The organism is Pseudomonas sp. NBRC 111139 (genome assembly GCF_001753955.1).
Lineage (GTDB): Bacteria > Pseudomonadota > Gammaproteobacteria > Pseudomonadales > Pseudomonadaceae > Aquipseudomonas > Aquipseudomonas alloputida.
Genome location: NZ_BCBP01000019.1, coordinates 57,217 through 112,729, shown reverse-complemented (window position 1 = coordinate 112,729; position 55,513 = coordinate 57,217). Strand labels below are relative to the sequence as shown.

Below are 55,513 nucleotides of genomic sequence, written 5' to 3'. Positions count from 1 at the left end.
TGGCGCCCGGCGGGACGTAAATGGCGGCGAAGGCTTCGCCGTAGAGCTTGTTGATCCAGTCGCGAATGTCGCCGATGCCACCGCTGATGACCGAGTTCAGCGCGCTGTTGCCGCTGTTCTGCGACAACCCCAGGCTGCCGCTGGCCGAGTTGATGAATGAGGTGTTGGTCTGCTCGTTACCCAGCGCGGCCGCGAAGCCGGCACCGGCTGCGGTGATCAGGCTCTGGCTGCCGAGGTACTGCTGGGCGTTGGAGCGACGCTCACCGGCGATACAGGGAATGCCGTAAGGGTCGGAGATGTAGCCGAGGCCGCCGCGGATTTTTTCGGTGTCCGAGGTCTGGGCGCTGCTGCGGTTGCGACTGACCACCTTCTGCGGCTGTGGCACCGTGCGAACGGTGCCGTCGCTGAAGACAAAGGTGATCGACTCGACCTGGCCGCGCACGCAAGACAAGGTCCAGTCGCCGGCCGTGGTCCCGCTCATGACCGCGCCGACCACGTCGGGCAGGTCGATGCCGTTGGCGGTGAGGTTGTCCGGCCCCACCAGTACCTTGAACGGGTAGGGGTCATTCACCGTGCCGTCCACCGGCACGCGGCCAATCAGGGCCGTCATGGCGATCGAGCCCATCAGGGTCGAGTTCTCGGGGATGGTGTAGACCGGCTTGGCCCCCTCTGCCCGGTCCTGGGTGTTTTCCAGGTCGCGCTCGCCTTTGGCCACGGCGCGTAGGTGGTCCTGGCCCCGGTCGATCGCGTTGTTGTCCAGGCCATGCAGATCCTTGAACTTGGACGTCAGCGATGACAACGGTCCCTCAGCTTTGCTAGCCCCCTCTTGGCCAGCACGTGCATTGGATGGCTCGATCCATTGCACTGCATCCGCCGGCGATTGTGCCCCGGAGAATTGTTGCTCGTCACCCGGTTCGAGCCCAAAGCCCATGGGGACGTCGGACCTCGCGGTCGGCTTGTTGGTGAGCTGGTCTTTCAGCCGGGACAGCAAACCTTGGGTCTCGCGGTGCTGCTGCTCGGCCTTTTGCCGGGCATCGTTGGCCTGTTGGCGCTGCTCGGTGACCTGCTGGGTGACACTGCTCAGCGTGTTTTGAATGCGACTGTCGATATTGCCTTCGCGCGTGCGCAGCCGGTTGTTCTCGGTCTGCAGGGTCTCGTTGCCTTTCTTCAGCGACAGCATCTCGCTGCGCATCGCTTTGACCTGGCCAATCAGCGTCGCCACGGTGTCGCGCGGCGTGTCGCCGGCGATGCCGAGGGCCTTGGCCTGTTCCCGACTGAGGGCGGTATTTTCGGGATCATGGGCAGGTTGCGCATCCGGTGAAGACACCCAGGATTTGCCGATGATCAGCACAATCCCCAGCAGGACCGCCGGTACCAGCCATTTCAGCAAACCGTTAGCTTTCATGATCGGCTGCCTCCGGTGCAGGCGGTGGCAGCAGCAGTGCATGCTTCAGGTCGCCGCCTCGGGTGACGAGGTACGCCACGGTGGTGTCTTCAGGTGTGCCGGCGTGCCCCAGGTACTCGTGCTGGAAGGTGGCGGCATACAGCGTGGCCTGCAAGTGACGCGGGTCTAGCGTGACCTTGGCCGACCCACGGTTGACGATCTTCACCGCCGTCACCCAGTAATCACCCAGCCGCCAGGCGGCGAGCACCTTGATGGCCACGTGCTCGGTCGGCAGCAGTGTGCTGAAACCAGAGGAGTTGCCCAGCGGGACCCGACGCACCCCGGGCAAGGGCGCTACGGTGCGCAGCGGCGCATACAGGTTTTGCGCCGCATAGCGAGTCAGCACCACTGGTACCGGCGTCGCTGCAGGTGCTGTGTCCTTCGCGGTGTCCACGTCCGGTACCTGCGCCTGGGCCACGATCTTGACCGGCTCCAGTACCTCGCTACCCTCGAGCGCTTCGATGTCAATCAGAATGATGTCCCCCGACTTCACCGACTGCAGTTGCAATCGGGTCGGGAGGATGGCTTCCGTCGCACGTAGGTACACCGTTCCACCCACCGATTGCACGCGCAGCTTGTTGGTGATCGCACTGGGCAATCCGACCCGGACATCTTCATCCAACATAAGGATACGTTCCTGACCCACCGTTAGCGGCACGGCCAGCGGCAGGCGGTCCCAGTATTTGACCTCGACGGCGGCTGCGGCGGAACACCACCCGGCCACCGACACCAGAATCATGATCAAGACACGTATCATCACGTACCTCCAGGCAGCGTCAGCTTCTGCGGTGTGCCTTCGTAGCAGTCCAGGGCCAGGCCCCATTTGTTGTGCTCTGGGTCGACGTCGAAGCGCACCACACGCAGGGGGTAGCGCACGACCACGCGCTTCACTGGCTCGGCGGCGTAGTACTCGTCGGCGTTGAGGTCGAGCTTGACCAGCCAGCTGTGCTTATCCAACTGCTTCACCCGCAGGTCAGGATCATCGCTGTAGCCACGACCCAGTACTTCGTACACGCCGCGCACGCGACCACGCAGTTCACCTGCCGTCTTGCGGTACTCGAAGTCGCCATCGAAGAACGTCTTGCACGCCGGCGTCAGGTAGGGCTGCAGGGCAAAAATGGCGCGGTGGTAGTCGACTTCGCCATCGGTGGGCCAACGGTTGAGCTGGCCGAAGATGTACAGGGCGAATGCGTAAATGTTTTCCGGAGGCACGTCCCACCATTTCCGCGTACTGCCTGAGCGTAGATCCGGCGGCACGTGTATGGTCAGTTCGGAAGGCGCGGACTGCCAGCCGTACCACAGACTCATACACAGCAGTGCCAAGGTCGCCACGGCCAGACGCAGACTGAGGATATGCGCCTGCTGCGCATCCACCTTGTTCCGGAAGCGACTCATGGGGTGGGCCTCGCAGGTCGGCGCGTGCGTCGGACAGTCCATGGGCCGGAATGCAAGATCAGTGGCTCAGTGCCGATACCCCAGTGCACCGCCAGTTGCCACTGCAGACGTCGGTACAACCAGGTTTCGGGACGAGCACGCTTGGCCCGGCGCAGCAGTTTGCCGCCGCCAAGCAGCATGAGCGCCATGCACAGGAACATGCAGGTGGGGAGAGTAGCGATGGACACAGTGGCCACAGCCAGCGGCCCGCCCAAAACCAGCCCCAGCACGGCACCGACAATCAGGGCGACCCACATCTCGTCGTTGGTGAGGCCGCGAAGGACGACTGGATCGCGGTTTAGGCGTTCTGGCAGGAAGGTCAGTGTGCCGTCAGGTAGGGTGGCTGGGGCGTCGGACATGGCAACCTCACAGGATCGTCGCGGCTTTGGTGAGGAACCACAGAATCACCACCACCAGCAGCGCGCCGACGCCGACCACAGCACCGAGGTCCTTCCAGGTCTTGCGCTGGTTCTGCACGTCGGCATAGACGGTGAGCGAATGCCAGGCCACGCCGAGGAAGGCGAGGGTAGCGATCAGCAGCCCGAGCAGGATGCCGCCGTCGTAGGCGTAGTTCTTGATGGTGTCGATAAGCCCTGAGCCTTCGCCGCGGGAGGGCGCTTCCATGGTCGGCAGGTCAGCCCAAGCCAGCGTCGAGCTCAGCAGGACCAAACCGCCGAACAGGGCTTTTCCATAGGTAGCCCGCAGCAGGGGCAGCGGAAGGAGGCAGCGACAGGAGAGTTTCATTGCAGGTTCTCCAGATTACGACAGCATGAAAAACATCAGCACGATCAGGGCTAGAGCCAGACGCAGCGTGCTGCCGCCAAGTGCGCCGAAATTGAGATTGCCGGCCGCCCAACCGCGGTAGCCGGTCCACAGGGCCCAGGTGCACCAGAGCAACGCCAACACCAGCACCGAGGAGCGCCACAGCACCGAACTGAGCTGCGGGACAAACCCGGCCACGGCCGAGAACGCGCTGAGTTGAGCGTCAGTCATGCTCATCGGATGGGCTCGAGTGGGGTGCTTCAGCACGGTACTGACCGGCCAGCTCGACCAGGTCAGCCGGCTGCGCGCGGGAGGGCGATAAGTATTCTTGGATGCCTTCACGCACACGTTCTAGGTCTGCCGCAAACCTCGGATAGTCGAAGCGATAGCGCGTTCCAACTGCATCGTCTGAGCTGCTTTCCGCACGCTCGGCCAACTGGTCGATGGCAATGAACTGGCGTTGCACGAGCCCCAGATCCGAGCGCTCGCGACTTTCTTGCGCAACAGCCGGAAGGGTTGCTAGACAAATCACAAGCAACGGGAAGGCATACGTCCTCATGGCAGGCTCCAGAGCTATCTCTGGTCGCCACCATTACCGAGCGGGCGAGTTGAGGCACGAGTTAAAAGGATTCTTGGCCTTTCGCTTTCTGGCGACGTTGGGCAGAAGTGGGGTGAGCCTGGAGTGAGGTATTGAGGGACGATGTGGACCTGCCGGCGCTGGTGGCTTATTCCTAACGCTGTAACGAGCACCTGAAAGGCTAGTCAGTCATCAGTCGGAGAATGACAGCTCCGCCTGAATTGCGCACGGAGCGCGCGGGGGCATCTTCGGTCGAGGATTACGTGAACTGGCCGGCAAAGTGGGCTCAGCTAAACTGACCCCCAGCGTGGCCTGTAATCCTGGAATTCGACCCTCCGACTCAAGTGCTCGAATCTCGTTCCTGGTCCTGCCAAGCAACTCATTTGCCGTCTGCCCCGTATCCTCGCTCAGCGTCAATGCCAGCAGCGTCAAAGGGCTCAGTTCCAATCTCTCGCTAAGCTGATCAAGTTTGTCCAGTGTGATGCTCGATCTACCAGCCTCGAGCTTGGACAAGTAGGTACGGCTGGTTGTGTCGGAAAATCCGCGCTGGGTGATGTTGCGCTGGCTGCGTAGCACTCGAAGCACATTGGCGAACGATGATTTCAATGTCATGAAATTACCTGAGGAATGAAGCTAGTAAGTGCATTGGCGGCGACATTAGTTGGAAGCAGATCGCTCGGGCCTTCTATTTCACTCTACCATACAACCTCGAATCGCGGCTCGCTGTGCCAGTGACTATCCCGCAACCATCGCCTGATGGAGACGTTCCCATTGGACACACTCAAGCTATCTCTGCGTGATAGGCGCTCCCGTGCCCGCCTAGCAGCAGGCTTTCTTTTGCCTGCAACGCTGATTGTCTTGGCCGTGCACCGACGCTTCAGCGTAAGTAGGACGCTTGATGCGAGTCAGTTTGTTCTTGGGTCGAGTGCTCTGGCAGAATAAGATTTATTCTCCGAATTATTGGATGTCGACTCTGTAGTGCGCTATTTACTCGTGGTTCTTTTTTTGACATGCCAATTCAGCCTCCTCTTTTGTTGGGAAGCTTGGTTTTAAACGCTCTTTTTTTTGGTTGTCATATATATCGAAGCCGCCAGAAATGGTCTCTGCGTAGAAACGGGAGCCAATACGGAATGATTTTTCCTCAATAGGCACGGCTGGGATGATAACGAATCTTGGTAGCATTTTCCTCTCCCCCGAGTTCCTTCACTTCAGTCTTCAGTATTAGGCATATTTTTGGAGTGGTGGCAATTCAATTGCTACCACGTGACGAGTGGTGTAGTGCCGGACTTCTGACGTCATTTATTGAGTGGCTAATGATGATTAACTAGGGTCCGCTGTACATGCGTAGCTGCAAGCTGTGTGCGTTTCTGCCATTTTCAGTTCGGCCCCAAAGATATGCCGTTGCTATGGTCAGGCTAACGGTTCACTCTCACGGGACTCAGGCGCCATTCATCGGACAGCCGGCAATCAATCCAAACGTGCTCTCCCATGTTCGCTCTACCGTAAGGCGACGCGTGATTTTCCTATACATTCAAGAGGGAGTACTCATGAAGATCTCTGAAGTCATGACGCGGGACGTCCAAGTGGTGCCACCCAAAATGAGCCTTCGGCAAGCCGCTTCGCTCATGAGGGACATGGATGTCGGATCCTTAATCGTAGGGGACAATGACAAGATGATCGGCGTTATTACCGATCGCGATATTGTCATTCGTGGTCTTGCCAATGATCGCATTCAAGAAACTGTTGTAAGTGACATTATGAGTGAGCAGGTGCGCTATTGCTATGCCGATGACGACATAGACGCAGTCGCTCACAATATGGCTGGTGTCGAAAAGCGACGGTTACCTGTCGTTGATAGCGAGAAACGTTTGGTCGGCATTGTCTCACTAAGCAATCTTGCCAGTGCACGAAAAGACCATGTGTGTGGCGCAGTGCTCCAAGGTGTCGCCCGCCCTCATTGATTAAGGCTGATTTAAATTTGGGCGACCAGAAAGGAAGTTGAGTTAGCATAAGTGGGATATGGCCGGCTTTAGATAAGGGAGGCGGCTATATCCCAGCTATAGAGGGTTGGATCATGTGCCGCAGTACGAAATTTTAGCTGTAGTGCAAATTATGGAGAAAACCAATGGAGAGAAAAAGAGCAGAGCTTTATCGTATGGTCATGCCAGAGCATCTCTGTCCATTTGGCGTGAAGTCAAAGTATCTATTAAGCAAAGCTGGCTACTCGATTGAAGATAATTGGCTCACCAGCCGGGAGGAAACGGAAAAGTTCAAACAACGGGTAAATGTTCAGTCTACACCACAGATCTGGATAGACCAGCAACACATTGGTGGCTATGACGAATTACGTCAGTACTTGGGAAAAGGTAGCGCGAAAGGCAACCCGTACCGGCCGGTGCTGACGGTATTTGTCGCTGCGTTCCTATTGGCAAGCGCCTTGGCCTTGGTGGCATTTAATACACTGTTCACACCTTGGCTGCTACAGGGTTTTTTAGCCATCAGCATGTTTTTGTTAGCGATGCTCAAACTTCAGGATGTCGAGTCATTCAGTAATATGTTTCTGGGTTACGATCTCCTCGCTCAGCGCTGGGTACCCTATTCCTATCTGTATCCGTATGGGGAAGCGTTGGCGGGCTTACTGATGATTGCAGGGATGCTTAACGGCCTCTCTGGACCTTTGGCGATAGTGCTTGGTGGTGTGGGTACCGTCTCGGTTTTTTATGCCGTTTACATTGAAAAGCGTGAGCTCACCTGCGCCTGCGTCGGGGGTAATAGCAACGTGCCCCTCGGGGCAGTGTCACTCACTGAGAATCTGGTCATGTTTGGCATGGGGAGCTGGATGCTGCTCAAGGTTTTTCAGTAGCGATGGGCTGGATAGCGGCGGGCTCTGCAGAGGAAGGCCTAGCAGCATGAAGCTTGTCGATAATCTGCTTGGCCAAGGCATGGTAAAGCGAGACAGGTGAAACCCAACCCGAGATCGCGGTAGCCATCAGTGTGGTCGCGAGCATGGGTATGGCAAGGTCGGGGCTGTGGGTCAGTTCGAGGACTATGACGGAAGCAGTGAGCGGTGAGCGTGTCACGCCAGCAAGGTACGCCCCCATACCCAACAATGCACATGCTTGCGGGTCAATATCGGGTATCAACGACAGCAGTGGCGCGAACGCCGCGCCTATGCTCAGCGAAGGTGAAAACAGTCCGCCGGGAATGCCGGAGAGGTAGGACACGACGTTGGCCAGAAACTTCCACAGCAAGAAACTTGGATCGGTGATGGGTTGTGCCTCAAGCAGGGCGCGCGTTTCTTCATATCCGGTACCGAAAACGTGATTGCCGGAAACCAACCCCAGTATTGCCAGCGCAAAGCCGCATAGGGCCGCGAAACGGACTGGGTATTGGCTGCGCAGCGCGCAGACACGACCGAGGATGCCGTGATCGGTGGGCAGCACCAGCTTCGCGTAAAAACCTCCCAGCAACCCGCCCAGTGCTGCGCATGCAGGGACCACGCTCCAACCCCATCCAGTTGGCATCCGCCCACCGATTTCACCAAAGTAGGCATAGTGTCCCATTAGCCCCAGTGTCACGACGCCGCCAATCAGCACTGCCGTTAGCACCAGTCCGCTGAAGCGTTGCTCAAAGGTGCGGCTCAATTCCTCAATGGCAAAGACCACCCCGGCCAATGGCGTGTTGAAGGCTGCGGCAATGCCTGCGGCGCCGCCGGCGAGGATCAGCCCAGCGATCGTGCGTCGTCCATGCAGGCCCAACTGGCGGCCGAAGGCATACAAAACGGCGGCCCCGATATGAACGGTTGGGCCTTCCCGTCCTACCGAGCCCCCAACCAAGAGTGCACCGAGGGTCAGGCTCATGCGTGCAGCGGCGACTGGCAGCGAAAGCAATCTGGCGCGCAAACGGCGGGAGGGCATTTCAAGGGCGGCGATGACTTGGGGAATGCCGCTGCCTTTGGCATTCTCAAACCAGCGCTGGGTCAGCCACGCCAGCAGCGCGAAACCGAAGGGCGTGATCAGCAACGGGGACCAAGGCGCCCATTCAAGCAAGCGCCTGAACGATGCGAACGCGGCGTCGGCCAGCCACGCGAATGCCAACGCCGCCAGCCCGACCAGAAGTGCGCCGATCCAGAATGCCAGGCGTTGTCGCCATTCTCGCCAGTATGAAGTGCTGGAAGAAGGGGTGGCGGTTTTCAAATCGGCCATTGTTTGTCATGTGATGGGAACAGACAGAGAGTATGGCGTGATTTGTCGAGCGGGCATACCCGACCGAGGTGGTACTCACGCATAGTCTGGCAGGCGAGTCATCTCGCACCTGCCAGACATCCGCCGTTTTGTTATGACGTCGACCGGACCTCGCCAGTTGAAGAACGGTTGCGCATGGCGATTACACCCCACGTCAAACCCAGCGCTGCCGCGATGACAGAAGCGGACAACACCCCCAATTTTGCGGCACCGAGCGCTGCAGGATCAACGAATGCAAGGTTGGCAATGAAGATCGACATGGTAAAGCCTATGCCTGCCAAAAGACCGATCAACATGATGCCGCGCCAGTTGACTTCGGCCGGGAGTGCACACCAGCCCAATCGGACCATCAACCAGCTGACGCTGACGATTCCCAACGGTTTGCCAGCGATCAGGGCGGCGGCCACGGCCATCATTACCCAGCGTGATGTTTCGGCGGAAAGGTCAGCGCCCGACAGGCTCACCCCAGCGTTGGCCAAGGCGAACAACGGCATGATGCCAAATGCCACCCAAGGGTGCAGCAGGCCTTGTATGCGTACTACCGGAGGTACCAGTTCGCGTTGCGCTGAGCGCAGTCGTTTCAACGGGTCCATCAGATCGCTGGCATCCTTCTCGGGTGCCTTGGCATTGCCCAGCAGCTCGCTGGTAAAACGGCTGACAGCATCCAGCGGACGCTCGCGCATGGGCATCGCCGTTACTGGAGTCATCAGACCTAGCACAACACCGGCAAGCGTCGGGTGAGCACCGGTCATCAGCATACCCAGCCAGGTAATGGCGCCCGGGAGGATGTAGGCCCATGCACTACCCACGCCGATTTTTTGCAATCCCATGACCAGCAACAGACCAACCCCAGCCACCGCGAAGCCGCTGTAATCGAGGCCGCCAGAATAGAATAGGGCGATGATCAGCACTGCGATAATGTCATCGATTATCGCCAGGGCGAGCAAGAAGACGCGGACATTGGAAGGAATCGATTTGCCCAGCAGTGCCAGTACACCCACGGCAAAAGCGATGTCGGTGGCTGTTGGCACGGCCCAGCCTTGTTGTTCCTGGGGGGCATGGCCAAAACCAAGGTAAATGAGCGCAGGGACGGCCACACCGCCGATTGCCGCCGCCATCGGTAAAGCAGCTTGGCGCAGGCTGGCGAGTGCGCCTTCATGAATCTCACGACGAATCTCCATGCCTACGACCAGGAAGAAGATGGTCATCAAGCCATCGTTGATCCAGAAATGCAGGGATTTGGCGTAGATCACCGAACCGATGCCGAGTGTCAGCGGGGTGTGCCAAAGATGCTCATAACTTTCCGCCGCCGGGGAATTCGCCCAGACCAGCGCGGCGAGTGCGGCCACGAGAAGGACAATGCCGCTGACGGCTTCGATATGAAGAAAGCGTTCAAAGTTGGCAAAGGCCCGTTCGGCCAATTCCTGGGCGCGAGGTAATTCTTTCTGGGGCATAGGCGCAATGGCTCCCGCATGGCGGCCCGACCAGCGTTGTTGTTTAACCTGCCTCACTGCGCCGTGCAGCTAGCACCCGATGGCAGTCTACCCAATCATCGCGGTCAGATGAATGCTCAATTAGCGGTCAGTGGTTCAAATGGTGGGTATTTGAGATTTTTTTGCGGCGGGGGTAGGGTCTAAAGTCAACTTCGAGCGGGGAGGGGCCGCCATCAGGCACTGCATGGGCTGCTAGTCTTGAACCAAGTCGCCGTGCTCGCCCCCTGTGCTCATCGCCTTACAAGGAGAACTGCCGCAATGACTGCAGCCCCGAAACCCAGGAGCACCCTCAATCCCCCCGTTTTCTATACCAGCGCGGTTTTGATCTTTCTTCTCGTGCTGTACGCCACAGCATTCCAAGCGCATGCGCAGGCGCTGTTCGAACACGTCCAGACCTGGATCATTACCAATGCCAGTTGGTTTTACATCCTTACCGTGGCGCTGGTCTTGATCAGTGTGGTGTTCCTGGCCGTCAGTCGTTACGGTGATATTAAGTTAGGGCCCGATCACAGTGAGCCGGATTACCGGAAGAGCAGCTGGTTCGCCATGTTGTTTTCCGCCGGCATGGGCATCGGCTTGATGTTCTTCGGTGTGGCGGAGCCGGTGATGCATTTCACCACCCCTCCAGTGGGTGACCCTGGCACGGTCGCGGCGGCACGCGAAGCCATGAAGATCACGTTTTTCCACTGGGGGCTGCATGCTTGGGCGATCTACGCCATTGTTGCATTGATTCTGGCTTACTTCAGCTTCCGCAATGGGCTGCCGCTGACCCTGCGCTCGGCACTTTACCCATTGATCGGTGAACGCATCTACGGCCCGATTGGTCATGCGGTCGATATCTTCGCCATCCTCGGCACGGTGTTCGGCGTCGCGACCTCGCTGGGGTATGGGGTACTGCAGATCAACAGCGGCTTTCACCATGTGTTCGGTCTGCCGGTCAGCCCGACGGTTCAGGTCATTCTCATTGCAGCCACGTGTGGGTTGGCAACGCTTTCGGTGGCCAGTGGGCTGGATAAAGGCATTCGCATCCTGTCCGAGCTCAATTTGAGTCTGGCAGTGATATTGATGTTGTTCGTCCTGATCTTGGGGCCTACCGTGTTCCTGCTGCAGGCTTATGTACAGAATACCGGCGCTTACCTTTCGGACATCGTCAACAAGACCTTCAACCTCTACGCCTATGAACCGACTGACTGGATTGGTGGGTGGACGTTGCTGTATTGGGGCTGGTGGTTGTCTTGGTCGCCTTTCGTAGGGCTGTTCATCGCTCGCATTTCGCGTGGACGTACCATCCGTGAGTTCGTGTGTGGCGTGTTGTTCGTTCCGGCCGGTTTTACGTTGCTGTGGATGACGGTATTTGGTGATTCGGCTATCCACATGATCCTCAACGATGGGGTGAAGGACTTGGCCACTGTCGTTGGCCAAGACAGCTCATTGGCGTTATTCGCGTTCCTTGAACACTTCCCGTTTTCCACGGTGATCTCGCTGATCGCGGTACTGATGGTGGTGGTGTTCTTCGTAACCTCGGCAGACTCGGGGGCCTTGGTAGTCGATATGCTCGCGTCCTCCGGCCAAGGCCATTCCCCATTGTGGCAACGGATTTTCTGGTCGCTCAGCATCGGTGCTGTTGCCATTGCGTTGCTCTTGGCTAACGGCCTCAAAGCCTTGCAGACCGCCACCATCGCCAGCGCGTTGCCGTTCGCCGCCATTCTGTTGATTGCCATCTGGGGATTGTTCAAGGCCTTGAGCCTGGATGCTACCCGTCGCGGCTTGCGTAATCAGGCCCTTCCAGGTCCTCGGCATACCCGGCAGCACCAAGGCGGCTGGCAGCGCCGGCTGCGCAATATTGCCATGATGCCGCGCCGCGCCCATGTCACGCGCTTTATTGCCGAGGTGGTCAAGCCGGCCTGTGAAGAGGTTGCACTTGAGTTGCGCAAGCAAGGCTACGACGTCGCGGTGAATGAGCGGGATGATGGCCGCGTCACCCTCGAGCTTTCACACGCTGGGGAAGGGCGCTTTCTCTACGAAGTCCGTCCGCGTGCTTTCAACACACCCAGCTTCGTCATGCGTGATACGGAAGACGGAACCGATGGTCGCAAGTATTTCCGGGCTGAGGTGCATTTGCGTGAAGGAGGCCAGGACTATGACATCATGGGTTGGAGTCGTGACGATGTGATCGGCGATATCCTCGATCAATACGAGCGTCACCTGCATTACCTTCATGTGGTGAGTTGAGACTGGGGGTGTATTGCGCTGCACAAGGCGTCAGGGCAGTGCAGAGCGCTCGTTAGCGGGCATTGAAAGCCGGCAGGGCCAGAAGTCAACGGCGGCAACGTCCCTGGAAGGTGGACCTAGCCAGTTTGCAAGTGGCTGGCAATGGCCCTGAAAGCACAGCTCATAGTCTCCGGCTTCGGGTGTGCGCCCGGCATGCAAGGGGTTCAGAGGCGGCAGTTGGCGGTGGTAGTGCCATGTGCCATCTCGCAACGTGGCGTCATCGGGTATTTCCATGCCAGCGCCGCTGCCGCGTACGCGGGCCTCCATGAGTACCAGCCCGCTGGCGCCGACCTGGTAATCCTCTTCCCAGCGGATTTTCTCGATGCTGTGCTGCCAAGCCAGGGTGAAGTGCTCAATGGGCAGGCTGGCCCAAACCACGCCGGCGAGCCCAAGGCAGAGACCATTCATACCCTTTGCTCGGCTGTCGTGCGACTCCGCCAAACGTGCCAGCCCAATACCGCAATACCCAGGGCGAACCCGACTTCATCACTGACGGGCAAGGCCAGGATCAGGCATACACCTGCGACGAAGGCCAGTAGACGCTCCCACCAGGTCATGGACATCCGGAAGTGGCCAATCGATGCGCAGCCCCATAGCGCAACAGCAAACACGGCCTTGATCACCATGTACGAGGTGGCGCTGAGACTGTCGCCCTGCAGCATCAACGCAGGGTCGTAGACCGCCATGAATGGCACGACGAAACCAGCCAGGGCAATGCGGACCGCCCAGAAGCTGATCAGTAACCCTTTTTCCTTGGCAATGGGGGCGGCCGCGAAGCACGCCAGCGCGACCGGCGGGGTGAGGTCAGCCAGAATGCCGAAATAGAACACGAACATGTGCGAAACGATCAGTGGCACACCGAGCTCCAGCAGGGCGGGGGCGGCGATGGAACTGGTAATGATGTAGTTGGGGATGGTGGGAATGCCCATGCCTAGCACCAGGCACGTCAGCATGGTCAAGAGCAGTGACAGGAACAGGTTGTCGCGGCCGAGATCAAGGATGTACCCCGCAAAGGTCGTGGCAAGTCCGGTCAGGGAAATGACGCCGATAATGACCCCCACCAGCGCGCAGGCAATGCCCACCGGTACGGCATGCCGCGCCCCCTCCGCCAGCGCCATTACACAGCCGCGAAGGGTGGCCCTTGCGCCTTGCACGAAGACGCAGGCGAGGGCAAGCGCCGCGATCACCAGCAGGATGACGCCGATGCCCATGCGGAAGAAGCCCGAGCACAGTAGTCCCAATGCGACCCAAAAGGCCGCGCGTAGCCAGGTGCCCTGAGCGCGCAGGATGATGGCCGAGCCCAGGATGACGATAGCTGTCAGGGCCAGGCCAACCATGCCTGAATAAAGGGGCGTACGCCCCGAGAACAGCAGCGCGACCAATATCACCAGTGGCACGAGCAAGAACCAGCGTTGGCGCAACGCGTCCCAGGCACTGGGGCATTCCTCGCGGGGCAGGCCATGCAGGTGGCTGCGTTTAGCCTCCAGGTGAACCATCCAGTAAACCGAGCCGAAATACAGCAAGGCAGGGATGAGCGCAGCTTTGGCCACTTCGGCGTAGGGCACGTTGATGGTTTCCGCCATGATGAAAGCGACCGCACCCATGACCGGTGGCATCAGTTGGCTGCCCATGCTGGAGGTCGCTTCGACGCCCCCGGCAAACGCCGGCTTGTAGCCAAAACGCTTCATCAGCGGAATGGTGAACTGCCCGGTAGTCACCACGTTGGCCACTCCGGAGCCGGTGATAGTTCCCATCAGCGCCGAGGAAAATACCGCGACTTTCGCCGGGCCACCGCTACGGTGACCAAACAGGCCCATGGCAAAGTCGGTGAACAGGCGGATCATGCCCGCCTGCTCCAGAAACGCCCCAAAGAGGATGAACAGGTAGATGTACGTGGCTGAAACATACGTAGGGGTGCCATACAGCCCCTCGGTACCGAAGGACAGTTGGTTGACAATCTGGTCAACGCCGTAGCCTCGGTGCGCAAGGTCACCGGGCAGGTACTGGCCTAGGAGCCCGTAGGCCAGAAACAGGGCGCAGATCAACGGAAGCGCAACGCCCATGACTCTTCGTGCGGCTTCGAAAACCAGGCCGATCAGTAATAGGCCGACGATCAGATCGCTGCTGGTCAACTCGCCTGAGCGTTGAATAAGGTCGCCTTCGAAGTACCACTGATAGGCGGCCGTCGTCATTCCTGCAATCCCCAATAGCCAGGCAAGCGGTTGCCAAGGCCGGTGGTGACCGACTACCGGGTAGCTTAGGAATACGACCAACAGCAGGAAGCCCACGTGCACCGATCGCAATACCTGGGTGGAGATGAGTGGGAAGGCCGCGGTGGCGACCTGAAAGATTGAAAACGCCAACGCCACCGCGAATAGAGTTGCGGGCCAGCGGTCGGTACTGGCGTGAAGGCCGTGCGACGATTCGCTCATGGAGTGCTCCCACTTTGCGCGACAAAGGATCAGGGGAGCAGGTTTTTCTCTTTGAAATAGCGTTCAGCGCCAGGGTGGAGCGGGATCGGCAAATTCTTGGCTGCATTCTCAGCTTGGATATCTTTCGCTGCCGCATGAGATGTGACCAAGCGTGGCAGATTCTCGAAGATCGATTTGGTCATCTGGTAGGCCAGGTCGTCGCTCAGGTCCGCCCGGGTGACCAGAATGTTGGTGATGGCTACCGTTGGCACTTCCATCCCTTGGCCGTCATAGGAATTGGCCGGAATGGTGGCCGCTTGGTAAGCGGAATTGCCGATTTTCTTCACGACGTCGGCCGGGATGGGCACGAACACCACCGGCAGTGTCGCCGCCAGGTCACGGATAGCTGCCTGGCCGAGGCCCGAAGACTGCAGAGTGGCATCCAACTGACGATTCTTGATCAGTTCGACGGACTCTGCGTAAGGCAGGTATTCGACCTTGCCCATATCCTGGTAAGTGAGCCCCGCTGCCCTGAAGATGGCCCGTGCGTTGAGCTCCGTGCCTGATTTAGGTGCTCCGACCGAAATGCGCTTGCCCTTGAGGTCCTCAAGCGATTTGATCCCCGATTCCTGGCTGGCGACGATCTGGATGTAATTGGGGTACGTTCCGGCAATGGCCCGGAGTTTCTTCAGCGGGGCCTTGAAACCGGCCTCGGCGTCACCTTTCCAGGCATCTGCCACCGAGTCGCCCAAGGCGAATGCCAGTTCACCGCGGCCAGCTTGCAGCAAGTTGAGATTTTCTACCGATGCCTTGGTGGCCTGAACTGTAGTCTTGCTGCCTTCGATCTCATGGCTGTAGATCTGCGAGATACCGACGCCGACGGGATAGTAGACGCCGCTGGTTCCCCCTGTAAGGATATTGATGAAGGTGGGGGCAGCCTGGGCTGTGGCGCAAGCGGCTAAAACAGTGCTGGCCAATGCCAGGCGAAGGGCTCGGTTCATGGCGTCGTTCTCCAGTTGTTGTTTTTATCCTGCGCATAAACCTAGATCGAATCTGCCGTGCTTGCCCATCTTTTGGCCCTGAACCGGTCGCTGTAAATGCCTAGAACCGCCAAAATGCAGGTGCCACGAGCACCAATACGGTGAGGATTTCAAGGCGACCCAGGAGCATGCCGAGGGTCAACAACCATTTCGCCGAGTCGGGCAGCGAGGCAAAGTTGCCGGCTGGTCCAATCACCGTGCCCAGGCCTGGACCGACGTTGCACACGGCCGTGGCCGCAGCACTCAAGGCAGTGGTCCAGTCGAGCCCGATCAGGGACAGTAGCAGGGCAATCACTGCAATCGTGATGGAGAAGAAGAACGAAAAGGTCAGTAGCGAACGCACGATCTCCTCGTCAATGGGGTGGCCATTGTATTTCTTCGAGATTGTCGCCCGAGGGTGAATCAACTGCTTCAGGCTGCTGATCAGCAGCGATGCAGCCACTTGGAAACGGAAAATTTTCAAGCCGCCGGCCGTAGATCCTGAGCACCCTCCGATGAACGTCAGGTAGAAAAACAACAGTACGGAAAAGCTGCCCCACAGCGTGTAGTCACCAACCGCGATACCCGTTGTGGTAACCACTGACGTGACATTGACCGCAACGATTCGTAAGGCATCCCACCATGACAGACCGCTGTGCCAACACAACCAACTACCCACCAAGATCCACGCAACCACGAGAAAACCCAGAAATCCCTGTACCTGATGGTCCTTGATCAGGGCGCGACGATGGCCCCGCAATGTCGCCACATACAGTGTGAAGGGCAGACTGCCGAGAATCATGATCACGACGGCTACCCAATGCACCGCAGGCTGCGTCCAATGCCCGAGTGACGCATCCGAGGTCGAGAAGCCGCCCGTCGAAATCAATGACATCGAATGATTGATGGCTTCGAATGGGGTCATACCTGCAACCCATAGGGCCAGGGTGGCGAAAGCGGTTAGTCCCAGGTAAATCACAAGGATCATCTTCGCCGCAACATGCGAGCGTGGCGTGACCTTGTCCGACCAGTCTGAGGACTCGGTCTGGAAAAGACGCATGCCACCTACACGCAACAGTGGCAGCACAGCCACAGCCATACCGATAAAGCCGATTCCCCCAAGCCAATGGAGCAGAGAGCGCCAGATCAGCAACCCGGGTGACGCACTGTCAAGGCCGGTCAATACCGTGGAGCCGGTTGTCGTGATGCCCGACATGGTCTCGAAGAACGCATCCGTATAGCTGATGTGCCGAATGAACACCATGGGCAAGGCTGCGAAGGCACATACCACGACCCAGCTCGCGGTTGTGAGCAGATACATGTCCCTGGACCGTATCTGCGGCGCATCAGGAAGCCCCCTGGCGATCAACGAGAGTCCCGCGCACAGGGCAATCAGGCTCGACCAGGCGAACGCTCCAAGATCGTCGTTGCGCCCATACACCAGCAAAGTCGTCATAGGTATGACCATGCTGATGGACAAGGTGATCAGGAACACGCCGATGATGAAGCCGATGAAACGCAGTGCAGGGAGTGGCATCGAAAAAAACTCATAGGTGTGATGCCGGGCAGTATCGACGGCGTAACGGCGATGTCGAGTAAAAAAACCGTAAAGGCCCAGAGCTCAATGGTAATCCCTTGGCTAGCGCGGCGCGGGAGAAAGAGACAGGCCAGCGCGCTAGCGGGAAGATCCGATCGACCTCTGAGGCCAGCTTGCCGTCAGAGACAGAACAGATCCCGCTCATTCGACGAAATCAGGAGGCTTTCACTCATGTACGAGCGCATCATGGATTTGATCACAGGCAATACGGTTTTCGGCATATCGGTGCTCAACCTGTTGCTGGCGCTAGGTGTTGCTGCAATCACATTCACGGTGTCACGGGCTGCAATCGGCTTCATGCAACGCCGGGTCAGCGCTGTTGGGAGCGTCGGCCAGGTATTGGTAAAGGTTCTGGCAGGTACCAGCAACCTCCTGTTGCTGCTGGCTTCGTTGCTGGTGGGGCTGGGGATGCTCGATTTGCCAGAACGATGGCTGACCAGGGTCAGCAGTTTGTGGTTTGTGGTCGCCGCACTGCAGATTGGCTTGTGGCTCAATCGCGCCATTGCCCTGGGGCTGGTCCATTATTTCTCGCGCCATGGCGGGCAGGGGCTCTATCAAGGCAGTGCGTTGGCGACTTTGTCGGCCTGGGGCGCGCGCGTATTGTTGTGGTCGGTAGTCGTGCTGGCAATGTTGTCCAACCTGGGCGTGAACATTACCGCCTTCGTTGCCAGCTTGGGGGTGGGCGGCATCGCTGTAGCACTGGCAGTACAGAATATTCTCGGCGATCTTTTCGCTTCGCTGTCAATCGCCGTCGATAAGCCGTTCGAGGTGGGAGACTTCATCGTGATTGGGCCATTGGCGGGGACAGTTGAGCACGTGGGGCTGAAAACGACCCGTATTCGCAGCCTGGGGGGTGAGCAGATCGTCATGGCCAATGCGAGCATGATCAGCAGCACCATACAGAACTACAAGCGTCTTCAGGAGCGGCGCATCGTCTTCGAATTCGGCCTGTCCTACGACACCCCCACTGAGGCTGTGAAAAAAGCGCCCGTCATCGTGGAAGAGATCATCAAGTCTCAGGACCAGGTACGCTTCGACCGTGCCCACCTGCGTGGCTTTGGAAAGGAGGCGTTGGAGTTCGAATGCGTTTACATCGTTCAGGATCCTGGCTACAACCTGTATATGGATATTCAGCAGGCTATCAATTTCCGGCTGCTTGAGTGTTTTTCCCGAATTGGCGCCAGGTTCGCGTTGCCGGTGCGCTCCATCAAGGTCACGGCTTTACCAGAGCAGGCCGATACGCCGGTGCAGCAGCGTGGTAGCCACGGTTATGGGCGAGGTTGATGGGCAGATTCAATGACGGTGGGGGCGGGAAACTGAGCGCGCTGACGGCGTGGGCTGCCAGGCGGGCCTACGGATGATGGCGCGCTGGCGTTGGATCGCTGTTCGAGTCACTAAGCGACTATGGTTCCGGGCGACTTTGTTTTCGCTGCTCGGCGTGGCGACAGCCTTGATTGCGGTGGTGTTGAAAGACTTCATTCCTGCGTCCTTGCCCGCTCGGATAGGCGCGGACGCTGTCGACAAGATCCTCGGCATCATTGCCTCCAGCATGTTGGCGGTCACCATCTTTTCCTTGAGTACCATGGTGGCGGCATACGGTGCGGCCAGCACGGGGGTAACGCCTCGTGCCACGACGCTGGTGATGGAGGATACGACCACGCACAATGCGCTGGCCACGTTTATCGGCTCGTTCCTGTTCAGCCTGGTCGGGCTGATTGCTTTGAGTACGGGCGTCTATGGTGATCAAGGGCGTGTCTTGCTGTTCGCGGTAACCATCGCAGTTGTCATCCTGATCGTTTATACCTTGCTGCGCTGGATCGATCACCTCTCCAGGCTCGGGCGGGTAGGTGAGACGATCGACCGCGTCGAGAGGGCTGCGATAGAGGCTATCGAGCATCGGGCCAAATGGCCTTACCTGGGGGGCTCTGCATACCCGCCAGGCATGGTTTTCCCTCCTGCTGCCCAGCGTTTGGTCAGTCATCGAACCGGTTACGTTCAGCACATTGATGTGGAGGCGTTGGCAGCCATCACCCAGCGGCACAACGTTATGATCTATATGGAGGTATTGCCTGGCACATTCGTCTACCCAGGAGCACCGCTTGCGACCGTCGTGGCGCAACCCGGCCAGGACGTACGAGGGGTGGCGGCCTTCGAGCTTGACGTACATGCAGCCATTACGGTGGGCACCCGTCGGACGTTCGAGCATGACCCGCGCTTCGGCCTGTCAGTGCTGTCCGAGATCGCTTCCAGAGCGTTGTCGCCTGCAGTCAATGACCCCGGCACTGCGATCGATGTCATCGGTCGAGGTGTCAGGTGCTTGTCGCACTGGGGGCGGCCTCAGGCGCTGGCTCCGTCTCATGGAGACTGTGCCCACGTTTATCTGCACGGTATTGTGGTCGAGGATTTGTTCGATGATTTCTTCGGGCCGATCGCTCGAGACGGGGCGGCGCTGCAGGAGGTGAATATACGACTGCTCAAGGCGTTGTTGAGCCTGGCTCAAATCAATCCACGGCTGTTTGAAGGCAGTGCGAGCAGGCATGCAGAGCGGCTGCTCTTTCTTGCCCATGCCGCGCTCGTGCTTGAGGCGGAAAAGGCGCAGTTGGTCAAACTGGCTGAGCCGTTTCATGCCAAGTGTTAGCCTTGAAATGTGTAGGCTCGACTGGACGGGTTACAGCTTTCTTCCTGATGAGAAGCTCGTCCCGCATCTGCAACACGGCTTGTGTCGAGTATTAGCCTCGGCGGCCTTCCCGTGCATCCATATTGGTGTTTAACGCACGGTGTATCTTACATGGCGCAGTCAACGTTGGCTGCGCCCGGTACTGGCAAGCTAGCTCTCCATATCCGTTTCCATCTCGGGGCAACTTTTAACCCTGTTGCATTTCAGGTCACCACCGGAAAGTCAGGCTGCCAATCACTGTACGGCGGTTCCCGTAGAATACGGTTTGCTCATAGAACCCCGGGGTGAAATAGCGCTTGTCGAACAGGTTGCTTGCGCTCAGGTCCACCGAAACCCCTTGAAGGTCCTCGCTCAGGTGCGCCAGGTCATAGCGCACGCTGGCGTCGGTGAGGGTGTAATGAGGGACTTTGACAGTGTTCTTGGCGTTGTACGAGGACCCGACATAACGCTGCCCGACACCCATGCCCAGCCCCTCCAGCGGGCCGGCCTGCACGGTGTAGTCAAGCCACAGCGAGGCGGTGTTGCGGGGCACCGAGATCGGCACGTTGCCCTCAAGGCTGTAGGCGGCGGCGCCAGTGCCCACGGGATTGGCCTTGGTCACCTCGGCGTCGACGTAGGCGTACGAAGCGATCAGGTCCAGGCCGCGGCTCAGCTCGGCCTTGCCTTCGAGTTCGATGCCACGCGAGCGCTGCTCGCCGGTCTGCACCTGAAAGCTGGGGTTGGTCGGGTCGGTGGTGGTGACATTCTTCTGGGTCAAGTCATAAGCCGAGAGGGTGATGAAGCTGTTGTAGCCAGGCGGCTCGTACTTGATACCGACTTCGTACTGCTCCCCCTCGGTGGGCTTGAAGTAGCTGCCATCCTGAGCCGTACCCGAGGTCGGCTGGAAGGAGGTGCTGTAGCTGGCGTAGGGGGTGATGCCGTTGTCGAACAGATAGGCCAGGCCCACGCGACCGGTGAACTTGTGGTCCTTCTGTACGCTGCGGGTGTCGTTCAGGTAGCTGTACTCGCGCCCCTCGACCCAGTCCTTGCGCCCGCCCAGGGTCAGGCGCCACTGGTTCAGGCTGAGCATGTCCTGGACATAAACGCCTTTTTGCGACACAACGCTCTTGCCGTCCGTCTGCAACGCGCTGTTCCAGGTCGGGCTGGCATTGTAGACCGGGTCGAAGATATCGACGGTCTGGTTGGCGGCGACGCCCCGACGCGACTCACGGCCCGAATAGTGGCCGTAGTCGAAGCCCACCAGCACATCGTGGCCAATGGCGCCGGTGTCGAAGTGGCCGCTCAGGTTATTGTCGAGCAGGAACGTATCGGTTTTCTTCGGGCGTTTCTGGTAGCCGAAGGTGTAAGTCCGGCCGTCGGCACCCAGTTGGCCGCTGTTGCGAGCACCGTTGCTGATGTAGTCGACGTCGACCTTCATGTAGCGGGCGTTCTGGGTGAATTTCCAGTCGTCATTCAGCTGGCGCTCGAAGAGGTAGCCGAGCGAGGTGTTCTCCACCTCGTTCTTGCTCACGTGCGGATCGCCCAGGTAAGTACTCGACGGGATGTGGCCGAAGGGCGTGCTGGTCAGCGTACCGTTCACCGGGAAGCTCTGTTCGGCGCCACCCTTGCGGGTCTTCAGGTAGCTGGCCAGGAGCGTAATGCTGGTGTCCTCGTCAGGCTTCCAGGTCAGCGACGGAGCGATATAGGTGCGGTCGTCCGGCGAATGATCGACCTGGGTACCGCTGTCACGCTTGAGCGCCACCAGGCGGTAGCTGAATTTGCCCTCGTCATCCAGTCGGCCACCGAGGTCCAGGGCAGTCTGCTGGCGATCGAAGCTGCCGCCCTGGACCTGGATCTCGTGAATGGGTTCGTCGGTGGGCCGCTTGCTGGTCAGGTTGACCATGCCGCCAGGCGCCATTTGGCCGTACAGCACCGACGCCGGGCCCTTGATTACATCGATGCGTTCCAGGCCGTAGGTTTCGAAGTCGGTGTCGTACTGGTTGAAGCCGCTGCGCAGGCCGTCCTTGTACACCCCGAACAGGTTGAACGAACGGAAACCGCGCATGTAGATATCCGGTGCCCCCTGCCCGCCCACGTAGTCAATCGCGCGAATGCCCGGGGTGTAGGCCACGGCGCTGTTGAAGTCCTGCACACCGCGCTTGTTCATCTCGTCGCGGGTGATCACCGAGATCGACTGCGGCACTTCACTGATGGCGGCATTGGTCTTGGTGCCGACCGAGGAGCGGTTGGCGACGATACCGTCGATGGGGCCGGTAATACTCTGTTCAGCGCGGCCGTTGATGGTCGAGACCGGAAGCGTCATACCGCCATCCACGCCCGCCTGGCGCTGCAGCGTGTAGCTGCCATTGGGCAGCGCGATCGCCGTCAAGCCCGTACCCGAAAGCAGCACGGCCAGGCCGGCGTCGACACTGTAGTCACCGCGAAGCCCTTGGCTGTGCAGGCCTGCGACCTGATCGGCGGGGTACGACAGCAGCAGGTTGCTTTCGTGGCCAAAGCGATTGAGCACATCGCGCAAGATGCCAGCGGGTATGTCGTAGCTGCGGCTGGTAGGCGCCGCACTGACGATACCGGCACCCGACAGCAAGCCGACACCAGCAAGCGAGGGGACCAGGCTGCTGGCCATGGCGAAGGTCAGCGCCCGAAGGCGAAGGGGGTGATTCATGCCGTGCTCCACAAGAATGATCGAGGTCTTTCTGGTGGAGTCTCGCGAGTGCGGCAAACAGACCACCCTTTTCGCGATTTATTTTCAAACCTGGACGTTTTTCGGCTCCAGCGTCACCCAGTAAGGGGTGAAACGGCGAACCTCGACCCCCAGCGAAACCCCGAGTGTCTGCAAGATACGGTCCGTGTCGGCCAGCGGGTAAGTGCCCGCGACGCGCACGCCGGCAAGGCTACGGGCGCAGTCCAGATGGCCACGACGATAACGCCCGAGCTCCTGGAGGAACTGCTCCAACGGCATGTCACTGGCCATCAGCATGCCGTCGGTCCAGGCCCGGTCAGCCTCGCTCAGCGCGCGCAATGGACCGACCTGGTCGCGCGTGAACAGTAGCTGTTGCCCGGCCTGCACGCTGACGCCGGCCAGCCGCTCGGGGTACAGCGTGACGACGCCATCACGGACCGCGAGTCGGCTGTAGCCCGGCTCCTGGCGCAGCAGAAAACGCCCCTGCGCAGCGTCAACCCAGCCCTGCCCGGTCTGCGCCCGGAACGGTCGTAGAGCATGATCCGCTACCACATCCACTTGAATCTCGCCGCGCAGCAGGCGCAACTGGCGCATGGTCTGGTCAAATCTGACGTCGACCGCGCTATCGGTGTTGAGCAGCAACTGGCTGCCATCGGCCAACACAACATTGCGCTGCTCGCCTACACCGCTGTGATAGTCAGCGTTCAGGTTCTGCCAGAGCGCGGTATTGCGGCCATTCCATATCAGCGTTCCGCTGGCCACCGCGAGCACCAGTACCTTGAGTGCGCTGCGCCGGTCCAGGTTGCTCGTGGGCGTGGCGGTCAGCGCGGCATGCGCGATGGGGGCATGATTGGCCAGACCCGACAGCCGCTCGGCAAACGACTCGACGCGCTGCCAGGCACGGGCGTGTTCAGGGTGCTGATGCAACCAACGCTGCCACTGCTCGACCGTACCGGCCGAGACCGACGGTGCCTGCAGTTCGATCATCCACTCCACGGCCTGCTCAGCGATGGCCGGGGCGATTCTGGCGGTCATGGCTGGCACCTGCTCATTCGGCGAAGCAACATTGCACACCGGCCTTGATGATGTAGCGCTTGACGGTGGTTACCGATACGCCGAGCCGCTCGGCAATCTCGGCATGCGACATGCCGTCAAGCTGGGACCAGAGGAAGGCCTGACGCACCGGGACTTCCAGCCCGTCCATCAGACGGTCGAGTTCCTGCAAGGTCTGCAACAGGATCGCCTGCTCTTCCAGCGAAGGCATCAATTGCTCAGGGACGCTGGCAAGCACTTCAAGGTAGGCGCGCTCCAGCTTCTGCCGGCGGAAGTGGTTGCTTAAGACGCTGCGCGCAACGGTCACCAAAACGGCGCGCGAATCGCGAATCTGTATCGGTTCATGCTTGGCCAGCAGGCGTACGAACGTGTCCTGCGTAAGGTCTGCGGCGCTGGCGCAGCAGCCCAGCTTGCGTCTCAGCCACCCTTGCAACCAACCATGGTGATTGACATATAGGGTGTGAAATTCCGTTGAGGTAGCACCGTCAGTCGTTGACATGATGAATGAGCACTAGCTTGAAAATATAATTATTATCATAGGCAACTGATAATTTCTACTGATTGGCTGGCTTCTCCCTTCCACGGCGGCGATGCCAGAAGCCTGATGGCAGCATCAGTTATGACATGTAAAGTCAAGCTCATAGGCTTGGGGGTAAGTCTTTAATTTGTAGAGGGATGTCGGCTTACAGATCAAATTAATGAGAGCTGAGATGTGAGAACTATTTGTAAATAGATTGTGTGGATAATTAACCACCCTGTAACGGCAGTGATATTTCAGTAGGAAGATAATCTGCAGCAGAGAGTCTTCGTGTCAGTGACTTGAGTCGAGGAATGGACGCTTGTCCATCCTCAGGCTAATACTTAGTTATCTGCCTGAAGAGGTGCAGAGCATGCAAACAGATTTGTTATTGTTTGTCGCAATGCCAATAAAGAGTGGGCAAGCTCTTTCAGCAGTTTGGCGTTATATTGCAACTATTGCGGTCGGCTTCGATATTTATGACAATTAAGAAAAATAAGACTGGTTCCAACCTATCCGACCAAAGCTCTTGCAGAGGCTGCACGCGCAAAGCTGAGCAGAGAGAGCTTTAGTCCTGAAGAACGATCCCCACTTTGCGTACAGGATCTTCGATGTTGTAGTGAGGTCGTTTAATATCCAGTCCCGGCTATCAATGGTACCGCGAGCTCTTTGGCCTTAGGGGTTATGATAAGAACGGTGGTATGGGTGTCTGCGCGATTTCGATTGCTCGCATGTCGGGTAGCCCCGAACCATTACTGGTTCGGGGCCCCCTAAGAACCGTACGTGCGACTTTCACCGCATACGGCTCAAGCCTTTACTAAACCCGCTTCGTGGGCCGGTTTGCAGACGGTAATACCGAGGTTGTGGACTTGATCGTGACACTCGGGATGCAAGAGCACACGATTACTCGTGCTTTTCCTACCGCCCTGTGAGCGTGGAAGGAGGTAGTGATCCTGCCATCCTGACTCCCGTGTGATGGGATGGCGGCAGTGAGCGCATTGCCCGCGTTGTTGCTGGTAGAGCCGAAAGACTTCGCGGCGGTACTGCAATGAATTCATCATTCTCCGCGTACGAAGCATTTCACTTTCCCGCTCCCATGCAGGATCGAAAGGGTTGTACTCCCCCTTGATCTTTGCATGTCGCTGGATGGGTGTGGCTGACAGCGGCTCCAGCCTCATGTGTTCCGTACGGCCGGATGCTGCATCTCGTTGCTCATAGGCGAACTCCCAGCGTCGGGCACCCAGGGTATGGAAGTATCGCTCCCGCACCCATCGAGCGCCTTTCTTCTGGTGACGCCGCCTTGCCCAGCGCCACAGCAGGTACCAGATCTTTGCGTCCAGGCGATGGAAAGTCGCTTTGGCCACGACAGGCTGGTGATATTTCGCCCATCCTCTCAACACTGGTCTTAGCCGGTGGATCAAACGATCCTGGCTGTCTCCATGGTGACCTTGGATGATTTCCCGAACCTTGCTGTAGAACGCTCGCACGTTCTTCTGGCTCGGCTTAATCAGGAGCTTCTCGCCATATTTGCGGAAATTCCATCCAAGGAAATCGAAACCCTGGTCTATCGATACGATGCGGGTCTTTTCTGGAGCCAGCTCCAGTCCCCGAAGGGCCAGGAACTGCTCGACCCAGGGACGGACTTCTTCCACCAGTACATCGGGGGACTCCGCCGTGATGACAAAGTCATCGGCGTACCGAACCACGTTGACCTTCAGACTGCGGGCTCGCGTGATGCCTAGATGTTTCCCGAGCTGCGACTCCAACCCGTCCAGGGTTAGATTGGCCAGTGTCGGGGAGATGACTCCTCCTTGCGGCGTCCCTTCCTCTGTTGCTTGGAACGTCCCTTTGTGTACGATCCCCGCGCGCAACCACGTCTTTAACACGTCCTTGTCCATGGGTACATGACGCAGTAACCATGCGTGGTTGATATGATCGAAACAGCCCCTGATATCCGCTTCCAGGACCCAGCGCGACGACCGCTTTCGGCACAGGCAACCGTAGAGTTGTCCCATTGCATCGGCAGTCGATCGTTCCGGTCTGAACCCATAGCTGTTGGGATCACCAACAGTTTCTGCCACGGGTGACAGAGCCATCAGGTAGAGCGCTTGCATGGCACGATCTCGCATCGTTGGGATTCCCAGCGGGCGTTGTGTGCCATTGGCTTTGGGGATGAACACCCGCCGAAGCGGTGATGCCCGATATCCCCGACGCTCCAGATCATGCGCGGCATTCCACTTCGATTGCGGCGTGGTCCAGCGCTTGCTGCCATCCACACCTGCAGTCTTGTTACCTCGATTTTCTGTCACTCGACGCACGGCCAGAAGTCTGGCTGAGGTCGAACGTGTCAGCATCCGTTGGAGGGCTTTTACCTTCCGCCAGTTGCCATTCTTGCAAGCCTTCGCAATCCGAATCTGCATCGCCCGCACCGTCCGCTGCACACGGCACCAGTCGATCTGGTGCCAGTTTTGCGGTCGGTGGGAAAGCGCAGACGTCGGTTGTTCCCGATGCTCTACCATGCTGCCTTCCTCTCCGAGGATTAGGGCTTATCTCAGCCTTCATGCGATGAAAGACCAGGTGGAAGTGGGCTCGCTTTCGCGCCGGGTGATGTTCCAACCCGTATCCCGGCGATTACAGCCGGGCCTTCGCTTTCTCCACCATCCCATACCCGCACCGCCAACAGCGCTCCTTACGGTTTGCCTGCCCGGAGGGCAGCGATACGGGCTTACCACGTTCCTTGACCATCACACGACTGGGTTAGGGCCTGTCTATCCGCCGGTGGCCACCTTGACGACGTGCCCCCACTATAAACAGGGGCATCCGGCCACATACCGTTTGGTCAGTGCCTATCAGCTGCTTTGGCACCTCAAAATTAACGACGTTTATCAACAGTTCACTTGCGTTGCCCATGCCAGCCAGCCTAGCGCCTCCCCCCGATTCAGCTTCGAGGATCGCCACCATTGCCTCACAGCCATGGCGGACACCTTGCGGTGGGCTACATTCCGGAAGAGCTTCAGACAAATCCGTTACCAGAAATGCCAGTCTTCTTGGGCTACTGCTGGTCGTACAGCAGGTCAATCTCCACCCGAGATAACGACCTTCGGGTGTTTGACAATGAGGGTCAAAGCTCCTAGCTTATCTTCTCGTAAAATCTACTAAAGTATTGATATATAACGATAAATAAGCGACTACGTGTCGCGCTCAAAGATATTTTTTGAACGTTGTAGCGGTAATCGCAACCATGAAACCAAGTACTACGGCACATGGGAGCAGGACCCAATTGGGATTCAGCGAGCAAGGGAGCGATAGATAGATCACCCAAGGGCAAAGCATCAGTGGCAACAATGTTCGCTTGGCTCGGTGATAGACAAAGCTGCTCTCCCGGTCTGCCCCGAATTTGCGGAGGTCGCGTCGCATCAACCCGTCGATCATTCCGGTGAGCACCGCAAGCAAGAACAGAGGCGTGGCCAAAGTGAGGACGGTCAGGCGCACCACGAACGTGAATACTGTGAACAGGGCCGCCAGCAGGTACTCTTGGCCAGCGACGTACGCTTGAGCGGCCTGTCCTTGCAATGACGCCTCGCGACTGAGCAGTTTCAGCTGGATGTCAGATTGTGCCCAGCCGGAGCGAACCACAATCCATTCGTTGAGGCGCTCAAGGATTTTCGCCGTCGCATGCGCCGGCTCTAGTACCAACAACGAGCTTTTGAAGTGGTTGCTGAGCCAGCCGAGTTCACTTACCCACATCGCATGGCTGTGATGCCAGCCTTGCTCTGGCCAGAACCACAGCATGCCCGCGAACTCCAAAATGATGGAGAACACCAAGGAGGCGAACAGCAGGCCGAGCAATCTCAGGCACAGCTCAAGCGTACCGAAGATCAGCCCTCGTCGTTGTTGTGTCTGAGGCGGATTGGTTGGGGCAGTAGACATAAGGCTCCCGGGTGTTCGCGGGCTGTCAGGGGATCACGGGGCGTGTTTACGCCCAGGTGGTGGCATCTCGGGATCGAAGTCGACCGTCGGGGCACCGCCGGCACTGCTCCACCAACTTCCCGCATTGGCGTTGTAGGACTCACGCATGCGCCCAGCCAGGGCCTGCAGATCGGCCGGCATCGCATCGTCGCTGGCTGGTTTGGGCAGCGGCATTCGCACTTTCCAAAGTTGTCCACCTTCCTGGAACGAAAACATCTGGCCCTTGGGCAGGGCAATGATGTGCGCAGGTTCGATCAGTGGCACGGCGTTGGTGGTGACGCGATCCTGTGAGGACGAGGTGAAGTCGGTACGGGCATCCGGATCGGCCGTGTCCGTCGCGCCAGAGACCAAGGTACGGGTCTGCACGTTGACCTTGGGCAGTTGATTGGTCAGCAACTCGGCGGTCGCGGTTTCCCGTACGCGTAGCATCTGCAGGGTGTTGAAGTTGCCGATGACCTGGCCGGCTTTGGCCCGGCTGCCGATGCGTGCCTCGATATCGCTCAGGGTCTGCGTGTAGGCGGTAACCTGGATACCGGCACCGCCGCCCTTGTTGATCAATGGAATGAATTCATCGCCCATCAACTCGTTGAATTCGTCGGCGTGCAGGTTGATGGGTACCTTGTCGGCCGCGCTGGAGGAGCCCGGCAGGCCATGGTCGATACCGTGCTTGTAGATGTGCCCGGCCACGGAGACGAGGTCGGCAAACATCGAGTTGCCGACTGCGGCGGCGACCTCGGCATCGGACAGTGCATCCAGACCGACATAGACGATGCCGCGTTTGCGGATGACCTGCAGCCAGTCGAAGATTGGCCGTGGATCGTCCAGGTCGGCATAGTTGGGGGCCAGCAACTGGGCCGTCTTGCCACTGGTGAGCTTTTCTAGCAATGGCAGCAGTGAGGCGACGATCTTGTCGAAGTAGGTGCGGTCGTAGCGCACCGCCGAGCGCAGGCCGTCCATCACCGGGTCGAAGAGGCGCTTGGCGGTCAGGTACTGCTCGATGGCGACCACGCGTTTCTCGCGGCCGATCATGTGCCGCGGCACGTTCTTCTCGTTGAGGCGAGCCTCGAGATCCACGATGGTCTCCCACGCTTGCGGATCATGGCGGGCGAAGAAGTGCTGGGCGTATTCGATGAACAGCGCGTCGATGTTCACCACATGGCGCTGGATCTGCAGGTAGTCGGGGCGCCGGCCGAGCTCGATCAGGGCCCGGGCGATGATGTTGACGAAGCGCCAGGCGAACTCGCGAAACGCTGCCGAGTTGCCTTCACCGCTCAGCTGGCCAGCGATGCGGGTGGCGACTTCCGAGATGCGACCAAAGCGGCCGATGGCGTTGTAGCGGGCGGAGATCTCCGGCCAACCCAGGTGGAAGACGTAGAACTCGTGTTCGCGGCCGACGCGTCGTGCCTCCACGTACATGCGTTTGAGCAGGTCGGCATCACCTTTGGGGTCAAAGACGATCACCACTTCCTGGCTCGGCCGGTGAATGTCCTGGGTGATGTAGACCTCGGCCAGGCGCGTCTTGCCGACCCGAGTAGTGCCCAGGACCAGGGTATGGCCCACGCGCTCGCCGAGTGGCAAGGAGGCTTCCTGCTCGTTGGGCTCGACGCCATGCAGCAGCGGTGAGCCGCCCACTGGCGGCAGCGGTCGTACGGGGTTGAGCGGGCTGTCCCAGGCGGTCACTCGGGGCAGGAGAGAGAGCCCTAGCGGGGCTTTTTCCAGCAGGTGCTCCAGGCGCCGGGACCATTGGTAGGCCGCTGACTGATTAACATAGCGGGCGAGCGCGGGATCTTGTGCTTCGAGCAAACGCTGGGTGTGAAGGCGGCTCCAGCGAAAGCCTCGCCCCATGAACAGGTGCTTGCTGCTAACCGGGATTTGTCGGCTGGTCAGCGAGTAGCGGGGCAGGCGGCGGATGTTGCGCCGATAGCGCAGGACAATGCGGGCCTCATTGAGGCGCTTGAGACCGAAGGCGGTATAGGCCAGGGCCATGCCGGCACCGATCTCCGGTGACAGCGCTACCGCCCAGGGCGAATGCAGGCATAGCGCGCTGGCACCGGCGCAGATGCCGACGGTGTACAACTCCACCGCGGGGCGTAGCAGGGACTCCATCGCGTGATCACCCATGACAGTACCTCACTGCTCGAGGCCGGTCGGTGTGATCAGTACGGGGTAGTGCTTCAGCTCCAGCCGCTCGGCGATGTCGTCGCCACTGACCGGCCAGATGGCCAAGCCAGGCGCGACCGCCTGGATGCGCTGCAGCGCCGCAGCATCGGCAACCTCAACAGCCAGGCCGTTGGCGCCCAACCGATTCAGCGCTGGCGCGTGCTGTGCCAGCCACGCCAATGAGGCGGCATCCGCCCCAACCAGGAACAGCGGGACCATGCCTGGCAGGTCCAGTACTTTGCGCGGCACCTCACCCGGCGTGAGGCGGGCGCTGTGCACCGGCAGCACCCAGTTCAAAGTGCGTGGGTCGCGTCGTTCGGCCGGCGCGGTCGACTCGACGGCCATGGCGGGGGGCATTGTCAAAAGCGATGCCCCGGCAGCCAACGACCACGCGAGCCAGCTGATCAGTGCGCTCCAACGAACATCAATCATGAGCGTGGCCCTCCACGGCTGGGCATGGCGGCTTCAAGGCGCTGCCAGTGCTGGCTGAACTGCATACGGTAGCGCGCCGCCGGGGCTCCACCCGCAGGCCGGTGGTAGCGGCCGGCGGCGATGACCCAGTCACCGACGTCGGCGTAGTGCTCGCGCAACAGGTCGGCGGTGACAGCGAGGTTGCTACGCGGATCGAGGGCATCGCAGGCGGTGGGGTAGCGCTCGGGGTGGTAACCCAGGTTGGTTTGCCCCAGGCCGACATCGATGCGCTTGGGATCATGCTGGGTGAGCGCAACGGTGAGTGCAGTACAGGCCTGGTCACGGGTGGCGAAACGCTGCGGCGTGCCGGCCACATTCAAGGTCCACGGCCAGGGGATGAGCTGCCCGCGCAGAGAGGTACCGCTCTCCTGCTGGGCAATGACGAACAGCACCGAGGCCGGGATGCCGGCCTGGGCGGCAGCCAGCTGGTACGCCGGCGGGGGCAGGCCGCCAGCTTGGGCGGCAGTCGCCCCCATCAGGGCCAGGGCGAGTATCAGTCGAGGCGCTGCCATTTCCCTTCCACCTGTTGAAAGCGTGCGGGCAGGGGGCGGCTGGCGCCGAGGGCGAACCAGCGGCCGCGGTCGTGATTGAGGGTGACTTGGCCGCTGTTGACCTGGACCGGGGTAATGCCCACTTTGCGCGCCCATTGCTGAATGCGCGCATCGTCGCCTTGGCTGCCCACCAGATAGACGTCCAGGCGGGCGCTTGTGCTGAGCCATCGGCGGAGGCTGGCCTCACAGGTCGAACACGGGTCTTCCACAAACACGGCATAGCGCGGGTTGCTCGACAGGGTTACGGCATCACTCATCCCCTGCACCGGCACTAGCCCCGGGAACAGCCGCGTCCAAGCCGCGGTATAGGCTTTTTGATAGGCCAGCTCGCGCTCGGCGCGCTTGGCTTCGAGTCGCACCTGCAGCTCGGCGTAGCGCTGACGCTCCTGGTCCGAGTCGGCTTCCACGCCCAAGGTGGTCAGTGGGTCGAGTTGCGGTGACCAATACTGGCGGGGGCCGCTCTGCAGGCGCTCGAACTTGGCCCATTCGTCATCGGTCAGCCCCCAGGCCTTGGCCTGTGCAGCAGATCGCGCTTGCTGCAACTGGACCTGCTCGCTGGACTGCTTCTGCGTTTCAACCGTGGCGGGTGCGCTCCATCCCGATCCCGGTAACAGGTAGATGGGGAATAGGAGCAGCGAGAGAGTCATGAACCGCACCATATGAACCTCTTCACGGCAAGGGCAGCGAACGTTCGCCGAGGCCAGGCACCTGGAATACGGCCTGATTCCGGCGAATGGTCTTGAGCTGCCAGCCGTTCAATCTGTCACCGGGCTGCAGCAAGTGGACGGTCGACAGGGCATGCATGCCGGCCGGTTGAGCCGAGACAAACCTAACCTCGCCACGGGTCTCGACACCCAGCAAGGTGAATGGCGGCGTCGGGGTTTGGGTTTTGGCGGCCGGTTTGGCAGGGGCTGCAGGCTGGGGTTGTGCGGATGGCGCAACCGGTCGTGCCACAAGGGCGTGGACGGCGATTTCGGCGTTGCCCATTCTCTGTTCCAGCGCGGCCAGGTCGGCCTTGGTCGGACCTACAGGCACCGCTTCAATGGACTTGAGCGAAGCGCTCACCTCATCCAGCTGTTTGCTCAATGCCACGAAGCTCGCCGCCTGCTGACGCTGGTGCTCGCCCAGCGCTTTGACTTGCGGTGGAAGTGCCGCGACGGTGGCGCCGAGTGCATCGAGGTCCCGCCGCAGCGCCGGGGCTGGATCGGCTGGCGCATTATCAGCTGCGACCAGGAGCGCGGTGAGTTGTTGCTGGTGGTTGTAGGCGACGGCGGCCAGCACGGCGGCGCCGAGGCACAGCGCCCCGAGCACCAGGGCCTGAAAGTGATGGACCTTCATGGCGTGATCTCCAGAGGCGGGTGAGGTGGGGCGGGCACCGGTGCGCGAAGGGCGTAGCACACGCTGCGTTCGACCGGGTCGATAATGAGCCGCCAGGCCGGGCCGCCAAGGATGGTCAACGCGTCAAGCAGCGCCATCGGCCCGAGTTGGTGCTGTACCGCCGGCAGGGGACGGCTGAACAAGGTGGTGACCTCGGCGCGATTGGCGCAGAGCGAGTAGCCCGATCGCTGCAGCACGTGACGCAGGGCATCACCGACCGTCGCGTGCAGCTTCGGTGAGATTTGCACGGTGATGAGTTGGAACAACGGCTGACGCTGCTCCAGCGTCGGTCGCGTGCTGACCAGGGTGTAGCGGTCCTGGCGGACCCACGCTGGTGACGCTGACAACGGCTTGGATTGAGAGGCCGGAGCTGGTACGGCTTTGGCTGGTGCCATCGGTGGGGTGATGGCAGGCGACGTGCTGCAGCCCGCCAGCGCGAGCATCAGGATAAGGCAAGGGAATGCGGGCGTGTGCATGAGCAGGTCTCGACAGTAGGTGCCGACACCTTGGCAACGCGCGCGAGGTGTACCCACTGAAAAACCGAAATTGGCCGGCCGGTTTATCGGGCCCAACACATAAAAAAGGCGCCCTGCAGGACGCCTTGGGTCAATCGTCAGTGAACACCGGCAGTCCTGCCAGCGGGGCTGCATCGGGATCAAACACTAGGAAACGCGTGTCGGCCTGGCCGGCCAGCAGCAACAGGGTCATCAACACAGGCGGTACGTGCTCGTCCAGCAGGCGAATGCAGACCTCCGCCGCTGAGCAACCGAGGCCCTCCACTTGGGCGCTGCGGTGCCAGGGTGTCGAGTACAGCTTGCAGCCGACGGAACGGTTACTGACCAACCGGAAGCATTCAAAGAAGCCGGCCGGTCGTTCGCCACGGGCAAGCTGCTCAAGGTAGGCGTACTCATCGGCCGGTAGGTGGGATGAGCTGATCTCCCAGCTGCGGCTGTAATGGCCGGTGGCAAAGGACAGCTGCTGCATGAGTTGGTCCGCTGCTTCTTGGCTGGGAAGATCGCCGAGGTGTACCGAGCCAGTCAGCCGCTCAGCGGTGACCTGGTACAGCACGGTGGTGACCACACCATCCGCGGGCAACTGCATGCGAAGGAAGCCAGAGACATCGTGGCCTTCCGTGATGACGGCGCAGTCGTCATCGAATACGCACGCCTGGCAGTTGATGTGATCGTCGTCCAATTCCAGCTGGGCGGTGTGCAGAGGACGGTAGCAGGGTGGGCACTGATCGTCGTAGTGGATCTGGACCACGCGTTCGCAGGCGAACGCATGGAGGCCGCGGGCAAACGGGCTGGGGGTTGAAGTGAGCATAGTGGCGCTCCAATTAACACAGAACGCCACCCCATGCAGGCGGTGGCGAGAGAGAGGGTTAGATCCAGCCATATTCGGCCAGGGACAGGGGCTGACCTTCACCGACGATGATGTGGTCCAGAACGCGGACCTCGACCAGCGCCAAGACTTCGGTCAGGCGGGTTGTCAGCACGCGGTCGGCATCGCTGGGCTCAGGGCACCCGGAGGGGTGGTTGTGGCTGAGGATGACCGCCGCGGCGTTGTGTGCCAGTGCCTTGACCACCACTTCACGGGGGTAGACCGAGGCACCGTCGATGCTGCCGAAAAACAACACCTCGAAGTCCAGCACGCGGTGGCGTGAGTCGAGGTACAGCAGGGCAAACACCTCGTGGTGATAGTGCGCCAGGCGCAGCTTCAGGTAGGACGCGGCGTCGGCGGGTGTGATCAGCACTTCGCCGCGCTGAAAGTAGCGTTGGTCCAGCAACTGCAGGGCTTCGCTGATCAACGCATCTTCGTGGGCGCGCTGGGTCTGGACGGGGTCGAGGGGCTCGACCAGGGTCAATGGCGTTTTCATGAGCAGAACCTCGTGTGCAGGGGCGCTCCGGGAGGAGTCCCCTGTGGTTAGGGTCAGGCGGTCACAGGCGGGTGAAACGATGCCGGGTGCCGTGCAACGGGGAATGACAGGCTTCGCAGGGGCGAGTGGGGAAGGGGTCGATGCCGACACCGGTTTCCGGATCGAAATCAGCGCTGAGTGGCAGTAACTCCTGCAGCTCCCTACGCATCTGCGTGATTCGCTGGTCGACTTCGGCCTCGCTGTAGTACAGCGACAAGCTGCTGAAGTCGTCGTAGACGACGGCGTGTAGGCAATCTTCACAGAGCCAGTAACTCTCCATGGCAACCTCCAGGGATGAGAAAAGGCGCTCATGCGAGCGCCTCTGTGGTGGAGCATCCGTCTCAAGCAGGTTGCGTGGCCTGGTCCTGAGCCTGATCGGCACTGTGTGAAGGATTCGGCGCATGCTCTTCTGCCGCTTCGGACGGCAGTTCAGCCGAGGAAGCATCCTGCCGAGCGGGCGCTTTGTAGGTGAGCTGACCGTTGACCTTGATCCACTCGATGAAGATCAGCCTGCCTTTGAGGCTGGCACCGGGTTGGCCTTTGCGATCGCCTTTTTCGTAGGTGAAGGCGTCGACCCAGAGGTCGCCAATGCGAAACGCGATCAGCACCTTGCGTTCGGCACGGACATCCTCGAGGTGTTCGCGGATCAGCCGTTCGGCTTCACCGCCAGCGACCTTGCAGTCGAAGCGGGTGTACTCGACGTCATCCGACGCACCGTGCAAGGCGGCGATGTCGCAGGCCATAAAGGGCTGTCCACGCCGTACCGGCACTTCGCGCACGCGGTTCAAGTAACCAATGCCTTGGGTGTGCAGGTTGAAGTAGGTGGCGGGGGCAGCAGTGTTTGCTGTGGTCATGGTGAATCTCCTGTTTGCGAGAAACGCGGATATTCACCGGCCCTGGCGGGGGTGAGTCCGCAAGGGAAGGTCAGGTGCAACAGCAGTGGTGTAAGAGCGCTCATCATCGCGGGGAGCGACGACCGTGCGAGCCACCGAACGCTAGTCGCACTTTGGGAGGAACCACTCTGGGGAGAGCGTAGCCTTGCAGGTCCCGGCTACCTGGTGCTGTCATCGACAGCGTGGTGCAGTTCATCTATAGAACGGTGCGTAGCGCCCGTCAACAGCGGTTTTGAAGGGGTTAAGAGGTGTGGACGTGGGTGGTGCACAGTGGACACAAACGTGCGAAAAAATAGCCCAACGGTCGTCGGGCTAGGAACAGCAGGGCCACCCTTGATCCGGTCCATTGACAGCGAAGTCGTCGCTCCACTTCCGCTGTCGCTTCCCCCTGATCAACCGACCCTTGTCGTGGCCTGGGTCGGGATAACTGGCACGCATCCGCGCACAAACGGCGCCCGTTTTTTCGCCGGCGGGCACCGGCACTGAGCATCGTCGCCGAGGCGGATGACCCCTACAGCCTGCAACAGGTCGCACGGGGCATCCGTCTCGGGAACCTTAGACATCCGGAACAGCGATACAGCACGGTGAAAGAGGCTCCGAACTCAACGAGTCTGGCCGAGCTGCCCGGAGCGAATCGGCCTGGGGTCGCCAAACGGCGAATGGCCTGTTCACTACATCAGTGACGGCCCCTAGCGTCAAGCATTCAGGAACGCTTCGGCTTGGCGGGCGCCGCGCTGGCCTTCACTGGCTTAGTGCCCTTGCAGTCCGGGTAGCGCACACAGGACCAGAAGTTGCCGGTGCGGCCTTTGCGCTGGCGCATGGGGCTTCGGCACACAGGGCAGGCTGGACCTTTCGAACGGGGTAGCTGCAGGTTCAACGAGGCCTGGCTGCGTACCACCTGGGTGAGCCAGGTCGACTGCTTGGCGAGAAACGCCTCGACACTCAGTTGCCCGGTCTCGATCCGTGCCAGTGCCTGTTCCCACACCGCGGTCATCACTGGATCAGCCACCTCACGCGGAACGGCCTCGATCAACGTGTGGGCGGCAGCAGACGCCGCCAGGCTGCGCTTTTTCTTGGTCAGGTAGCGGTGATCGATCAGGCCTTGGATGATCGCGGCGCGAGTGGCCTCGGTGCCGATGCCAATGCTGTCTTTCAAGGTTTGTTTCAGGCGCGCGTCGACCACCTGGTTGGCGATGGTTTTCATCGCCTTGACCAGTGTGCCTTCGGTGTAGGGTTTGGGCGGCTGGGTGCGCTGCGTGTTGACCTTGGCGTCGCGCACACCAACCGACGCACCTTCCTGCAAGGTGGGGAGCCGCTGCGTTTGCTCGGTCGGCTCAGTGGCATCGGTTTCGTCGATAACGGCCTTCCAGCCACGTATCTGGATCTGCTTGCCGCGAGCCAGCAACTGATCGGCCTGGCTGCGCAGCTGCACCTGGGTTTTCAGGTATTCGTGGTGGGGCAGAAACTGCGCCAGGTAGCGAGCGCGGATCAGGGTGTACACGGCGCGCTCGCGCTCGGACAACTGATCCAGCGGGATCACCACGGCGGTGGGGATGATGCCGTGGTGGGCGGTGACCTTGCTGCCGTTCCAGGCGCGGGAGCGTCGTGTCGGATCAAGCTCCTTGAAGCGCTGGCCAAGCGCCGGATCGGCCGCTGCCAAGGCATGCAGCACGCGCGGCACTTCGTCCAGCATGCTCTCTGGCAGGTAGCCACAGTCGCTGCGGGGGTAGGTGGTGGCCTTGTGGGTTTCGTACAGTGCCTGCGCCACACTGAGGGTTTCCTGCGCGCCCAGGCCGAGTTTGGCCGAGCAGACCTCCTGCAGCGTGCCCAGGTCGAACGGCAAGGGCGGCCCCTCCGTCACGTGTTCAACGTCGACCCGCTCGACTTGTACTGAACGCGCAGTTGCCAGGCGCCGGGCAGCTTGCTCGGCCGCCACCTGATCAACGCAGCGACCGGTATCATCGCAGTGTGCAGCGGATGGCTGCCAGCGTGCCTCAAACTCAGCCCCGTCATCCTGCAGCACAACGTCTACGGTCCAGTACGGCCGGGCGGCAAAGCTGGCGATAGCGCGGTCACGTTCAACCACCAGGCGCAGGGTCGGTGTCTGTACGCGACCTACAGGCAGCGTGCCGTCGAAGCCGGCGCGGCGACCGAGCAGGGTGAACAATCGGCTGAGGTTGATGCCAACCAGCCAATCGGCCCGCGACCGGGCGAGGGCACAGTGGTACAGCGGCAGGGTTTGCTCGCCCGGCCGCAACGTCGCCAGCGCCCGGCGAATCGAGGCGTCGTCGAGGGCGGACAGCCATAGGCGCAGGACAGGCCCGTGGTACTGGCAGCGTTCGAGAATCTCCCGAGCAATCATCTCGCCCTCGCGGTCGGCATCGGTGGCAATCACCACCTCGGCGCAGGCCTGCAGCAGCCGGCTGATGGCCTTCAACTGCGCGGCGACCTTGGGCTTCACCACCAGTTGCCAGTGCTGCGGGATGATCGGCAGGTGCTCCAGCGACCAGCGCTTGAACTGCTGGCCATAGGTTTCCGGTGGTGCGGTCTCCAGCAGGTGACCTACGCACCAGGTCACGGTTACTCCCGTGCCCTGCAGGCAGCCATCGCCGCGACGATGAGCCTGCAGTACCCGGGCGATGTCGCGGGCTTGAGACGGTTTTTCGCAGATGTAGAGGCGCATAGCGTGGCCCTCTCGGTCAGGTACCGACAGGGTGGTCGCGTGGCAGGGGAGCGCTAGAGAAAACCTGAACTGGCCGAGATCATATCGGCGTGGCTGCATGCAGCGAAGGCCTTACCGTTGCGCGAGGTGTGCGGTCACAGTCTGCAGAAGGTCCAGGGCAAACTGCTTGTCCGTCTCGCCGAGGTCCTTGATCAGTGAGGCAATCTTCTGCCCCTGATCCTGTGGCCGAGGACTGATGGCCAGCAGCAGCTCATCGGCCGGACAGCCATACATATCCGCCAACTGCAGCAACTTGGGCACGGTCAGCTCGACTTTGCCGCGCTCCATGCGCGACACCGCTTCGGTGCCGATCTCCAGGCGCTCACCGACTTGCGCCTGGGTAAAGCCCTGCGCGCGGCGGTACTTGGCCAACTGGCGGCCGATGTGTTGTGGGCTAGGCTCTTTGACTGGCAACGGGGTGGCTCTCCAATTCAACCCGTATGGTTGACCAGCCACCCAAGGATATTAACGCCCTAAAAGGTTGAATATCAACCTAACGGGGCGTATCACCCAATGAGAGTACGGTGACCTGATCGTCACACGGAGATAGCGGATTGGACGAACTTGAGCAGCATGAAGCGGATGCGTTAGCGATCAAGGCCTGCGAGTTGTTCATGGCCACCCACCAGGAGCCTAACAATCAGGCCGCACGTGCCAGGTTGATCGCTTGGGTCAAGGAGGCGCCGGCGCACTGGCGGGCGTTCCTTGCCCTGGACCAGTACCTGGAGGAAGTCAAAGGGTTGATCGAGGGGGACCTAAGCGGCGTCGCCCGCCGTGTGGGGCCCCGCGACTGAGCGGTATCGCGCTGAAGGGCACGGTTCCACTGACGTCCACTCGCTCAGGTGGCCTTGCGGGTAGTTTTCTTGCCGGCCGGCTTGCGGCTGCTGCCACCATTATCACTGGCCTTCTCGCGCATGGACACGCTGGCCAGGCGGTGGGGCAGGATGCCGATGTGCCGCGCCTCTACCTTGAACGTCACCCGGGCATTGTCCTCGCTGTCTTCCCACTCATCCTTGACGGTCCGGCCCATGACCAGGACACGCATGCCTTTCTGGTACAGCGTGCTCCAGTGCTCGGCATCGCGGTGCCAGAGCTCGACCGGGGCCCAGTAGCCGCCGCGGTCTTCGTAGCCGCCCTCGCGCGGTACTGGGTTGTCGAAATAGACATTCAACCGCAGCAGCCGCTTCGGCTCGTCCGGGTTGTTGTTGAATTCCTGAAACTCAGGCGGACTGCCGATGTTGCCTTCGCCAACAAAGAACGTGCTCATGGGTGATTCTCCTCGGTGGTGGTATCGAAAAGGACGTCATCGGCATACGCGAGTTTGAGGGCGCCGGTGAGTACCTGGCGATAGAGCGAGTTCAGGCTGCTCATCTGCAGGTTGAGGACGATCCGGTTGGCTTCCAGCTGGTACAGCGCCTGGCGCAGTTCTGGCTGCAGCAGCGGATGTGCCATCGCCTGCTGCCAGACCTCCACGCCCATGCGCTTGAAGTCCGGGCTGCGCCAGCGTAGGAAGCAGGCGCCCTGGGAGCTGTGCTGGACGCTCAGTCGCAACTCGAGCAACGAGAAGGGTGGCTGCGCCATGATCGCCAGCATCGCGGCCATCAGCGTCTCGAGTTCGCCTCGCAGCTGTTTGATTGTCTCGGCGAACTGGGCCAGCTCCCCCTTACCCTTAAAAGGCTTTAAAAGGCCTTTTAGAGAGGCACTGTGTTCAAACTCGCGATAGGCCTCCGATGACAAACTGCGGGCGACTGCTTCGGCCAAGGTCACGCTTCACCGCCTTCGGCGGGGTCGCCGGGCGAAGACTCCACGTCGTCATCAAGCTGATCGGTCTCAGGGGGCAGTGCGGGCTTGGCGGTGCGCACGATGGGCGGCGCAAATTGCGAGCGCCGCGTGCCTTCGAGAATGTCCTGGGGTGGGGTGCCGAACTTGTCGATGGCTTCGCGGGCGCGGGCGTTGTTGGCGGCCATATCATCCCGGCTGACCCCGGCCAGTCGGTACAACTGCGCCATGCTGAACAGACTGCGTAGCAGGTGGGCGCCGCGATCGATCCAGTGTTCCATGTCGACCCGGCCGATCAGCGCGGTGTGGTGGGCCAGCAGCACGCGACGTACCAGGGTGTCGTAGTCGGTCAGCAAGTAGACGGCGAGAAACCCCAACTGGCTGCCGATGAACAGGGGCAGGGTGACAGGGTGAATGTTCAGGTTGTCGCCGATGCTGACCTGGGTGGGCAGGTCACGCTCGACCAGTTTGACCTGTTCGGTCAACGCTAGCAGCTCGGCCTTGGCCTGCAGTACCTTGTCTTCGAGTTGCAGCATGAACCAGTCGGCGAAGGGGTCGTCCTGGCTGCTCGCCTGCTTGAGCAGATTGGTGACACTGATGTAACCCGCCATGCCCATGATGGCGAACACCCCTTCTTGTCCCGCACGGCCCTGCCATAGGCGCGCAGCGTGATGGGTGTGCAGGGTGAGGGTGATACTGCTGCGCAGTGAACCCAAGTTGAGCTGATAGTGGTCGACCATCGCCAGATCCTCGCCGTTGGAATGCCGTCGACGATCTGCGTTCTCGGGCGACCTGGCAGTGATCAATGTGAAGGCGATGGGCTCACATTGCTTGGGATCTCAACGGTCTTGGCATTGATGCCACTGTGATCAAATCCACTGAGCGCCAACGCAGCTAATTGCTTCATTCTGGCATTGGTCAAAGCTGCGACCTTACAGCCATCACGCAGATCACACTCCTTGAATGATCATGTCTGACTAGAACACGTCACTGGAGTGATGCCACTGTGATCAAATCCATTGCGGTCCGCTGAACGTTGGAGACTTGGAATACTCAGTGCGCTGTTAGGTTGCCCCGTTGACGACACCGCAGCGAAGCTTGAGCTGCTCCAGGTACGCCTTGGCCAGCGGCGAGGCCACCCGGCTTCCGGATTCCCGTGAGCGCTCATCAGCCGGCTCAGGCGGGCGAGTGCGCTTGCGCGGTGCTGGTGGTACATCGCTTCGTGCGGCCCAAAGCGTGAATTCGCCCTGGCAGGCTCGCTTGATCAGCCCCAACAAGTAGGCAATGGGTTTGCGAATGTCGCCGCGGCTACAGCGAACCGCTGCTTCATTGATCACCGCTTGTCGCTGTGCGGGCTCGAGCTGGCGCAGCGCCTGGTTGGCTCGGCGCTGTTCAGTCGGGCTCAACTGCAGACCCTCCGGCCAAGCGGCGCTGCCACTGGCCGAGTCGGGCGGTACTGTACTTTTTTTGCTTTGTTTTTGTACGGTACGGTCGTGCGTTGGATTCCGAACGGCAGCCGTAGCTGGGACGTTCACGCTGGATTCGGAATCAGTCGAGGACGTTGTGGCAAACCGAACGCTGTGCGCTTCGCCTAGTTCGGAATGCTCGGCATGGCTGTCGGCCTGCAGCGGCAAGGCCTGTTGAGCGCCTCTTGCGGGGACAGAAGCCATCATGGCCAAGGCCTCGTCAGCCACCTCCGGATCCGCCCGTAGCTCCCGGAGGAGGTGTTGAGCGAGATCGCGCACGCCTTTGGTGGCATGGGTCAGGTTTTGGCTGATCAGGGGTAGGTAACCGGCATCTTGGTCGATGGCTTGCGCGGGGGACAGCGGCGCATCATGGAGCACGTAGACACAGCCGCGCAGGCAACCCTGCTCATCGCGATACCGTTCGCTCAGGCTGAGCCAGCGGGTAGCACGCAGCACATTCAGCGCGCGGGCGATGGTCTCGCGTGAAGCCTGCGCGCCACAGGGGCTGGTCGCCAGGTACGGCTGCAGGTCCTGATATCGTGGGGTACGCATCTGCCGTTCGGTGATCAACCAGCGCAGCACCAACCAGAGATTGCGCTCCACGGGTGTGAGCCGGCGATCCTGCAGCAATCCCCGCGGTAACGGTTCGTGGCTGCCGTGGTACACGAAGCCCGGCCCCTCAGCCAGTGCACGGGCGGCCTTGGCTTGCTCGGCCTGCTCCAGACAGCGCTTGAGCGTGACCATGCTCTGGCGCACCACATCGGCCCAGTCCACGGTGTAGAAGTTCAGCATGGGATACCTCCGTAAAGCTCGATCTGCTGCCAGATCAGGGTCAGGCTGATCTGTTGTTCCTCGGCCAGCATCATCATCGCGTCCAGCGGCTCGCTGTCCGGATCTTCAGCTCGCAACTGGCGCCAACGGTTCCACACGGCATGTTCCTGGGCTTCGCTGAGCTGGACAGGACGGCCGCGATGGGTCTCGATCTTCAGGATTCGCCGACGCAACGCCGTGTCGGAGTGGTCGAGGCCGAAGCAGCGGTACATGATGTTCGAACTTGCCCCAAGCTTGAGGGCACGGTTGATCAGCCGCTCATTCAGTTCGTCGCGTTCGGCCTGGGCGATCAGCCGACGCAGCACCGTGGTGTCGACCTTAATCTCGACCCAGGCAATCGTGGAGTGCGCCAGGTGGGACAAGGTCGTGGGCGGCAGCGACTGCAGCACCTCGATGTCTTCGTCGCCGAGGCCCAAGGCTTTGCACCGCTGCAGCCGGCCGTGGCGCAGTTCATGCAGGACCTGGTTCAACATGGCGTGGTTCAGCAGATTGAACGACGTGCTCATGCGGCACCTCCGGGTGTCAGCGGGTGGACGACAGCGTGAGTTCGATCAGGCGTCGAGAGAGCCGGATAAGTGAAAACAGTTGCGCCAATTGAGGATCGGGGAGCCGCTCAATCCCGATCGCGAGCGCTGGGCGCTCGATCAGTGGCAGGTCGTAGACACCCAGCAGCAGTTGACCAAACAGCGCTGCCGGGAGCTGCTGGCGTTGCTCCCAGGCAACGTCGTCCTGCACGCGCAGCAGCGCGCCCAACAGCAGTTGAATACCGGTGTGGTGGGGTGTCGAAGGCGCTGCTGTATCGGGCGCCAATGAGAAACCCAGGCCTTCCTCCGTGGCGCAGACCATGTGAGGCGCATTGGCGTAGCCGGCCAGTTCGCTGGCCAACTGCGCGCAGGCCTGGCGCAGTTGCACCAGGTCTTCTATAGCCGGCGGTATCGGCCAGAGGGTATCCAGTGAATCGGGCAAGCACAGGCGCCCAGCACTGCCGATATCGGCAGACTGAGCGGGCGGTGGCGCAGTTGGAGTGCGTACCTGTTCACGGGTGACGGCAGGAGGCTGCTTCAGGTTTGCTTGTTCGGGTACCCTGTCGGCCGGTTGCAGAGGGCAGGCCGGTTCCGGTGAGTGGAGCCCCGTGGGGGCTTCAGGCTCACTACCGGAGGTGGTTTCGGTGTCTTGGCCCACGCCCAGCGGCGGGGGCAGGGACAGCTCGGGCGTCAGTGGCTGACGTGATGCCTGGCCGTTATCCTGGATCAGCTCCAACGCAAGCAGACGTGGTGACTGGTCCAAGACTTTCGCCATCTGCGCGAGCAGTTCGTCCTGCAGCTCGGCGGTGTCCAGCTCCGCGGCTGTGCAGTCGAACGTGGACAGCACCTCCAACCACAACGCGGTGAAATCCAACTGTGTCGCAACGTACCGATTCCACACCGATTCGGCGCGTCGACGCAGGCTAATGATCCGCTCGATCGAAGGTTTGCCCAAGCCGGCGTACAAAGTCTGTGGGATAGCTGGCAGCAGGTGCTCGAGGGTGTCCAGCATCCGGCTGATGTGCGATTGCGAGATCGGGTAGCCGCCCGCCGATAGTTGCGCTGCCAGTTCACGTTGACTCAGGCTACCGTTGTCTACCAGCAGCATGTCCCGGAACTTGGCCACGGCCAGTGCTCGCTCGATGAAGGTGAGTTGGCCGTGCAGGTCACTTTCGGCCAGATGGCCCAGCAGCGTATGCAGCTCCGACTGCCAGGGGCGAAACAGGCAATGGATGCGGAAGAAGCGTTCCTCACGGGTTTCTTGCCACAGTTCGCCGAGAATACTCAGGCGGGTGTTGCCGCCGTTGCGGATGATGAACTGCGGCTCGCCGGGCCTGCGCGTAATGGACGGGGGCTGGTCTAGGCCGCGGTCTCGGATTGAGGCCTTCAACTCCTCGTACAACGGGTTACGGATGAAACGCGGATTGTGCTCGTAGGGCCGCAGCTGCTCCAGGGTCACGACCATCGGCGTGTCACAGTCGGGATCGGTGGGCGATACCTGTGCTGCCCGCTGTGGGAAGTGCCCGTGTTGGAGCTTGCGCGTGATGTCTTCGGAGGTTGGCGGTTTCATGAACTTGCCCTTGATCTGTCAATGCAGACGGACTGCTCAGGCCCTCCCGATCGGCCGCGTGAGTGGGGCAGCGAGGGATGGATGTGGCACTAAGCTGGTCGGCCGGTGAAGCATTCCACTGAGGCAGTGCTGTTGGGAAAAGAGCGCGCACGGACCCTGGTCTGGGCCAGTCGCTGCTCCCACTCAGGGAACAGTTCATTGGCCAGTGCCCGCATGACATCGGCCGCGCAGCGACTGCGCGATCGAGGGGCGTCTTTCGACTCGACCCGATGCACCGGCAATCCCAATGACGCGGCATTGAGGTACGCGACGCGATCGGGAATCACCGTTTTACAAACGCTGACATGCGGGTCGGCGGCAAAGGTGTTGCGCAGGCTCTGCATGATCAGGCAGGTATCGCGCCGGTTGGCGTTCACCTGATTGAGAAGCAGTTTCACCGGGGGCAAGTACACGCCGAGGTAGCGGTAGGGTTCCAGCTCTTCGAACAGGCCGAGCGTGCCGCGGCGCAGTTCGCGTGCCGCGAGCATTTCCGGTGGCAACGGGCATAGCGCACAATCGGAGGCGAGGATGGCCATTTCCACCACCACGCTGCGCGCGCCCTGGGTGTCGACGATCAGCACATCGTACTGATCGGCAAATGCGGGTAGCAGGTTGCGCAGGCGCAGTCGGCCATCGGGCGCGTGCAGCAGTACGGTGCCCAGGTGGCCCGCGCGGTCGTTGGAAACGATCAGTTCAAGCCGCGGGATGGTGGTGACGGAAATGATCTGCTCGGCAACCGTGAGCCGCTGCGAGATCAGTTCGTAACTGCCCGCTTCACGTGACTTGCACAGAGCGTAGTAGCTGGACAACGTCGGTTGACTGTCTAGGTCGAGCAGCAGCACCTTCAAGCCCGCGTCGGCAAGCAGGCCGCCGAGGTTGGCGGCAACCGTGGTCTTGCCGGCCCCGCCCTTGGTCGAGATCAGCGAAAGGACTTTCATGGCACTACTCCCGAACAGACAGGCGATCCTGAACCCACTGCTCAATCTCCAGTGAGTCCCAACCGACCGCGCGCGTGCCGATGCGCCGGCATTGCGGGAATAGTCCGGCCTTCATCAAGTTGTAGATGTGCGAGCGTTTGAAGCCGGTTTTTTGTTCCACCTCATCGCGGCGCATGATGTGGCGATCGGCGGAAGCTGGGGCAGGGCTGGCCGGTTGCATGGTGTCACTCCTTAGCGCCATGTGGCGCGCAGTGGGATGTGACAGTCAGTGAAGGTCCGTGGGGGTGAAAAATCATTGCCAGGCAATGGCCGCCATTGCCTGGCTATTCGGAGTTAGGCCTGCTCCGCTTGGGCCAAATGGCGGCGAGCCAACGCAAATTTCCGATCAAGGGTGTGTTTGCTCAAACCATGTAGGCCGGGAAATTGAGACAAAATAGCCTGGACTACCGCAGTCTGATTTTTATAGATCGACTGCACTTGGCCGGATTTCGACTTGCCTACGGTGATTGCCAGTAGGGCGCCGATGATCGTGTAGTGGACGCTGGCGGAGGCTTCAGGGGCTGGCTCCGCTGCATCAAGCTGCGCCGTTAGCTCGTTTTCATGGCGCTTGTAGACCGTCATCTCTTCGACAACAGAATCGTAGGCCTGATGCATTTTCTCAAACTCACGCGCGTAGAAGTCCCGTTCAGCTTGCACAGCCAAAAAGGCGTTCAAACTCACGCATTCGAGGTGGTCGATATTTTTGGGGAACAGGAATTCGGGTTTTTCCTCCGGATGGTTTAGCGCAAACCAGGCCCGCAGATCCGGACGGCGTATGGACCAATACACTCGCTCGGCGTGGTCGTTGAGCGTAATGGGCCCGCCGAGGAACGTTGCCGGTAGCTCACCCGCGGCAATGGCGTCGTAGATGCGCTCCACATAGAAGTGGAGACAGGGCCACTGCGGAAAATGCTTGAGTAGCTCACCTGAGTGGGCTATTTCGACCTGTAAGATCTCTGCGGTGTGATCGGCCAGATCGCACCAAAGAATTGCCGCATCGATGGGGTGATAGCAGCTTTTGATCGCGTCCATGGAGAACAGCCTCCAGCTGAAGTCGTCCTAATCGCCGATGGGATCATTATTTTGAATCTCATTCGAGCGAGCTAGACTCCGAAAGCAGTTTCGGATCCAATAACGTGACAAAGTATTTTCATTATAGTTCGCCGTAACTCTTCAGGCTGCGACGAGTTTTGACGTAGGTCAGTGGGGATTGTGGTTCGGTCGCAGTGCCCGACCACCTCCTGATTAAAGCGATTCAGGGCTGCCTGCATCGTCGAGCCCGATTGGTATCAGCAACCCCCTCAATTGCTCCATAGCAGGCGTGGCCTGGCTACCTCTGCGTGTTACCAACTCGTAGGGGTCGCTTACGGACTTGATGGCCAAGGGCAAGATGCATACGCGGTTGTGCTGGACGCACTGCTTGGCCACATCGATTGACACAAGCGCAACGAATTCGGGCTGGTTCTGCAGCAGTGACAGCGTTGCCAGAATCGACGTGGTCTCCACCAGGTGCAGAGGGAAGCGGATGCCCGCATCATGGAACTCTCGCTCAAGCTGCACCCGCATAGGCATGTTGGCCCGGTAGACGATCCACCGACTTTCAGCCAACTCCTCCAAGCGAAGTGCTCCAGCGGCCTGGAGGGGGTGGTCGATGTTGGCGATGACCGCCAGAGTCTCGTCCTGAACAAACGCACTCGAGAAAAGATGCGGCGAACTGCTCACACTCGTCCGGCACAGGGCCATGTCCAGACGCCCGCTCTCGATCTGGGTTAAGAGCGATTGGCTGGTGTCCTCAATGATCTCGAATGACATTTCCGGCTGTATAGCAGTCAGCTGGGAGACCGCCTTCATCAACAGCGGCACTGCCCCCATGATCGCCCCCACCGCAAGGCGTCCCCCGACCCCTCTCAGGATCGCATCCAAATCGTGCCGCAGGTTCGAGATATCAGTCTGCACCACCCTGGCGTACCTGATGGCGCAATAGCCGGCAGCCGTTGGTTCAAGCCCACGGTTGTTGCGATTAAAAAGCGTCGTACCAAAAGTCGTCTCGATTTCCTGAAGGGCCTTGCTTGCCCCAGGTTGTGTCAGCCCCACGCTATTTGCGGCTCCGAGAAGAGAGCGGTGCTCGTCCAGCTCGATGAGCAATCGCAGGTGTCTAGCGTGGAGCCTGGACATGATCGAGTTGAGGGACGGGGTCATTTGGTATGAATCCTAGTTATACCTGTATGGATTGTTCTCAATACCACGGCTGAATTCAGATTTCTATACTGGCGCGGCACGATGTCGCACTCGGTGCGGCGGATTGGCCTGAGATCGGCCCAAATAACAAAGCCAGTAGGCTCGAGGAGACCCCATGTCCCTGATCAATTACATCACCCAGATCCAGTTTGAAGTCGGAGCTATTTCGCTCCTGCCTGCAGAGTGTCAGCGCATTGGTATTACCCGCCCTTTGATCGTCACTGACCGTGGTGTCCGTGCGGCAGGTATCGTCGATGTAGCTCTGAGCAAATTCACCGACTCCACTGTTCAGCTGCCGATCTATGACGGCACGCCACCCAACCCAAACGAAAATGCTGTTCGTGAAGCAGTGGCCATGTTCAAGGAATGCGGTTGCGACGGCATCATCGCCATCGGCGGCGGTTCCGCTATTGACCTTGCCAAAGGTGTAGCCGTATGCGCCAAGCACGAAGGCCCGCTGAAAAGCTTCGCTGTCATCGAAGGTGGCCTGGCTCGCATCACTCCAGCAACGGCCCCTGTGATCGCAGTGCCGACCACTGCCGGCACCGGCAGCGAAGTTGGTCGTGGCGCCATTCTCATCTTGGACGATGGCCGTAAGGTTGGCGTGATCTCCCCCCACGTTGTTCCAAAATCTGCAATCTGTGACCCGGAACTGACTCTTGGCCTGCCTGCAGTTTTGACTGCTGCTACCGGGATGGATGCGATTGCCCACTGCCTCGAAACCTTCATGGCTCCGTCGTTCAACCCACCTGCGGACGGTATTGCATTGGACGGCCTGTGGCGTGCCTGGCGCTTCATCGAAACCGCTACCCAAGATCCGAAAAATCTGGAAGGTCGCACCAACATGATGAGTGCTTCCCTGCAAGGCGCTCTCGCGTTCCAGAAAGGTCTGGGTTGCGTTCATAGCCTGAGCCACTCGCTGGGCGGCATCAATCCTCGCCTGCACCACGGCACTCTCAACGCAATCTTCCTGCCGGCTGTGATCCAGTTCAACCGCAAGGCAGCGACCATGGTCAACGAGCACAAGACAGCGCGTATTGCTCAAGCGATGGGGTTGGCTGACGAAAGCCAAATCGAAGATGCGATCCGGGACATGACCCGAGCACTCGGCCTGCCAACCGGCCTGCGGGAGCTGGAAGTCACTGAAGACATGTTCCCCAAAATCATCAAAGGCGCTCTCGCAGATCACAGCCATCGCACAAACCCGCGTGAAGCTTCTGCAGAGGATTACCAGTGGATTCTCGAGGCCTCCATGTAAGCCTCGAAATCCTGCCCTCATCCAATAACAAGAAAGTGAACGCCTATGAACACCAAATATGCGGAAGCGGAGCTCAACCGTAAGCCTGAAACGGTGGCGAGCTCAAACCCCTTCAAGAAGTACCAGGTCATCACCGTCAGCCTGCTGCTGGTGATCGGCATCATCAACTATGTGGATCGGAGCGCTTTGTCGATTGCAAACACCTCTATCCAGCGGGATATGGGGATTACGCCTTCCCAGATGGGCATCCTCCTGTCAGCGTTCTCGTTGGCATATGCCCTGGCTCAGCTTCCACTGGGTGTGATCATTGATCGCCTGGGCAGCAAGATTTCACTGGGCGCAGCGCTTCTTGGCTGGTCTGTTGCTCAAACTGCTTCTGGCTTGATCAACACATTCTCTGCGTTCATCGGTTTGCGGATCGTGCTGGGTATCGGTGAAGCACCAATGTTTCCTTCAGCTGCTAAGGCACTTTCAGAGTGGTTCGAAGCTGAGAAGCGTGGGACGCCCACTGGGATCGTGTTGTCGTCGACATGCATAGGGCCTTGCATCGCGCCACCACTCTTGACCCTGCTGATGGTCAATTGGGGATGGCGTGGCATGTTCATTGCCACCGGCGTTTTTGGAATCTTGATCGCTGCCTGCTGGTTCGCCTTCTACAAGAGCAAAGAGCGTTTTTTGGCTGAGCTTCCTGCAGAGGAACGCGAACGTCTACTGGCTACGCAAGCACAGAGGCAGGCAGCAATTACAGCAAGGCCCAGCGTGAAAGCTCAGTTGAGCGCGTGGGCTGAGCTGTTCCAGCACAAAAGCACTTGGGGTGCAGTCCTGGGGTTCATGGGCGTGATCTACATGCTATGGCTGCACCTCACCTGGTTGCCAGGTTATTTCGAGCGTGAGCACGGTCTCAGCCTGTATCAAACTGCCTGGATCGTTTCCTTGGCCTATGTATTTGGCGCCTTGGGCACCATCGTCGCTGGCCGTTTCTGTGACCGACTGGTGAAGAATGGGGCCACCGTACTGGGTAGCCGGAAGCTCGTAGTTGTCTGCGCACTGTTCTCAGCTGCTGCATTCACCATCCCTCTGTCGTTCGGCAGTGGCTTCATCCTCAGCGTGGTGTTGCTGTGCGGTGCATTGTTCAGCGTCAACATGGCCAGCTCAACTGCTTGGATGATCGCTAACACAGTCGTGGATAGTCGACGGGTTGCTTCCTTCGGCTCTATCCAGAACTTCGGCGGTTACCTGGCGGGATCGGTGGCACCCATTGTCACTGGCTTCAGCATCCAACAATCCGGCTCATTCGCTTCCGCATTTTTGATCAGTGCTGCCGTGGCATCGGTGGCAGCAATGGCTTACGTGCTTCTTCTGAAGCAGCCCATTTCCACTGACAAGTAACAAGTTTTCGGAGTAGATATATGCAACTCACAGGTGAACAACTAATCGGTTATCGAGCGGTGCGCGGCGAAGGCCGTGAACTCCTTGCGATCAATCCTAATAACCAACAGTCTATTCCAAGCCCTGTGTTCAACTGCGCAAGCGCAGCTCTGGTTAACGAGGCCTGCGAGCTGGCCGAACAGGCGTTCGACTCGTTCCGCTCCGCTGCACCTGAATTGCGTGCCCGTTTTCTCGAAGAGATTGCGGAAGGGATCGTAGGCCTGGGCTCTACATTGACTGAGCGTGCTCACCTCGAAACCGGGCTGCCCATGGCTCGACTTGAAGGCGAGCGGGGACGCACCGTCGGTCAGCTGCGGCTTTTCGCATCTGTTCTTCGCCAAGGCCGTTGGCAGGATGCGACACTCGACTCGGCTCTGCCAGATCGTCAGCCGCTTCCACGCCCCGACCTGCGCATGTGCAAAATTGCGCTGGGGCCTGTCACCGTCTTCGGTGCAAGTAATTTCCCGCTCGCTTTCTCTGTCGCAGGTGGCGATACCGCTTCCGCACTGGCCGCAGGTTGCCCTGTTGTCGTGAAAGCACACCGCGCTCACCTGGGAACCTCCGAGCTCGTAGGGCGAGTGATCCAGGAAGCTTCGAAGCGCCTTGAATTGCCTGAGGGAACGTTCTCGCTGATTGTCGGTGATGGCAACGATGTAGGACAGCAGTTGGTATCGCACCCGGCTATCAAAGCCGTAGGTTTCACCGGATCACGTAGCGGTGGCCTGGCATTGATGCGGGCAGCGGCTGCGCGGCCTGAACCCATCCCCGTCTACGCCGAAATGAGCAGCATCAACCCGGTATTCCTCCTGCCAGGTGCACTGTCTGCTCGGGCAGAGTCCATCGCCACCGGCTTCATCGACGCTCTGGTAATGGGCGCAGGCCAGTTCTGCACCAACCCAGGCATCGTGCTTGCAGTCGATGGCCCTGACCTGGAAGCCTTCCTGGACAAGGCCGGAGCTCATCTGGGCGACAAGGCTGCGCAAACCATGCTGACTCCTGGCATTCATTCTGCCTATTCGCAAGGGATTGATCGCATCACCAGTCAGTCCTGCGTTCAGGCCGTTGCTTCAGGCCAGCCTGATCTTGGAGCCACACAGGCACAGGGGCATCTCTATCAAACGACCTTCGAAAGCGTGGCAGCCAATGCACAGCTCTTGGAGGAGGTGTTTGGCCCGGCAGCTATCGTCATCCGTTGCCAGAACGTCAACGAAATGCTCGCGTTCGCCAAATCCATCGAGGGTCAGCTGACGGCGACACTTCATCTTGAAGATGAGGACTTGGCGATTGCTCAAGGTTTGGTGCAAGCCATGGAGAAGAAGGCTGGCCGCGTATTGGTCAACGGCTTCCCAACTGGCGTGGAGGTATGTGACTCCATGGTACACGGCGGTGCTTTCCCTGCTACCTCTGACAGCCGCACAACGTCGGTTGGTTCGACTGCAATCGACCGCTTCCTTCGTCCTGTTTGCTATCAAAATTTGCCAAATGTCCTCCTCCCTGAGGCATTGAAGCAAAACAACCCTTTGAATATCTGGCGCCTGGTAGACGGAAAAACCACTGCTCCGAAAGGCTAGAGCAACAAATGCCAGCAGCCACACGCAGCCGTGGCTGCTGGCATCCAATTGATCAAATGGCGGTTGCAGAAGCTGAGTGCAACACGGTCATTGAATTGAAGCTGGAGCATCATGCCGCATAACCATGGCCTTCTGCATCACCTCGCCCATAACTTCGATTGGGCATTTGAAGTCGAAGCGCTTACGCGGACGCATGTTCAGTTGCAGTGCGACCCCTTTCTGGATCAGCTATGTTGATGAGGGATTCATCCTTAACGAACATGCAGAAGCCGTGAAACGTGCCGCAGAACTCTGTTTTGAAATGGGTGCAAGAGCAACTGCCCAAGAATTAAACAAGATGAACTTCCCCAAGAAATATACTGAAAGCATTGTTGGGAAGGTTCTTCGACAGCCCGCCATTTACGGGTCTTTTATCGCTATGGAGTGGGACGAATCAGGTAAGCCGATTCAGGTCAAAAAAGAGATTAAAGGCTATTATCCGGCAGTAATTTCAGAGTCAGAGTTTTATAGAGTCAGAGTTTTATAGAGTCGGCGCAAAATTGAGTGAGCGACAAGACCCAAAACTTGCAGGGCGGAAGTTCGCAGAATTCAAAAGCATCTTACGAGGGATTGTTTTTTGTGCCTGTGGCTCGGGCTTCCGTTACCACGCAAAAAGAGAGTATGTTGACTTGGTGTGCTCGGCCTCATTGGCTGGGCGCTGCACGTATGCATCACCATGAAAAGGCGTCAGATATAGATATGCACGAATAGAGGAAATATTCCTTGCCTACCAATCTCTTATCCCATTTCACAGAATAATACCAAAGTCTAAGGATATTAAGTCGCTGGAAAATGAAAAGCAAGAGCTAGCTGGAAAAATTCTTCAACAGGAAAAATCGTTAGCAAGCAATTTCGACATTCTTACTAATGCCTCGGAAACGGCCAAAAAATACATTCTAAGCAAAATTGAGGAAGTAGCTCACGACTTGGACCAGCTTAAAGCAAAGCATAATGAGATTAGCCTAAGAATTAGTTCGCTGCATCTGGCCAGTAAATCCATGCTTAACGTTATGGAAATTTACAAGCTCCTTTTGAACGAGCCTGGGCGAATGCGAGTAAATAATTTCCTAATCGGTCAAAACGTAAGAATTACTATAACGCCTACTAAGAAAAACATTTCATCATGGATGTTCACTTGGCTGATGAGCACATTGACCGCATCAGTGTCACCCCGAATGGATACACTGCCGAAAAGAAGCCCCATCTCTAAATCGCTACCAGCCCTAAAACGCACCCAATCAAAGATTGGGCACCTTTTAGGGCTAATATAAAATTTATTCATCTGCAAAATTCATCGCTTCACCCCTAGCTCTTTGCGATCTGACTTTTTCAGTAAGTTCGCTAATTGGCAATGCCTTGCTGAATAGCCATCCTTGAACAAGTGCATCAGGACAGAAATCAAGAATTGCTTTTTTCTGAGCTTCCGTCTCCACGCCCTCAAAAATTATTTTTGCGTTTAAAGCTTTTGCTATTTCATGAATCTTTTGCAGCACTACTGCTGCCGGAGAGTCTGTTCCAGCAGCTTTTGAGAACGACTTGTCAATTTTTATAATATCAACATTGAGCCCGGCCAGATAGGATAGGCTTGAATATCCTGAGCCAAAATCGTCAATTAATACTTTATAACCAGAAGCTCGAATGGACTCAATTTTTTGTTCGACCTGGCTAATTTCAGCCGTTGCCCCTTCAAGAATTTCAATTGCAATCTGACTAGCTGATACGCCGTGACTTCTTGCTGTATCTGATATGTGTCGAATTAGACCGCCATCCAGCAGGTCCTTGGTTTCAATGTTAAAACTCAAATATACTCCCGGATGGCAAGCCAGGCCTCTCGAACACTCTTCCAAAGCCCTATTAACAATCAGCTTGCTCAGCTTCTCTTGCAAACCAAGAGCTTCCGCTTTTTGGATGAAGACATTTGGAGGGACTGATCCGAATTTCTTATCGTGCCAGCGCGCCAAAACTTCGAACCCGGAAACCTTGCCGGTCTTGCCATGAACAATTGGCTGATATGCAGTTGATATTAGCCCATTTCTAATAGCGTATTTTAAACGATGTGAAAGTGAGTTTCTAACTCTACGATATTGGTGGGCAGCATAGAAAGCCAACAAGCCCAAAGAACAGCCAGTTAATGCGACAAACAGGAAAAGAGTAGGTTTGCTGGCCTTGAAAACATTTGCTTGAATGTTCGAGCTAACACAAATGTCGTATTTTTCAGAGCACACTCTTGCAGATGCGCTGCTTAGGATATTTCCTTGCTGAAAATCGCCGAACGTGCGCATGATGGTTTTGCCGTCACGAGAGACAATAAATGCATTTAATTCTGCTGGCGGTGATTCAAAAGGTGCAAATGCGGTGGGTGACGTAACCACAAATGAGTTTTCTTTTGCTGAAACATCAATTTTTATTGCGCCGGGAAAATAGCTTGAAGCTGCACTCCACAGCCTAACATTGTTTTTCGTAAGTCTACCCTCACCAGCCAACCTGAAAGCAGGGATTACGCCCCACATAGCGGAGCAAGTAATAGTGTTGTTTTTTATTCGCCCTGCATCTTTTACAAAGCGATATTCATATAAAACTCGTTTTAACGTGTCTAGGTCAGTTAGCCCGCAAGACTCGTCAGAGGTATTGTTTAGCTCATCAAGTGCAGCTGTAAGGTTTCCTGCGACCATTTCGGCATGATTGAGAATAACCTTAGCGTGGGACTCTATCCTGTTATCTGCACTAGCCAACCATAAAAGCTGTGTCACTCCAAATGAGAACAGCACTCCAACTGTCAGGCATCCAGCTAAATAGCACAGAGTGCTTTTTTCGAGCTTTTTCATGCGCACCGCACCACCCATGACTTCCTATTTCCGTCTTATGCCATATCTCTGTGGGGTTGCATAGGGGCTATATGAGCATTTTCAACCATCACGCTATGCGTGACGGCGCTGGACAAATCCAGCGCCAAATGCTGGCCCTAACAAGTCAGGGCCAGCCGGACAAATCCGGCTAAAAACCAAAGCCTCGGACAAGTCCGAGGCGCTGGACAAATGTAAGGGATCCATCATCCCCACATTCCAAGCGTCCACCTGATTCACGATGCTGCGCTCCCGATTTCTTTCTGGAGCCAGCCCACCATGATGCGTCCCGACAGCAAAGTCGAAAAAGTCTACCTCTATCCCAAGTCCGTGGACTTTCGAAAGTCCATCGACGGGCTCACTGCCCTGGTCGAACTGGATATCAAAGTCGCCGTGTTCGACCCGGTACTTTTCGTCTTCCTCAATAAAGCCCGCAACCGCATTAAGGTGTTGTACTGGGAGCGCAACGGCTTCTGCCTTTGGCTCAAGCGCCTCGAAGCCGAGCGTTTCAAAACCTCCCCCGACGCCACCGACGAAGCTATCATTCTGACCGTCCAGGAACTGAATTGGCTACTTGACGGTTTCGATCTCTGGCGCAACCGTCCGCATCAGGTTTTGACACCCCGTTTCGTCGCTTGAGCCGGTATAATCCGGGCCATGATTTCAGTGCCCGATGACCTTCCTGACGACCCTGCCGCGCTCAAACAACTGCT

The 55,513-nt window shown here is 59.1% G+C and carries 54 protein-coding genes and 2 pseudogenes (2 of these 56 running past the window's edge); 12 read left to right on the top strand and 44 right to left on the bottom strand.

Features of this window, described 5'->3' with window-relative positions; genetic code table 11:
* The 9 genes from BJQ17_RS04950 to BJQ17_RS04910 all read right to left on the bottom strand — a co-directional run.
* On the bottom strand, positions 1-1,405 hold the 5' portion of the coding sequence (locus BJQ17_RS04950; protein WP_070095631.1) for a TIGR03752 family integrating conjugative element protein. Its footprint begins 104 nt before the window's first position; 1,405 of the gene's 1,509 nt are visible here — the first part of the coding sequence; the start codon lies at positions 1,403-1,405; its stop codon lies beyond the left edge, outside the window.
* A complete protein-coding gene (locus BJQ17_RS04945; protein ID WP_070095630.1) occupies positions 1,395-2,201 on the bottom strand; it encodes a TIGR03749 family integrating conjugative element protein in 807 nt (268 codons plus the stop codon). Before BJQ17_RS04945 ends, BJQ17_RS04950 begins: the two co-directional genes overlap by 11 nt.
* Entirely contained in the window at positions 2,201-2,839 is a 639-nt protein-coding gene (locus tag BJQ17_RS04940; protein ID WP_070095629.1) for a PFL_4703 family integrating conjugative element protein, read from the bottom strand. Before BJQ17_RS04940 ends, BJQ17_RS04945 begins: the two co-directional genes overlap by 1 nt.
* Complete coding sequence (locus BJQ17_RS04935; protein WP_070095628.1) at positions 2,836-3,237, bottom strand: TIGR03750 family conjugal transfer protein; 402 nt, start codon at positions 3,235-3,237, stop codon at positions 2,836-2,838. The genes BJQ17_RS04940 and BJQ17_RS04935 overlap by 4 nt, the downstream gene beginning before the upstream one ends.
* 7 nt (positions 3,238-3,244) lie before the next feature.
* A complete protein-coding gene (locus tag BJQ17_RS04930; RefSeq protein WP_070095627.1) occupies positions 3,245-3,622 on the bottom strand; it encodes a TIGR03745 family integrating conjugative element membrane protein in 378 nt (125 codons plus the stop codon).
* Between the two features lie 15 nt (positions 3,623-3,637).
* Positions 3,638-3,877 carry a TIGR03758 family integrating conjugative element protein gene (locus BJQ17_RS04925; protein WP_070095626.1) on the bottom strand — a complete coding sequence of 80 codons (240 nt, stop codon included), beginning with the start codon at positions 3,875-3,877 and terminating at the stop codon, positions 3,638-3,640.
* On the bottom strand, positions 3,864-4,199 hold the full coding sequence (locus BJQ17_RS04920) for an RAQPRD family integrative conjugative element protein (protein ID WP_070095625.1): 336 nt from the start codon (positions 4,197-4,199) through the stop codon (positions 3,864-3,866). The genes BJQ17_RS04925 and BJQ17_RS04920 overlap by 14 nt, the downstream gene beginning before the upstream one ends.
* A gap of 210 nt (positions 4,200-4,409) precedes the next feature.
* A complete protein-coding gene (locus tag BJQ17_RS04915) occupies positions 4,410-4,829 on the bottom strand; it encodes a helix-turn-helix domain-containing protein (RefSeq protein ID WP_070095624.1) in 420 nt (139 codons plus the stop codon).
* Positions 4,830-5,204: 375 nt separating this feature from the next.
* Entirely contained in the window at positions 5,205-5,399 is a 195-nt protein-coding gene (locus tag BJQ17_RS04910) for a hypothetical protein (RefSeq protein WP_070095623.1), read from the bottom strand.
* 365 nt (positions 5,400-5,764) lie between these two features.
* Between BJQ17_RS04910 and BJQ17_RS04905 the strand changes: the two genes are divergently transcribed.
* Positions 5,765-6,178, top strand: a complete 414-nt coding sequence (locus BJQ17_RS04905; protein ID WP_070095622.1) for a CBS domain-containing protein — start codon at positions 5,765-5,767, stop codon at positions 6,176-6,178.
* Between the two features lie 164 nt (positions 6,179-6,342).
* Positions 6,343-7,080: a MauE/DoxX family redox-associated membrane protein gene (locus tag BJQ17_RS04900; RefSeq protein ID WP_070095621.1), complete on the top strand. Its 738-nt coding sequence runs from the start codon at positions 6,343-6,345 to the stop codon at positions 7,078-7,080.
* Here the strand turns inward: BJQ17_RS04900 and BJQ17_RS04895 are convergent.
* Positions 7,064-8,422 (bottom strand): chloride channel protein, encoded by a 1,359-nt coding sequence (locus BJQ17_RS04895; protein WP_070095620.1) that lies wholly within the window; start codon positions 8,420-8,422, stop codon positions 7,064-7,066. The two genes, BJQ17_RS04900 and BJQ17_RS04895, sit on opposite strands and share 17 nt — an antisense overlap.
* A gap of 131 nt (positions 8,423-8,553) precedes the next feature.
* Complete coding sequence (gene nhaA / locus BJQ17_RS04890) at positions 8,554-9,915, bottom strand: Na+/H+ antiporter NhaA (RefSeq protein WP_070095619.1); 1,362 nt, start codon at positions 9,913-9,915, stop codon at positions 8,554-8,556.
* 297 nt (positions 9,916-10,212) lie between these two features.
* On the opposite strand from nhaA, the gene BJQ17_RS04885 reads away from it, so the two are divergent.
* The gene (locus BJQ17_RS04885; protein WP_070095618.1) at positions 10,213-12,186 is read left to right on the top strand and encodes a choline BCCT transporter BetT; all 1,974 of its coding nucleotides are present in this window, start codon (positions 10,213-10,215) and stop codon (positions 12,184-12,186) included.
* Positions 12,187-12,216: 30 nt separating this feature from the next.
* Here the strand turns inward: BJQ17_RS04885 and BJQ17_RS04880 are convergent, their stop codons facing one another.
* The 4 genes from BJQ17_RS04880 to BJQ17_RS04865 all read right to left on the bottom strand — a co-directional run bounded on the left by BJQ17_RS04880 (position 12,217) and on the right by BJQ17_RS04865 (position 17,192).
* On the bottom strand, positions 12,217-12,633 hold the full coding sequence (locus BJQ17_RS04880; protein WP_016488078.1) for a DUF1850 domain-containing protein: 417 nt from the start codon (positions 12,631-12,633) through the stop codon (positions 12,217-12,219).
* Complete coding sequence (locus BJQ17_RS04875; RefSeq protein ID WP_070095617.1) at positions 12,630-14,657, bottom strand: TRAP transporter permease; 2,028 nt, start codon at positions 14,655-14,657, stop codon at positions 12,630-12,632. The genes BJQ17_RS04880 and BJQ17_RS04875 overlap by 4 nt, the downstream gene beginning before the upstream one ends.
* Positions 14,658-14,686: 29 nt before the next feature.
* Positions 14,687-15,637, bottom strand: coding sequence for a TAXI family TRAP transporter solute-binding subunit (locus BJQ17_RS04870; protein WP_070095616.1), 951 nt, complete (start codon positions 15,635-15,637; stop codon positions 14,687-14,689).
* Positions 15,638-15,737: 100 nt separating this feature from the next.
* Positions 15,738-17,192: a TrkH family potassium uptake protein gene (locus BJQ17_RS04865; RefSeq protein ID WP_070095615.1), complete on the bottom strand. Its 1,455-nt coding sequence runs from the start codon at positions 17,190-17,192 to the stop codon at positions 15,738-15,740.
* 231 nt (positions 17,193-17,423) lie between these two features.
* On the opposite strand from BJQ17_RS04865, the gene BJQ17_RS04860 reads away from it, so the two are divergent.
* Together BJQ17_RS04860 and BJQ17_RS04855 are read left to right on the top strand one after the other, a co-directional pair.
* On the top strand, positions 17,424-18,536 hold the full coding sequence (locus BJQ17_RS04860; RefSeq protein WP_070095614.1) for a mechanosensitive ion channel family protein: 1,113 nt from the start codon (positions 17,424-17,426) through the stop codon (positions 18,534-18,536).
* Between the two features lie 73 nt (positions 18,537-18,609).
* A complete protein-coding gene (locus tag BJQ17_RS04855; RefSeq protein WP_070095613.1) occupies positions 18,610-19,890 on the top strand; it encodes a DUF2254 domain-containing protein in 1,281 nt (426 codons plus the stop codon).
* A 247-nt stretch (positions 19,891-20,137) separates the two neighbouring features.
* On the opposite strand, the gene BJQ17_RS04850 is transcribed toward BJQ17_RS04855, so the two are convergent.
* The 17 genes from BJQ17_RS04850 to BJQ17_RS04765 all read right to left on the bottom strand — a co-directional run bounded on the left by BJQ17_RS04850 (position 20,138) and on the right by BJQ17_RS04765 (position 38,651).
* Positions 20,138-22,591, bottom strand: coding sequence for a TonB-dependent siderophore receptor (locus BJQ17_RS04850; RefSeq protein WP_070095612.1), 2,454 nt, complete (start codon positions 22,589-22,591; stop codon positions 20,138-20,140).
* Positions 22,592-22,675: 84 nt separating this feature from the next.
* Positions 22,676-23,644 carry a FecR domain-containing protein gene (locus BJQ17_RS04845; protein ID WP_070095611.1) on the bottom strand — a complete coding sequence of 323 codons (969 nt, stop codon included), beginning with the start codon at positions 23,642-23,644 and terminating at the stop codon, positions 22,676-22,678.
* 13 nt (positions 23,645-23,657) lie between these two features.
* Positions 23,658-24,161 carry a sigma-70 family RNA polymerase sigma factor gene (locus tag BJQ17_RS04840; RefSeq protein ID WP_070095610.1) on the bottom strand — a complete coding sequence of 168 codons (504 nt, stop codon included), beginning with the start codon at positions 24,159-24,161 and terminating at the stop codon, positions 23,658-23,660.
* Between the two features lie 824 nt (positions 24,162-24,985).
* Positions 24,986-26,698, bottom strand: a complete 1,713-nt coding sequence (gene ltrA / locus BJQ17_RS04835; RefSeq protein WP_070095609.1) for a group II intron reverse transcriptase/maturase — start codon at positions 26,696-26,698, stop codon at positions 24,986-24,988.
* Positions 26,699-27,380: 682 nt separating this feature from the next.
* Positions 27,381-28,109, bottom strand: coding sequence for a TIGR03747 family integrating conjugative element membrane protein (locus BJQ17_RS04825; RefSeq protein WP_070095607.1), 729 nt, complete (start codon positions 28,107-28,109; stop codon positions 27,381-27,383).
* A gap of 33 nt (positions 28,110-28,142) precedes the next feature.
* Positions 28,143-30,269: a type IV conjugative transfer system coupling protein TraD gene (gene traD, locus BJQ17_RS04820; RefSeq protein ID WP_070095606.1), complete on the bottom strand. Its 2,127-nt coding sequence runs from the start codon at positions 30,267-30,269 to the stop codon at positions 28,143-28,145.
* Between the two features lie 9 nt (positions 30,270-30,278).
* Positions 30,279-30,740, bottom strand: coding sequence for an integrating conjugative element protein (locus BJQ17_RS04815; protein WP_070095605.1), 462 nt, complete (start codon positions 30,738-30,740; stop codon positions 30,279-30,281).
* Positions 30,737-31,291: a transglycosylase gene (locus tag BJQ17_RS04810; protein WP_070095604.1), complete on the bottom strand. Its 555-nt coding sequence runs from the start codon at positions 31,289-31,291 to the stop codon at positions 30,737-30,739. The genes BJQ17_RS04815 and BJQ17_RS04810 overlap by 4 nt, the downstream gene beginning before the upstream one ends.
* Positions 31,273-31,989 (bottom strand): TIGR03759 family integrating conjugative element protein, encoded by a 717-nt coding sequence (locus BJQ17_RS04805; RefSeq protein ID WP_070095603.1) that lies wholly within the window; start codon positions 31,987-31,989, stop codon positions 31,273-31,275. Before BJQ17_RS04805 ends, BJQ17_RS04810 begins: the two co-directional genes overlap by 19 nt.
* A gap of 10 nt (positions 31,990-31,999) precedes the next feature.
* Entirely contained in the window at positions 32,000-32,668 is a 669-nt protein-coding gene (locus BJQ17_RS04800) for a hypothetical protein (RefSeq protein ID WP_070095602.1), read from the bottom strand.
* Positions 32,665-33,183, bottom strand: a complete 519-nt coding sequence (locus BJQ17_RS04795) for a PilL N-terminal domain-containing protein (protein WP_070095601.1) — start codon at positions 33,181-33,183, stop codon at positions 32,665-32,667. Before BJQ17_RS04795 ends, BJQ17_RS04800 begins: the two co-directional genes overlap by 4 nt.
* Before the next feature lie 130 nt (positions 33,184-33,313).
* Complete coding sequence (locus BJQ17_RS04790) at positions 33,314-34,030, bottom strand: hypothetical protein (protein ID WP_070095600.1); 717 nt, start codon at positions 34,028-34,030, stop codon at positions 33,314-33,316.
* 58 nt (positions 34,031-34,088) lie between these two features.
* On the bottom strand, positions 34,089-34,583 hold the full coding sequence (gene radC / locus BJQ17_RS04785) for a DNA repair protein RadC (RefSeq protein ID WP_070095599.1): 495 nt from the start codon (positions 34,581-34,583) through the stop codon (positions 34,089-34,091).
* A 61-nt stretch (positions 34,584-34,644) separates the two neighbouring features.
* Positions 34,645-34,902 carry a hypothetical protein gene (locus BJQ17_RS04780; protein ID WP_070095598.1) on the bottom strand — a complete coding sequence of 86 codons (258 nt, stop codon included), beginning with the start codon at positions 34,900-34,902 and terminating at the stop codon, positions 34,645-34,647.
* Positions 34,903-34,963: 61 nt separating this feature from the next.
* Positions 34,964-35,476: an STY4534 family ICE replication protein gene (locus BJQ17_RS04775; RefSeq protein WP_070095597.1), complete on the bottom strand. Its 513-nt coding sequence runs from the start codon at positions 35,474-35,476 to the stop codon at positions 34,964-34,966.
* 742 nt (positions 35,477-36,218) lie between these two features.
* Positions 36,219-38,198, bottom strand: coding sequence for a DNA topoisomerase III (locus BJQ17_RS04770; protein ID WP_070095596.1), 1,980 nt, complete (start codon positions 38,196-38,198; stop codon positions 36,219-36,221).
* Between the two features lie 111 nt (positions 38,199-38,309).
* Positions 38,310-38,651, bottom strand: a complete 342-nt coding sequence (locus tag BJQ17_RS04765) for a helix-turn-helix domain-containing protein (RefSeq protein WP_070095595.1) — start codon at positions 38,649-38,651, stop codon at positions 38,310-38,312.
* A 200-nt stretch (positions 38,652-38,851) separates the two neighbouring features.
* Here BJQ17_RS04765 and BJQ17_RS04760 point away from each other — a divergent pair, with 200 nt between their 5' ends.
* A complete protein-coding gene (locus tag BJQ17_RS04760) occupies positions 38,852-39,031 on the top strand; it encodes a hypothetical protein (RefSeq protein ID WP_070095672.1) in 180 nt (59 codons plus the stop codon).
* A 44-nt stretch (positions 39,032-39,075) separates the two neighbouring features.
* Here the strand turns inward: BJQ17_RS04760 and BJQ17_RS04755 are convergent, their stop codons facing one another.
* The 10 genes from BJQ17_RS04755 to BJQ17_RS04710 all read right to left on the bottom strand — a co-directional run bounded on the left by BJQ17_RS04755 (position 39,076) and on the right by BJQ17_RS04710 (position 47,622).
* A complete protein-coding gene (locus BJQ17_RS04755; protein ID WP_070095594.1) occupies positions 39,076-39,504 on the bottom strand; it encodes a single-stranded DNA-binding protein in 429 nt (142 codons plus the stop codon).
* On the bottom strand, positions 39,501-40,004 hold the full coding sequence (locus BJQ17_RS04750; RefSeq protein ID WP_070095593.1) for a DUF3158 family protein: 504 nt from the start codon (positions 40,002-40,004) through the stop codon (positions 39,501-39,503). Before BJQ17_RS04750 ends, BJQ17_RS04755 begins: the two co-directional genes overlap by 4 nt.
* A complete protein-coding gene (locus tag BJQ17_RS04745) occupies positions 40,001-40,756 on the bottom strand; it encodes a PFL_4669 family integrating conjugative element protein (RefSeq protein ID WP_070095592.1) in 756 nt (251 codons plus the stop codon). Before BJQ17_RS04745 ends, BJQ17_RS04750 begins: the two co-directional genes overlap by 4 nt.
* A gap of 324 nt (positions 40,757-41,080) precedes the next feature.
* Positions 41,081-42,274 (bottom strand): STY4528 family pathogenicity island replication protein, encoded by a 1,194-nt coding sequence (locus BJQ17_RS04740; RefSeq protein WP_070095591.1) that lies wholly within the window; start codon positions 42,272-42,274, stop codon positions 41,081-41,083.
* Entirely contained in the window at positions 42,268-42,819 is a 552-nt protein-coding gene (locus BJQ17_RS04735) for a DUF2857 domain-containing protein (RefSeq protein WP_070095590.1), read from the bottom strand. The genes BJQ17_RS04740 and BJQ17_RS04735 overlap by 7 nt, the downstream gene beginning before the upstream one ends.
* A gap of 16 nt (positions 42,820-42,835) precedes the next feature.
* On the bottom strand, positions 42,836-44,407 hold the full coding sequence (locus BJQ17_RS04730; RefSeq protein WP_070095589.1) for a ParB family protein: 1,572 nt from the start codon (positions 44,405-44,407) through the stop codon (positions 42,836-42,838).
* Between the two features lie 89 nt (positions 44,408-44,496).
* Positions 44,497-45,384 (bottom strand): ParA family protein, encoded by an 888-nt coding sequence (locus BJQ17_RS04725; protein WP_070095588.1) that lies wholly within the window; start codon positions 45,382-45,384, stop codon positions 44,497-44,499.
* Between the two features lie 4 nt (positions 45,385-45,388).
* Positions 45,389-45,604 (bottom strand): AlpA family transcriptional regulator, encoded by a 216-nt coding sequence (locus tag BJQ17_RS04720; RefSeq protein WP_010799440.1) that lies wholly within the window; start codon positions 45,602-45,604, stop codon positions 45,389-45,391.
* 113 nt (positions 45,605-45,717) lie between these two features.
* Entirely contained in the window at positions 45,718-46,455 is a 738-nt protein-coding gene (locus BJQ17_RS04715) for a hypothetical protein (RefSeq protein ID WP_063423924.1), read from the bottom strand.
* Between the two features lie 213 nt (positions 46,456-46,668).
* Positions 46,669-47,622 carry a LysR family transcriptional regulator gene (locus BJQ17_RS04710; protein ID WP_070095587.1) on the bottom strand — a complete coding sequence of 318 codons (954 nt, stop codon included), beginning with the start codon at positions 47,620-47,622 and terminating at the stop codon, positions 46,669-46,671.
* A gap of 154 nt (positions 47,623-47,776) precedes the next feature.
* Between BJQ17_RS04710 and BJQ17_RS04705 the strand changes: the two genes are divergently transcribed.
* From BJQ17_RS04705 to BJQ17_RS04695, 3 genes are read left to right on the top strand one after another with little or no spacing between them, the layout of a single operon-like run.
* A complete protein-coding gene (locus BJQ17_RS04705) occupies positions 47,777-48,919 on the top strand; it encodes an iron-containing alcohol dehydrogenase (RefSeq protein WP_047595526.1) in 1,143 nt (380 codons plus the stop codon).
* Between the two features lie 45 nt (positions 48,920-48,964).
* Positions 48,965-50,308 (top strand): MFS transporter, encoded by a 1,344-nt coding sequence (locus BJQ17_RS04700; RefSeq protein ID WP_070095586.1) that lies wholly within the window; start codon positions 48,965-48,967, stop codon positions 50,306-50,308.
* A 20-nt stretch (positions 50,309-50,328) separates the two neighbouring features.
* Positions 50,329-51,918 carry an aldehyde dehydrogenase (NADP(+)) gene (locus BJQ17_RS04695; protein ID WP_070095585.1) on the top strand — a complete coding sequence of 530 codons (1,590 nt, stop codon included), beginning with the start codon at positions 50,329-50,331 and terminating at the stop codon, positions 51,916-51,918.
* Between the two features lie 87 nt (positions 51,919-52,005).
* Here the strand turns inward: BJQ17_RS04695 and BJQ17_RS30855 are convergent.
* A pseudogene (locus BJQ17_RS30855) lies at positions 52,006-52,131 on the bottom strand (IS30 family transposase); the annotation flags it as partial.
* Between BJQ17_RS30855 and BJQ17_RS31990 the strand changes: the two are divergent.
* Positions 52,112-52,444, top strand: coding sequence for a recombinase family protein (locus BJQ17_RS31990; RefSeq protein WP_256559449.1), 333 nt, complete (start codon positions 52,112-52,114; stop codon positions 52,442-52,444). The pseudogene BJQ17_RS30855 and the gene BJQ17_RS31990 sit on opposite strands and share 20 nt — an antisense overlap.
* A 787-nt stretch (positions 52,445-53,231) precedes the next feature.
* Here BJQ17_RS31990 and BJQ17_RS29655 read toward each other — a convergent pair.
* A complete protein-coding gene (locus BJQ17_RS29655) occupies positions 53,232-54,782 on the bottom strand; it encodes an EAL domain-containing protein (RefSeq protein WP_169725123.1) in 1,551 nt (516 codons plus the stop codon).
* 297 nt (positions 54,783-55,079) lie between these two features.
* On the opposite strand from BJQ17_RS29655, the gene tnpB reads away from it, so the two are divergent.
* Positions 55,080-55,439 carry an IS66 family insertion sequence element accessory protein TnpB gene (gene tnpB, locus BJQ17_RS04680; RefSeq protein WP_028699721.1) on the top strand — a complete coding sequence of 120 codons (360 nt, stop codon included), beginning with the start codon at positions 55,080-55,082 and terminating at the stop codon, positions 55,437-55,439.
* An 18-nt stretch (positions 55,440-55,457) separates the two neighbouring features.
* Positions 55,458-55,513 (top strand): annotated as a pseudogene (locus BJQ17_RS04675) (IS66 family transposase); it runs 1,477 nt beyond the window's last position.

Excerpts from the sequence above, each read along its gene's own strand:
- BJQ17_RS04945 (WP_070095630.1), bottom strand. The coding sequence starts at position 2,201 with ATGATACGTGTCTTGATCATGATTCTGGTGTCGGTGGCCGGGTGGTGT.
- BJQ17_RS04940 (WP_070095629.1), bottom strand. The coding sequence starts at position 2,839 with ATGAGTCGCTTCCGGAACAAGGTGGATGCGCAGCAGGCGCATATCCTC.
- BJQ17_RS04935 (WP_070095628.1), bottom strand. The coding sequence starts at position 3,237 with ATGTCCGACGCCCCAGCCACCCTACCTGACGGCACACTGACCTTCCTG.
- BJQ17_RS04930 (WP_070095627.1), bottom strand. The coding sequence starts at position 3,622 with ATGAAACTCTCCTGTCGCTGCCTCCTTCCGCTGCCCCTGCTGCGGGCT.
- BJQ17_RS04925 (WP_070095626.1), bottom strand. The coding sequence starts at position 3,877 with ATGAGCATGACTGACGCTCAACTCAGCGCGTTCTCGGCCGTGGCCGGG.
- BJQ17_RS04920 (WP_070095625.1), bottom strand. The coding sequence starts at position 4,199 with ATGAGGACGTATGCCTTCCCGTTGCTTGTGATTTGTCTAGCAACCCTT.
- BJQ17_RS04915 (WP_070095624.1), bottom strand. The coding sequence starts at position 4,829 with ATGACATTGAAATCATCGTTCGCCAATGTGCTTCGAGTGCTACGCAGC.
- BJQ17_RS04910 (WP_070095623.1), bottom strand. The coding sequence starts at position 5,399 with ATGCTACCAAGATTCGTTATCATCCCAGCCGTGCCTATTGAGGAAAAA.
- BJQ17_RS04905 (WP_070095622.1), top strand. The coding sequence starts at position 5,765 with ATGAAGATCTCTGAAGTCATGACGCGGGACGTCCAAGTGGTGCCACCC.
- BJQ17_RS04900 (WP_070095621.1), top strand. The coding sequence starts at position 6,343 with ATGGAGAGAAAAAGAGCAGAGCTTTATCGTATGGTCATGCCAGAGCAT.
- BJQ17_RS04895 (WP_070095620.1), bottom strand. The coding sequence starts at position 8,422 with ATGGCCGATTTGAAAACCGCCACCCCTTCTTCCAGCACTTCATACTGG.
- nhaA (WP_070095619.1), bottom strand. The coding sequence starts at position 9,915 with ATGCCCCAGAAAGAATTACCTCGCGCCCAGGAATTGGCCGAACGGGCC.
- BJQ17_RS04885 (WP_070095618.1), top strand. The coding sequence starts at position 10,213 with ATGACTGCAGCCCCGAAACCCAGGAGCACCCTCAATCCCCCCGTTTTC.
- BJQ17_RS04880 (WP_016488078.1), bottom strand. The coding sequence starts at position 12,633 with ATGAATGGTCTCTGCCTTGGGCTCGCCGGCGTGGTTTGGGCCAGCCTG.
- BJQ17_RS04875 (WP_070095617.1), bottom strand. The coding sequence starts at position 14,657 with ATGAGCGAATCGTCGCACGGCCTTCACGCCAGTACCGACCGCTGGCCC.
- BJQ17_RS04870 (WP_070095616.1), bottom strand. The coding sequence starts at position 15,637 with ATGAACCGAGCCCTTCGCCTGGCATTGGCCAGCACTGTTTTAGCCGCT.
- BJQ17_RS04865 (WP_070095615.1), bottom strand. The coding sequence starts at position 17,192 with ATGCCACTCCCTGCACTGCGTTTCATCGGCTTCATCATCGGCGTGTTC.
- BJQ17_RS04860 (WP_070095614.1), top strand. The coding sequence starts at position 17,424 with ATGTACGAGCGCATCATGGATTTGATCACAGGCAATACGGTTTTCGGC.
- BJQ17_RS04855 (WP_070095613.1), top strand. The coding sequence starts at position 18,610 with ATGATGGCGCGCTGGCGTTGGATCGCTGTTCGAGTCACTAAGCGACTA.
- BJQ17_RS04850 (WP_070095612.1), bottom strand. The coding sequence starts at position 22,591 with ATGAATCACCCCCTTCGCCTTCGGGCGCTGACCTTCGCCATGGCCAGC.
- BJQ17_RS04845 (WP_070095611.1), bottom strand. The coding sequence starts at position 23,644 with ATGACCGCCAGAATCGCCCCGGCCATCGCTGAGCAGGCCGTGGAGTGG.
- BJQ17_RS04840 (WP_070095610.1), bottom strand. The coding sequence starts at position 24,161 with ATGTCAACGACTGACGGTGCTACCTCAACGGAATTTCACACCCTATAT.
- ltrA (WP_070095609.1), bottom strand. The coding sequence starts at position 26,698 with ATGGTAGAGCATCGGGAACAACCGACGTCTGCGCTTTCCCACCGACCG.
- BJQ17_RS04825 (WP_070095607.1), bottom strand. The coding sequence starts at position 28,109 with ATGTCTACTGCCCCAACCAATCCGCCTCAGACACAACAACGACGAGGG.
- traD (WP_070095606.1), bottom strand. The coding sequence starts at position 30,269 with ATGGGTGATCACGCGATGGAGTCCCTGCTACGCCCCGCGGTGGAGTTG.
- BJQ17_RS04815 (WP_070095605.1), bottom strand. The coding sequence starts at position 30,740 with ATGATTGATGTTCGTTGGAGCGCACTGATCAGCTGGCTCGCGTGGTCG.
- BJQ17_RS04810 (WP_070095604.1), bottom strand. The coding sequence starts at position 31,291 with ATGGCAGCGCCTCGACTGATACTCGCCCTGGCCCTGATGGGGGCGACT.
- BJQ17_RS04805 (WP_070095603.1), bottom strand. The coding sequence starts at position 31,989 with ATGGTGCGGTTCATGACTCTCTCGCTGCTCCTATTCCCCATCTACCTG.
- BJQ17_RS04800 (WP_070095602.1), bottom strand. The coding sequence starts at position 32,668 with ATGAAGGTCCATCACTTTCAGGCCCTGGTGCTCGGGGCGCTGTGCCTC.
- BJQ17_RS04795 (WP_070095601.1), bottom strand. The coding sequence starts at position 33,183 with ATGCACACGCCCGCATTCCCTTGCCTTATCCTGATGCTCGCGCTGGCG.
- BJQ17_RS04790 (WP_070095600.1), bottom strand. The coding sequence starts at position 34,030 with ATGCTCACTTCAACCCCCAGCCCGTTTGCCCGCGGCCTCCATGCGTTC.
- radC (WP_070095599.1), bottom strand. The coding sequence starts at position 34,583 with ATGAAAACGCCATTGACCCTGGTCGAGCCCCTCGACCCCGTCCAGACC.
- BJQ17_RS04780 (WP_070095598.1), bottom strand. The coding sequence starts at position 34,902 with ATGGAGAGTTACTGGCTCTGTGAAGATTGCCTACACGCCGTCGTCTAC.
- BJQ17_RS04775 (WP_070095597.1), bottom strand. The coding sequence starts at position 35,476 with ATGACCACAGCAAACACTGCTGCCCCCGCCACCTACTTCAACCTGCAC.
- BJQ17_RS04770 (WP_070095596.1), bottom strand. The coding sequence starts at position 38,198 with ATGCGCCTCTACATCTGCGAAAAACCGTCTCAAGCCCGCGACATCGCC.
- BJQ17_RS04760 (WP_070095672.1), top strand. The coding sequence starts at position 38,852 with ATGGCCACCCACCAGGAGCCTAACAATCAGGCCGCACGTGCCAGGTTG.
- BJQ17_RS04755 (WP_070095594.1), bottom strand. The coding sequence starts at position 39,504 with ATGAGCACGTTCTTTGTTGGCGAAGGCAACATCGGCAGTCCGCCTGAG.
- BJQ17_RS04745 (WP_070095592.1), bottom strand. The coding sequence starts at position 40,756 with ATGGTCGACCACTATCAGCTCAACTTGGGTTCACTGCGCAGCAGTATC.
- BJQ17_RS04740 (WP_070095591.1), bottom strand. The coding sequence starts at position 42,274 with ATGCTGAACTTCTACACCGTGGACTGGGCCGATGTGGTGCGCCAGAGC.
- BJQ17_RS04735 (WP_070095590.1), bottom strand. The coding sequence starts at position 42,819 with ATGAGCACGTCGTTCAATCTGCTGAACCACGCCATGTTGAACCAGGTC.
- BJQ17_RS04730 (WP_070095589.1), bottom strand. The coding sequence starts at position 44,407 with ATGAAACCGCCAACCTCCGAAGACATCACGCGCAAGCTCCAACACGGG.
- BJQ17_RS04725 (WP_070095588.1), bottom strand. The coding sequence starts at position 45,384 with ATGAAAGTCCTTTCGCTGATCTCGACCAAGGGCGGGGCCGGCAAGACC.
- BJQ17_RS04720 (WP_010799440.1), bottom strand. The coding sequence starts at position 45,604 with ATGCAACCGGCCAGCCCTGCCCCAGCTTCCGCCGATCGCCACATCATG.
- BJQ17_RS04715 (WP_063423924.1), bottom strand. The coding sequence starts at position 46,455 with ATGGACGCGATCAAAAGCTGCTATCACCCCATCGATGCGGCAATTCTT.
- BJQ17_RS04710 (WP_070095587.1), bottom strand. The coding sequence starts at position 47,622 with ATGACCCCGTCCCTCAACTCGATCATGTCCAGGCTCCACGCTAGACAC.
- BJQ17_RS04705 (WP_047595526.1), top strand. The coding sequence starts at position 47,777 with ATGTCCCTGATCAATTACATCACCCAGATCCAGTTTGAAGTCGGAGCT.
- BJQ17_RS04700 (WP_070095586.1), top strand. The coding sequence starts at position 48,965 with ATGAACACCAAATATGCGGAAGCGGAGCTCAACCGTAAGCCTGAAACG.
- BJQ17_RS04695 (WP_070095585.1), top strand. The coding sequence starts at position 50,329 with ATGCAACTCACAGGTGAACAACTAATCGGTTATCGAGCGGTGCGCGGC.
- BJQ17_RS31990 (WP_256559449.1), top strand. The coding sequence starts at position 52,112 with ATGTTCAGTTGCAGTGCGACCCCTTTCTGGATCAGCTATGTTGATGAG.
- BJQ17_RS29655 (WP_169725123.1), bottom strand. The coding sequence starts at position 54,782 with ATGAAAAAGCTCGAAAAAAGCACTCTGTGCTATTTAGCTGGATGCCTG.
- tnpB (WP_028699721.1), top strand. The coding sequence starts at position 55,080 with ATGATGCGTCCCGACAGCAAAGTCGAAAAAGTCTACCTCTATCCCAAG.